At 28.0% G+C, this 57,412-nt stretch carries 69 protein-coding genes, 11 tRNA genes and 1 pseudogene (1 of these 81 cut by a window edge); 69 read left to right on the top strand and 12 right to left on the bottom strand.

Going from position 1 to position 57,412, the window contains the following annotated elements; genetic code table 11:
* Both H8S10_RS07095 and H8S10_RS07090 read left to right on the top strand, forming a co-directional pair.
* Positions 1-353: the 3' end of a ParB/RepB/Spo0J family partition protein gene (locus tag H8S10_RS07095; protein ID WP_055266794.1), read on the top strand. The gene continues 529 nt to the left of window position 1, outside the view; 353 of the gene's 882 nt are visible here — the last part of the coding sequence; its start codon lies beyond the left edge, outside the window; the stop codon is at positions 351-353.
* Positions 354-386: 33 nt separating this feature from the next.
* Complete coding sequence (locus tag H8S10_RS07090; protein WP_148315769.1) at positions 387-884, top strand: DUF4446 family protein; 498 nt, start codon at positions 387-389, stop codon at positions 882-884.
* 27 nt (positions 885-911) lie between these two features.
* Here H8S10_RS07090 and yyaC read toward each other — a convergent pair whose 3' ends face one another.
* Both yyaC and H8S10_RS07080 read right to left on the bottom strand, forming a co-directional pair.
* A complete protein-coding gene (gene yyaC, locus H8S10_RS07085; protein WP_055266790.1) occupies positions 912-1,511 on the bottom strand; it encodes a spore protease YyaC in 600 nt (199 codons plus the stop codon).
* Between the two features lie 263 nt (positions 1,512-1,774).
* On the bottom strand, positions 1,775-2,932 hold the full coding sequence (locus H8S10_RS07080) for an aminotransferase class V-fold PLP-dependent enzyme (RefSeq protein ID WP_186838403.1): 1,158 nt from the start codon (positions 2,930-2,932) through the stop codon (positions 1,775-1,777).
* A 168-nt stretch (positions 2,933-3,100) separates the two neighbouring features.
* Here H8S10_RS07080 and H8S10_RS07075 point away from each other — a divergent pair, with 168 nt between their 5' ends.
* The 13 genes from H8S10_RS07075 (at position 3,101) to H8S10_RS07015 (ending at position 13,119) form a co-directional block, all read left to right on the top strand.
* Complete coding sequence (locus H8S10_RS07075; RefSeq protein ID WP_186838402.1) at positions 3,101-3,340, top strand: DUF3343 domain-containing protein; 240 nt, start codon at positions 3,101-3,103, stop codon at positions 3,338-3,340.
* A 17-nt stretch (positions 3,341-3,357) separates the two neighbouring features.
* Complete coding sequence (locus tag H8S10_RS07070) at positions 3,358-4,260, top strand: mechanosensitive ion channel family protein (protein ID WP_084759025.1); 903 nt, start codon at positions 3,358-3,360, stop codon at positions 4,258-4,260.
* 25 nt (positions 4,261-4,285) lie between these two features.
* On the top strand, positions 4,286-4,477 hold the full coding sequence (locus tag H8S10_RS07065) for a DUF951 domain-containing protein (protein WP_055266784.1): 192 nt from the start codon (positions 4,286-4,288) through the stop codon (positions 4,475-4,477).
* Positions 4,478-4,577: 100 nt separating this feature from the next.
* Positions 4,578-4,865 (top strand): 30S ribosomal protein S6, encoded by a 288-nt coding sequence (gene rpsF, locus H8S10_RS07060; RefSeq protein WP_055266782.1) that lies wholly within the window; start codon positions 4,578-4,580, stop codon positions 4,863-4,865.
* A 16-nt stretch (positions 4,866-4,881) separates the two neighbouring features.
* Entirely contained in the window at positions 4,882-5,340 is a 459-nt protein-coding gene (locus tag H8S10_RS07055) for a single-stranded DNA-binding protein (RefSeq protein WP_055266780.1), read from the top strand.
* 34 nt (positions 5,341-5,374) lie between these two features.
* Positions 5,375-5,617 carry a 30S ribosomal protein S18 gene (gene rpsR, locus H8S10_RS07050; RefSeq protein WP_055266778.1) on the top strand — a complete coding sequence of 81 codons (243 nt, stop codon included), beginning with the start codon at positions 5,375-5,377 and terminating at the stop codon, positions 5,615-5,617.
* A 156-nt stretch (positions 5,618-5,773) separates the two neighbouring features.
* Positions 5,774-6,088, top strand: a complete 315-nt coding sequence (locus tag H8S10_RS07045) for a MazG-like family protein (protein ID WP_055266776.1) — start codon at positions 5,774-5,776, stop codon at positions 6,086-6,088.
* A 25-nt stretch (positions 6,089-6,113) separates the two neighbouring features.
* The gene (locus H8S10_RS07040) at positions 6,114-8,054 is read left to right on the top strand and encodes a DHH family phosphoesterase (RefSeq protein WP_186838401.1); all 1,941 of its coding nucleotides are present in this window, start codon (positions 6,114-6,116) and stop codon (positions 8,052-8,054) included.
* A gap of 43 nt (positions 8,055-8,097) precedes the next feature.
* On the top strand, positions 8,098-8,544 hold the full coding sequence (gene rplI / locus H8S10_RS07035) for a 50S ribosomal protein L9 (RefSeq protein WP_055266771.1): 447 nt from the start codon (positions 8,098-8,100) through the stop codon (positions 8,542-8,544).
* A gap of 12 nt (positions 8,545-8,556) precedes the next feature.
* Complete coding sequence (gene lonC, locus H8S10_RS07030) at positions 8,557-10,434, top strand: Lon family ATP-dependent protease (protein WP_186838400.1); 1,878 nt, start codon at positions 8,557-8,559, stop codon at positions 10,432-10,434.
* A gap of 131 nt (positions 10,435-10,565) precedes the next feature.
* Positions 10,566-11,903 carry a replicative DNA helicase gene (locus H8S10_RS07025; protein WP_055266767.1) on the top strand — a complete coding sequence of 446 codons (1,338 nt, stop codon included), beginning with the start codon at positions 10,566-10,568 and terminating at the stop codon, positions 11,901-11,903.
* A gap of 139 nt (positions 11,904-12,042) precedes the next feature.
* The gene (locus H8S10_RS07020; protein WP_055266765.1) at positions 12,043-12,225 is read left to right on the top strand and encodes a DUF1858 domain-containing protein; all 183 of its coding nucleotides are present in this window, start codon (positions 12,043-12,045) and stop codon (positions 12,223-12,225) included.
* Between the two features lie 150 nt (positions 12,226-12,375).
* On the top strand, positions 12,376-13,119 hold the full coding sequence (locus H8S10_RS07015; protein WP_186838399.1) for an acyl-ACP thioesterase domain-containing protein: 744 nt from the start codon (positions 12,376-12,378) through the stop codon (positions 13,117-13,119).
* Positions 13,120-13,252: 133 nt separating this feature from the next.
* Here the strand turns inward: H8S10_RS07015 and H8S10_RS07010 are convergent, their stop codons facing one another.
* Entirely contained in the window at positions 13,253-14,497 is a 1,245-nt protein-coding gene (locus H8S10_RS07010) for an NAD(P)/FAD-dependent oxidoreductase (protein WP_055266761.1), read from the bottom strand.
* A gap of 501 nt (positions 14,498-14,998) precedes the next feature.
* Here H8S10_RS07010 and H8S10_RS07005 point away from each other — a divergent pair.
* The 12 genes from H8S10_RS07005 to H8S10_RS06950 all read left to right on the top strand — a co-directional run bounded on the left by H8S10_RS07005 (position 14,999) and on the right by H8S10_RS06950 (position 16,702).
* The gene (locus H8S10_RS07005) at positions 14,999-15,598 is read left to right on the top strand and encodes a hypothetical protein (RefSeq protein ID WP_186838398.1); all 600 of its coding nucleotides are present in this window, start codon (positions 14,999-15,001) and stop codon (positions 15,596-15,598) included.
* A 120-nt stretch (positions 15,599-15,718) separates the two neighbouring features.
* Positions 15,719-15,793, top strand: a tRNA-Glu gene (locus H8S10_RS07000).
* Positions 15,794-15,801: 8 nt separating this feature from the next.
* Positions 15,802-15,877, top strand: a tRNA-Val gene (locus H8S10_RS06995).
* 5 nt (positions 15,878-15,882) lie between these two features.
* A tRNA-Asp gene (locus H8S10_RS06990) sits at positions 15,883-15,959 on the top strand.
* A 49-nt stretch (positions 15,960-16,008) separates the two neighbouring features.
* Positions 16,009-16,083, top strand: a tRNA-Glu gene (locus H8S10_RS06985).
* An 8-nt stretch (positions 16,084-16,091) separates the two neighbouring features.
* Positions 16,092-16,167: transfer RNA gene (locus H8S10_RS06980), tRNA-Val, on the top strand.
* A 4-nt stretch (positions 16,168-16,171) separates the two neighbouring features.
* Positions 16,172-16,248: transfer RNA gene (locus tag H8S10_RS06975), tRNA-Asp, on the top strand.
* A gap of 25 nt (positions 16,249-16,273) precedes the next feature.
* Positions 16,274-16,348: transfer RNA gene (locus H8S10_RS06970), tRNA-Thr, on the top strand.
* 6 nt (positions 16,349-16,354) lie between these two features.
* A tRNA-Glu gene (locus H8S10_RS06965) sits at positions 16,355-16,429 on the top strand.
* A 9-nt stretch (positions 16,430-16,438) separates the two neighbouring features.
* Positions 16,439-16,514, top strand: a tRNA-Val gene (locus tag H8S10_RS06960).
* Positions 16,515-16,518: 4 nt separating this feature from the next.
* A tRNA-Asp gene (locus tag H8S10_RS06955) sits at positions 16,519-16,595 on the top strand.
* Between the two features lie 32 nt (positions 16,596-16,627).
* Positions 16,628-16,702, top strand: a tRNA-Thr gene (locus H8S10_RS06950).
* 144 nt (positions 16,703-16,846) lie between these two features.
* On the opposite strand, the gene H8S10_RS06945 is transcribed toward H8S10_RS06950, so the two are convergent.
* Together H8S10_RS06945 and H8S10_RS06940 are read right to left on the bottom strand one after the other, a co-directional pair.
* Complete coding sequence (locus tag H8S10_RS06945) at positions 16,847-17,836, bottom strand: ATP-binding protein (protein WP_186838397.1); 990 nt, start codon at positions 17,834-17,836, stop codon at positions 16,847-16,849.
* Positions 17,829-18,824 carry a DnaD domain protein gene (locus H8S10_RS06940; RefSeq protein ID WP_055266754.1) on the bottom strand — a complete coding sequence of 332 codons (996 nt, stop codon included), beginning with the start codon at positions 18,822-18,824 and terminating at the stop codon, positions 17,829-17,831. Before H8S10_RS06940 ends, H8S10_RS06945 begins: the two co-directional genes overlap by 8 nt.
* 162 nt (positions 18,825-18,986) lie before the next feature.
* Here H8S10_RS06940 and H8S10_RS06935 point away from each other — a divergent pair, with 162 nt between their 5' ends.
* Entirely contained in the window at positions 18,987-20,162 is a 1,176-nt protein-coding gene (locus tag H8S10_RS06935; protein WP_186838396.1) for a peptidoglycan DD-metalloendopeptidase family protein, read from the top strand.
* An 18-nt stretch (positions 20,163-20,180) separates the two neighbouring features.
* On the opposite strand, the gene H8S10_RS06930 is transcribed toward H8S10_RS06935, so the two are convergent.
* The 4 genes from H8S10_RS06930 to H8S10_RS06915 all read right to left on the bottom strand — a co-directional run bounded on the left by H8S10_RS06930 (position 20,181) and on the right by H8S10_RS06915 (position 23,127).
* Entirely contained in the window at positions 20,181-21,374 is a 1,194-nt protein-coding gene (locus H8S10_RS06930) for a S8 family serine peptidase (protein WP_055266751.1), read from the bottom strand.
* 101 nt (positions 21,375-21,475) lie between these two features.
* Positions 21,476-21,907 carry a DMT family transporter gene (locus H8S10_RS06925; protein ID WP_055266749.1) on the bottom strand — a complete coding sequence of 144 codons (432 nt, stop codon included), beginning with the start codon at positions 21,905-21,907 and terminating at the stop codon, positions 21,476-21,478.
* 80 nt (positions 21,908-21,987) lie between these two features.
* Entirely contained in the window at positions 21,988-22,446 is a 459-nt protein-coding gene (locus H8S10_RS06920) for a dUTP diphosphatase (protein WP_055266747.1), read from the bottom strand.
* A gap of 147 nt (positions 22,447-22,593) precedes the next feature.
* Positions 22,594-23,127 carry a hypothetical protein gene (locus H8S10_RS06915; protein WP_186838395.1) on the bottom strand — a complete coding sequence of 178 codons (534 nt, stop codon included), beginning with the start codon at positions 23,125-23,127 and terminating at the stop codon, positions 22,594-22,596.
* A gap of 282 nt (positions 23,128-23,409) precedes the next feature.
* On the opposite strand from H8S10_RS06915, the gene H8S10_RS06910 reads away from it, so the two are divergent.
* From H8S10_RS06910 to dcm, 8 genes are all read left to right on the top strand, one after another.
* Positions 23,410-24,669, top strand: coding sequence for a UDP-N-acetylglucosamine 1-carboxyvinyltransferase (locus tag H8S10_RS06910; RefSeq protein ID WP_055266743.1), 1,260 nt, complete (start codon positions 23,410-23,412; stop codon positions 24,667-24,669).
* A 14-nt stretch (positions 24,670-24,683) separates the two neighbouring features.
* Entirely contained in the window at positions 24,684-25,475 is a 792-nt protein-coding gene (locus H8S10_RS06905) for an MBL fold metallo-hydrolase (protein ID WP_186838394.1), read from the top strand.
* A 9-nt stretch (positions 25,476-25,484) separates the two neighbouring features.
* Positions 25,485-25,640, top strand: a complete 156-nt coding sequence (locus H8S10_RS06900) for a CxxH/CxxC protein (protein WP_070205693.1) — start codon at positions 25,485-25,487, stop codon at positions 25,638-25,640.
* Positions 25,641-25,725: 85 nt separating this feature from the next.
* The gene (locus H8S10_RS06895) at positions 25,726-26,223 is read left to right on the top strand and encodes an SEC-C metal-binding domain-containing protein (protein ID WP_186838393.1); all 498 of its coding nucleotides are present in this window, start codon (positions 25,726-25,728) and stop codon (positions 26,221-26,223) included.
* Between the two features lie 73 nt (positions 26,224-26,296).
* Positions 26,297-26,938 carry a lactate utilization protein gene (locus H8S10_RS06890; protein WP_186838392.1) on the top strand — a complete coding sequence of 214 codons (642 nt, stop codon included), beginning with the start codon at positions 26,297-26,299 and terminating at the stop codon, positions 26,936-26,938.
* Between the two features lie 94 nt (positions 26,939-27,032).
* Complete coding sequence (locus H8S10_RS06885; protein WP_055266735.1) at positions 27,033-27,509, top strand: Hsp20 family protein; 477 nt, start codon at positions 27,033-27,035, stop codon at positions 27,507-27,509.
* 31 nt (positions 27,510-27,540) lie between these two features.
* Positions 27,541-28,020, top strand: coding sequence for a 23S rRNA (pseudouridine(1915)-N(3))-methyltransferase RlmH (gene rlmH, locus H8S10_RS06880; protein WP_055266733.1), 480 nt, complete (start codon positions 27,541-27,543; stop codon positions 28,018-28,020).
* 226 nt (positions 28,021-28,246) lie between these two features.
* Entirely contained in the window at positions 28,247-29,956 is a 1,710-nt protein-coding gene (gene dcm, locus H8S10_RS06875) for a DNA (cytosine-5-)-methyltransferase (protein ID WP_186838391.1), read from the top strand.
* Positions 29,957-29,986: 30 nt separating this feature from the next.
* Here the strand turns inward: dcm and H8S10_RS06870 are convergent, their stop codons facing one another.
* Positions 29,987-31,009 (bottom strand): HNH endonuclease signature motif containing protein, encoded by a 1,023-nt coding sequence (locus H8S10_RS06870; RefSeq protein ID WP_186838390.1) that lies wholly within the window; start codon positions 31,007-31,009, stop codon positions 29,987-29,989.
* A 247-nt stretch (positions 31,010-31,256) separates the two neighbouring features.
* Between H8S10_RS06870 and H8S10_RS06865 the strand changes: the two genes are divergently transcribed.
* Together H8S10_RS06865 and H8S10_RS06860 are read left to right on the top strand one after the other, a co-directional pair.
* Complete coding sequence (locus H8S10_RS06865; protein WP_186838389.1) at positions 31,257-31,571, top strand: hypothetical protein; 315 nt, start codon at positions 31,257-31,259, stop codon at positions 31,569-31,571.
* Positions 31,572-31,639: 68 nt separating this feature from the next.
* On the top strand, positions 31,640-31,978 hold the full coding sequence (locus H8S10_RS06860; RefSeq protein WP_186838388.1) for a hypothetical protein: 339 nt from the start codon (positions 31,640-31,642) through the stop codon (positions 31,976-31,978).
* Positions 31,979-32,007: 29 nt separating this feature from the next.
* Here the strand turns inward: H8S10_RS06860 and H8S10_RS06855 are convergent, their stop codons facing one another.
* On the bottom strand, positions 32,008-32,169 hold the full coding sequence (locus H8S10_RS06855) for a hypothetical protein (protein ID WP_186838387.1): 162 nt from the start codon (positions 32,167-32,169) through the stop codon (positions 32,008-32,010).
* Between the two features lie 74 nt (positions 32,170-32,243).
* Between H8S10_RS06855 and H8S10_RS06850 the strand changes: the two genes are divergently transcribed.
* The 30 genes and pseudogenes from H8S10_RS06850 (at position 32,244) to H8S10_RS06705 (ending at position 54,765) form a co-directional block, all read left to right on the top strand.
* Entirely contained in the window at positions 32,244-32,537 is a 294-nt protein-coding gene (locus H8S10_RS06850) for a hypothetical protein (protein ID WP_186838386.1), read from the top strand.
* Between the two features lie 74 nt (positions 32,538-32,611).
* Complete coding sequence (locus tag H8S10_RS06845) at positions 32,612-33,238, top strand: hypothetical protein (RefSeq protein WP_186838385.1); 627 nt, start codon at positions 32,612-32,614, stop codon at positions 33,236-33,238.
* An 84-nt stretch (positions 33,239-33,322) separates the two neighbouring features.
* Positions 33,323-33,631 carry a DUF960 family protein gene (locus H8S10_RS06840; RefSeq protein ID WP_186838384.1) on the top strand — a complete coding sequence of 103 codons (309 nt, stop codon included), beginning with the start codon at positions 33,323-33,325 and terminating at the stop codon, positions 33,629-33,631.
* Between the two features lie 19 nt (positions 33,632-33,650).
* On the top strand, positions 33,651-34,001 hold the full coding sequence (locus H8S10_RS06835) for a hypothetical protein (protein WP_055277850.1): 351 nt from the start codon (positions 33,651-33,653) through the stop codon (positions 33,999-34,001).
* Between the two features lie 1,279 nt (positions 34,002-35,280).
* Entirely contained in the window at positions 35,281-35,535 is a 255-nt protein-coding gene (locus tag H8S10_RS06830; RefSeq protein ID WP_186838383.1) for a Mor transcription activator family protein, read from the top strand.
* Positions 35,536-35,649: 114 nt separating this feature from the next.
* Positions 35,650-35,940 (top strand): hypothetical protein, encoded by a 291-nt coding sequence (locus tag H8S10_RS06825; protein ID WP_186838382.1) that lies wholly within the window; start codon positions 35,650-35,652, stop codon positions 35,938-35,940.
* A complete protein-coding gene (locus tag H8S10_RS06820) occupies positions 35,937-36,104 on the top strand; it encodes a hypothetical protein (protein ID WP_186838381.1) in 168 nt (55 codons plus the stop codon). The genes H8S10_RS06825 and H8S10_RS06820 overlap by 4 nt, the downstream gene beginning before the upstream one ends.
* 179 nt (positions 36,105-36,283) lie before the next feature.
* Entirely contained in the window at positions 36,284-37,180 is an 897-nt protein-coding gene (locus H8S10_RS06815; protein ID WP_186838380.1) for a hypothetical protein, read from the top strand.
* Positions 37,181-37,302: 122 nt separating this feature from the next.
* The gene (locus H8S10_RS06810) at positions 37,303-38,067 is read left to right on the top strand and encodes a hypothetical protein (protein ID WP_186838379.1); all 765 of its coding nucleotides are present in this window, start codon (positions 37,303-37,305) and stop codon (positions 38,065-38,067) included.
* A gap of 149 nt (positions 38,068-38,216) precedes the next feature.
* Positions 38,217-39,608, top strand: coding sequence for a DNA primase family protein (locus H8S10_RS06805; protein WP_186838378.1), 1,392 nt, complete (start codon positions 38,217-38,219; stop codon positions 39,606-39,608).
* 275 nt (positions 39,609-39,883) lie between these two features.
* Positions 39,884-40,429: a hypothetical protein gene (locus tag H8S10_RS06800; RefSeq protein WP_186838377.1), complete on the top strand. Its 546-nt coding sequence runs from the start codon at positions 39,884-39,886 to the stop codon at positions 40,427-40,429.
* A 187-nt stretch (positions 40,430-40,616) separates the two neighbouring features.
* Entirely contained in the window at positions 40,617-40,757 is a 141-nt protein-coding gene (locus H8S10_RS06795) for a hypothetical protein (RefSeq protein ID WP_186838376.1), read from the top strand.
* A 40-nt stretch (positions 40,758-40,797) separates the two neighbouring features.
* Entirely contained in the window at positions 40,798-41,325 is a 528-nt protein-coding gene (locus H8S10_RS06790; protein WP_186838375.1) for a hypothetical protein, read from the top strand.
* A 73-nt stretch (positions 41,326-41,398) separates the two neighbouring features.
* The gene (locus H8S10_RS06785; protein WP_099328556.1) at positions 41,399-41,782 is read left to right on the top strand and encodes a hypothetical protein; all 384 of its coding nucleotides are present in this window, start codon (positions 41,399-41,401) and stop codon (positions 41,780-41,782) included.
* A 175-nt stretch (positions 41,783-41,957) separates the two neighbouring features.
* Complete coding sequence (locus H8S10_RS06780; protein WP_186838374.1) at positions 41,958-43,673, top strand: recombinase family protein; 1,716 nt, start codon at positions 41,958-41,960, stop codon at positions 43,671-43,673.
* A 92-nt stretch (positions 43,674-43,765) separates the two neighbouring features.
* Complete coding sequence (locus H8S10_RS06775; protein ID WP_242858788.1) at positions 43,766-45,550, top strand: AAA family ATPase; 1,785 nt, start codon at positions 43,766-43,768, stop codon at positions 45,548-45,550.
* Positions 45,551-45,679: 129 nt separating this feature from the next.
* Positions 45,680-46,267 (top strand): DUF6037 family protein, encoded by a 588-nt coding sequence (locus tag H8S10_RS06770; RefSeq protein ID WP_186838373.1) that lies wholly within the window; start codon positions 45,680-45,682, stop codon positions 46,265-46,267.
* Between the two features lie 12 nt (positions 46,268-46,279).
* On the top strand, positions 46,280-46,822 hold the full coding sequence (locus tag H8S10_RS06765; RefSeq protein WP_055291513.1) for a hypothetical protein: 543 nt from the start codon (positions 46,280-46,282) through the stop codon (positions 46,820-46,822).
* Positions 46,823-46,851: 29 nt separating this feature from the next.
* Complete coding sequence (locus H8S10_RS06760) at positions 46,852-47,103, top strand: hypothetical protein (RefSeq protein WP_055291514.1); 252 nt, start codon at positions 46,852-46,854, stop codon at positions 47,101-47,103.
* A gap of 329 nt (positions 47,104-47,432) precedes the next feature.
* Positions 47,433-48,098, top strand: a complete 666-nt coding sequence (locus H8S10_RS06755; RefSeq protein ID WP_005211993.1) for a response regulator transcription factor — start codon at positions 47,433-47,435, stop codon at positions 48,096-48,098.
* Positions 48,098-49,540: a HAMP domain-containing sensor histidine kinase gene (locus H8S10_RS06750; RefSeq protein ID WP_186838372.1), complete on the top strand. Its 1,443-nt coding sequence runs from the start codon at positions 48,098-48,100 to the stop codon at positions 49,538-49,540. Before H8S10_RS06755 ends, H8S10_RS06750 begins: the two co-directional genes overlap by 1 nt.
* A gap of 208 nt (positions 49,541-49,748) precedes the next feature.
* Positions 49,749-51,107 (top strand): FtsX-like permease family protein, encoded by a 1,359-nt coding sequence (locus H8S10_RS06745; protein ID WP_005211998.1) that lies wholly within the window; start codon positions 49,749-49,751, stop codon positions 51,105-51,107.
* A gap of 11 nt (positions 51,108-51,118) precedes the next feature.
* Positions 51,119-51,751: an ABC transporter ATP-binding protein gene (locus H8S10_RS06740; protein WP_147540345.1), complete on the top strand. Its 633-nt coding sequence runs from the start codon at positions 51,119-51,121 to the stop codon at positions 51,749-51,751.
* Positions 51,752-51,787: 36 nt separating this feature from the next.
* Positions 51,788-52,150: a hypothetical protein gene (locus tag H8S10_RS06735; protein WP_186838371.1), complete on the top strand. Its 363-nt coding sequence runs from the start codon at positions 51,788-51,790 to the stop codon at positions 52,148-52,150.
* 333 nt (positions 52,151-52,483) lie between these two features.
* Positions 52,484-52,696: a hypothetical protein gene (locus tag H8S10_RS06730; protein ID WP_042397347.1), complete on the top strand. Its 213-nt coding sequence runs from the start codon at positions 52,484-52,486 to the stop codon at positions 52,694-52,696.
* A gap of 41 nt (positions 52,697-52,737) precedes the next feature.
* Positions 52,738-53,052: pseudogene (locus H8S10_RS06725) on the top strand (hypothetical protein).
* A 66-nt stretch (positions 53,053-53,118) separates the two neighbouring features.
* Complete coding sequence (locus H8S10_RS06720; protein WP_186838370.1) at positions 53,119-53,457, top strand: hypothetical protein; 339 nt, start codon at positions 53,119-53,121, stop codon at positions 53,455-53,457.
* Positions 53,458-53,477: 20 nt separating this feature from the next.
* Positions 53,478-53,783, top strand: coding sequence for a hypothetical protein (locus tag H8S10_RS06715; protein WP_186838369.1), 306 nt, complete (start codon positions 53,478-53,480; stop codon positions 53,781-53,783).
* 75 nt (positions 53,784-53,858) lie between these two features.
* On the top strand, positions 53,859-54,191 hold the full coding sequence (locus H8S10_RS06710; RefSeq protein WP_186838409.1) for a hypothetical protein: 333 nt from the start codon (positions 53,859-53,861) through the stop codon (positions 54,189-54,191).
* A gap of 145 nt (positions 54,192-54,336) precedes the next feature.
* Complete coding sequence (locus tag H8S10_RS06705) at positions 54,337-54,765, top strand: regulatory YrvL family protein (protein ID WP_049178069.1); 429 nt, start codon at positions 54,337-54,339, stop codon at positions 54,763-54,765.
* Between the two features lie 271 nt (positions 54,766-55,036).
* Here the strand turns inward: H8S10_RS06705 and H8S10_RS06700 are convergent, their stop codons facing one another.
* The gene (locus H8S10_RS06700; RefSeq protein ID WP_186838368.1) at positions 55,037-56,359 is read right to left on the bottom strand and encodes an FAD-dependent oxidoreductase; all 1,323 of its coding nucleotides are present in this window, start codon (positions 56,357-56,359) and stop codon (positions 55,037-55,039) included.
* 247 nt (positions 56,360-56,606) lie between these two features.
* Here H8S10_RS06700 and H8S10_RS06695 point away from each other — a divergent pair, with 247 nt between their 5' ends.
* Positions 56,607-56,948 (top strand): zinc ribbon domain-containing protein YjdM, encoded by a 342-nt coding sequence (locus H8S10_RS06695; RefSeq protein ID WP_055266729.1) that lies wholly within the window; start codon positions 56,607-56,609, stop codon positions 56,946-56,948.
* Positions 56,949-57,412: the final 464 nt, after the last annotated feature.

Here is a 57,412-nt window from a genome sequence, read left to right as displayed (position 1 = left end):
TTCAACAATATTTAATAGAAGGTGTAATATCAGAAGGACATGGTAGAACCTTACTAGGCATTTCAGATAAAAAATTACAGTATGAGTTAGCTCAAAAGGTTATAGATGATAAATTATCTGTAAGAGAATTAGAAAATATTATTAAACGAATAAAAAAAGATGTAGATAATTCTTCAAAAAAGAAGTCAGAGACTGAATTAACGAATCCATACTATAAGGATATAGTGGAAAGATTACAAAATTACTTCGGTACAAAAGTAAATTTAAGTAATAAAAATAATAAAGGTAAAATAGAAATCGAATATTATTCCGAAGAGGATTTACAAAGAATTTTAGAAATAATTAAATTATAATGTTTCATGTGAAACATGGAGGGACGGATAAAGGTGAGTAATATACTAAATATAATTAATGAGTACTCAGGACTTATAGTGATTGGATTAGCTATTATAACATTATTATTGTTAATAACTACAATAGTTTTATTACTTTCAGTTAATAAAGTAGAGAAAAAATATAGAAAAATGATGAGAGGAACAAATAGTAGAAATTTAGAAGAAGTTATAAATTCTAATTTAGATAATATTGATGTTGCTCTTAATAATTCTAAGGAATCTCTAGAAAGATGTGAAAAAATAGCTGAAGATTTAAAATCATGTGTAAACAAGGTTGCTATAATGAGATATAAGGCTTTTGAAGATGTAGGAAGCGATTTAAGTTTTTCTATAGCTATATTAGATTCTTATAATGATGGAGTAATTATAACTGGTATTTATTCTAGACATGATAGTACTACATATGCAAAACCTATAGATAAAGGAATATCAAGATATGATTTATCAGAAGAAGAATTACATGTATTAAATGAGGCTATAAATAAGTAGATAGCAAAAGGATAGTAAGTAAAATTACTATCCTTTTTTATTTAATTTGCTAATTGAAAATTTATTAGGTGAAGAAAAATCTATTGAAATTTTATTCAAACATTTTTGTATTCCGTTAGTAATACAATCAGCTAATGACATAACAGTAAATAATCTAGTATTTTGAAGAACAATAAATTCTAAGCTACCAGATATATTGACAACTCCTGTAATACTAAGATCTCCAACTGAGGGTAAATCTTTATTAAGTGCTAAACCTGGGTTAAGAGGTTTTTCCTCTATAAATATTTTACCAACATTTTGAACATTTCCTAAAGAAGAATCAATAGCTATTATATAAGGATTAATAAAATACTTTTCTATTTTTTCTAATATAGTAGTTATATTTTTTGAGTGAACTGGGGTTTCCAAACAACCATATATGTATATATTATTTTTATGCTCAGATTTCAGTTTATAACCAACTAAAGGACCAAGAGAATCACCAGTACATCTATCAGTTCCTATACATAAAAAAATAATAGGTCTATTATCTAGAATAGGTTCTTTTAGTTTTGAGTATAAATAATCTCTAATTTTATTAACTGTAGTTGGTGACATAGAATCTTCACAAAAATATTTATCCATAAAACACTCTCCTTATATAGAAATTATTGACAGTTTTTATGGAAAATATTCAAAATATAATAAAAAAAGTGCGAGCTAACGCTCGCAAGTGAAAGAGTGGTTTTGTCGAAGTAAAAATACTACTATTATAGCAGAGAAAAGTTAACTTAAGTTAAAGTAAAAAGTATATACTTCCTAATATTTACATATACGATATTTTTTTGTGATGCTGTGATATTTTCTCTTTTGATTAAGTCAAACTTTTCCTAAAAGTGCTTCGCACTTTATACATATAATTTGTTTATTTTATTGAGTGAGTCCACTGTATATTTTATTTCATCTAAAGTATTAAAGTATCCTAAACTTAGTCTAACGGTTCCGTTAGGATATGTTCCAATTGTTTGGTGAGCTAACGGAGCACAATGAAGACCACTTCTATTACTGATTCCGAAATCAGAATCTAATATATATGAAAGTTCACTAACATCTAGGTTATTATGTGTAATAGATACACATGATGTTCCATTGGCTGGATCTAAATCACCATAGATATTAAAGTTATTAATATTAGAAATCTCGTTAATTAAATAAGATCTTAAATAAGAGTTATGTTCATAAATAGTATTAAGGCCTTCTTTTTCAATAAATTTTATACCTTCATATAATCCGATTATACCAGGAATATTTAATGTACCAGATTCAAATTTATCAGGTAAAAAGTCTGGCTGAGTTAATGAATGAGAAAGACTTCCTGTACCACCAAGAATATATGGATTACAAATTTTATTTAACTCATCATCTATGATAAATCCACCTATACCTTGAGGACCAAGTAAACTTTTATGTCCAGTAAATGCTAAAGCATTAAGATTAAATTTTTTAAAATCAACTTCTAATACCCCTGCACTTTGAGCAGAATCTAGAATGAAAAATATATTATTCTTTTTGCATAATTCTCCGATTCTTTGTATAGGTTGAATAGAACCAGTAATATTAGAGGCATGAGTAATTACTATTAGTTTAGTATTAGGTTTTATTGCTTTAGAAATTGAATTTACATCGAGTATTCCGTTTGATTTTGCAGAAACTATTTCTAGATCAATACCTATATTTTCTTTTAAATTATATAAAGGTCTTATAACGGAATTATGTTCCATAGAAGAAGTTATGATATGATCTCCAGGCTTTAATATTCCATTAATCAATATATTAAGCGATGAAGTTATATTATTAGTAAAAATTACATTTTCAATCTTATGAAAATTAAAAAAGTTAGCTATTGTTTCTCTAGCTAAAAATAAATATCTATTTGATTCTAATGCGTTAGAGTGATTAGCACGTCCAGGATTTCCACCAATGTTAGTTAAATAATTATAAATTGAATCTGAAACTGATTTTGGCTTTGGAAATGATGTACTTGCATTATCTAAATATACATTCATAGTGCTTACTCCTTGTAAAATTAGTCTTATAAATATGATAAAATAAATAGAGAAAAAAGCAAGAGTGTATTACAAAATTTTGAAATAGATGAGATATTAAAGTAATATATTTATTATAAGAACAAAGTAGGTATAATATAATTAAGAAGAAGATTTTAGGAGGACAAGATGAAGTATTACATAATAGTTTTTAAGAATACTCATACAGCTATGAGTGGAGAAAAAAAATTAAAGGAAATAGGGATGAATTTTAGAATTATGCCAACACCAACTACAATAACTCAAAGTTGTGGAATTTGTATAAGATTAGAAGATGAAGAAAGCGTTAATAGAGTAATTAATGAAGAAGTCATAGAATTTAAGGCAATATATAAAAGAGATAACGGATGTTATGAATTAATAAAATAATAGGGAGGCGTTAGTAGGTGAATAACATTTTAGCTCTTGCTAAGATAGTTTCAACAGATGAGGGTAAGTATGCGTGGAGCTGGGAAGGTTTAAAAGTAAATCCAGATACTTTAAATTCATGGATAGAAACAGGTCTTTCTGTGATTTTGAGAATCGTTATCGTATTTATAGCTATAAATTTAGTTATAAAAATAGGTAATAAAATAATTAATAAATTTGTAGATAAGCAAGTAAAAAGTAAAATGAGTTTTTCGTTAGATCCTCAAAAGGCGATAACTATAGGTGAAGTCTTAAAGAGTGTACTGAAATATACTGTTTATTTAGTTGGGGTTGCACTTATGTTTTATGATGTTTTTGCAAAGATACCGGTTGCTTTAGCAAGTGCTGGGGGATTTGCAATAGGTCTTGGGGCTCAAAGTTTAGTTAAGGATTTAATTAATGGATTTTTTCTTTTATTTGAAGATCAATATGGGGTAGGGGATCACGTTACTATTTCTAACTTTACTGGTATAGTTGAAAGTATGGGAATCAGGACAACTGTTTTAAGGGATTTTACAGGTGATTTACACCTTATTCCAAATGGTTCTATATTAGAGGTTACTAACCATTCGAGAGGTGATATAAGATTCATAGTTGATGTGGATATAGCTTATGAAGAGAATATAGACCAAGCTACAAATGTAATTAAAGCTGTTAATGAAGCTTTTGAAGAAAAGCATAAAGATAAGCTAAGAGGGCATATTGAAGTGCTAGGAGTTACTTCATTAAATCCATCGGGAATAACTATTAGGGTTATTGGAAGAGCAAAACCATTAAGCCAATGGGAAATGGAAAGAGAATTAAGAAAAGAAATTAAAGAAGCATTAAATAAATCAGGAATAGAAATTCCTTATCCAAAGACTTATATTGTAAATAAATAATTTTATTTTTAGGAGGCTATTATAAATGATAGAAACTTTTGAACTAGGTGATATAGTAGAAATGAAAAAAGAGCATCCTTGTGGAAATAAAAACTTTGAAATCATAAGAGTTGGTGCTGATGTAAAAATTAAATGTACTGAATGTGGTAGAATAATAATGCTTCCACGTCGTAAATTCCAAAAAGATGCAAAAAAGGTAGTAAAAACAAAAGAATAAAATAAAAAAAGCTTGAAATAGTCAACATAAAGTGATAAACTTTTAAATTGTAATCCTGCTGCATATGTAGCAGCCGTTAAGTCCAAAGGAGGTGAAAATGATGAGAAAGTACGAAACTATATTTATACTACACCCATCATTTGATGAAGAAGCTGTAAAAGCTAACATCGAAAAGTTTAAAGGTGTTATAGAAAATGGTGGAGGAACTATCGAAAACGTAGATTTCTGGGGTAAGAGAAAACTTGCTTACGAAATAAAGAAAGTTAACGAAGGTTTCTACACATTAATCAATTTCGAAGCTAACCCAGAATTACCAAGTGAGTTAGACAGAATATTCAGAATCACTGATGGTGTTATAAGACATATCATTGTTAAACAAGAAAACTAGTAGGTGGTGTTAAAGAATGAATAAAGTAATTCTAATAGGTAGATTAACTAAAGATCCTGAGTTAAAGTATACTCCAGGAACAGGGACTGCCGTAACAACACTAACTTTAGCAGTTGATAATTATAACAGCAAATCTGGCGAAAGAACTGCCGATTTTATTCCTGTAGTAATATGGGGAAAGCAAGCTGAAAACACTGCTCAATATATGAGTAAGGGTAGTCAAATTGCAATAAGCGGTAGAATCTCAGTTAGAACATATGATGCAAAAGACGGCACAAAGAGATATGTAACAGAAGTTGTTGCTGATACATTTAACGGTGTAAGCTTCTTATCAAAAGGTAATGGAGCAGGCAATAATGGAGGTTCATTCGGTGGCGGAAATGGATATTCTACTCCAGCAAGCAATGATGTGTTTGGTGGAATGAGTTTCGAAGAAGACATGACTCCAGTAGATGATGGAGATATGCCATTCTAGAAAGTCTAATTAATTTTATAAGGAGGGAACTAGCATGAGAGATATGAAAAGATCTGGAAAAATGAGAAGATCTAAGAGAAAAGTATGTGCTTTCTGTGTTGATAAAGCTGAATCAATAGATTACAAAGATGTAGCTAAGTTAAGAAAGTTTGTTACAGAAAGAGGTAAGATATTACCAAGAAGAATTTCTGGAACTTGCGCTAAGCACCAAAGACAATTAACAGATGCTATAAAGAGATCAAGAAACATAGCTTTATTACCATTTACAACAGAATAGTAATAAGATTATTAGCCCCTGAGAATCAGGGGCTTTTGTGTTATATAAAAATAAAAATAATTTACATAATTTGTAATACAATCCCTTATATAGTTGCATTAATATAAAAATAACTTTAAAATATAAGTTACAGGGTATTGGAATAGAGGTGAAATAATGAGAAAAGAAGAATTTAATATAATGGCCAATATTAAGATGATAGAAGAATTAAAAGCGAACTTATTGTGTCTTATAGGAGATCTTTATACTCTTTTAACTAGAGGTACTAATATAGCTAGAGACTCTATATTAAATTGTATATCTGGTGCTATTTTAATTCTTTATGTTTTAGCACAAAAGTTAGGATATAGTTGCGATGAAGTTGATGATGATATGAGTAAAAAGCTAAAGATTGGTATTACAGAAGAGCATGAATATGAGAGAGAAGGTAAAAATTTAAGTAAGCTTCAAAATCATATAAAGCAGCGTTAATAATATAAGGCTTAGGAGGCTTTCAATGAAGGAAAAACTTAAGGATTATCAACAAGTGATAGTACCAGCTATTTTTATATTTATAAGTATGATATTTTTCTATAATGATAAGTTTATAGTAGGAAGTATTATATTATTGGCGTTTATTATATACAGTTATTACTTAAATTTGAATGAGCGTTATAAAGATGAAAAGGATAAAAGAGTAGTATCTAAGCTTAAATTAAATATTAATGATAATATTTCAAATATGATAGCTCCAATTGCTCTTATTAATGAAAATGGAGATATTATATGGGCAAATAAAAAATTAGCTAATGAATTAGATTTGAAAGATAATGAAGTACAAAATATTGTTAGTATTACAAGAAGCATAGATTTACAAAAGCTTTTGAAATGTGATAAAGATTTAAGTCAGCGTATAAAGGTAAAAAACTATGTTTATAGTATATATGCTAGCAAAATAATTGGAGAAGATGAACTTATTAATGATGTATATGCAGTGTATTTTATAGAAGTTAGCAATTTGAGTGATTTAAATACAACTAAAGAAAGTGTAATGTTAATTGAAGTAGATAATTTATCTGAGGTTCTTGAAAGTACAGAAGAAAGTGAAAGACCTTTACTCGTAGCAGAAGTAGAAAGAACTATTAATTTATATGCTCAAAAGTTGAAGGCACTTATTGTTAAATATGGTTCTAATAGATATGCATTATCGATCATAGATAAGTATATTACTGAAGAAATAAATAATAAATTTGATATATTAGAAAAAATATCTGAAATTGAACGTGGTAATAAGTTTGAACTTACTTTAAGCATTGGAATAGGAAGAGGAGGATCTACCCCTCAAGAAAATTATAATAATGCAGTTACTGCTAAGGAGCTTGCTTTAGGTAGAGGCGGTGACCAAGTTGCCATAAAAAATAATGAAAAGATAATTTTCTTTGGTGGAAATACTAGAGAGTTTGAAAAGAGAACAAGAGTAAGAGCAAGAGTTATTGCTCATGCATTAAAGGATCTTATCTATGAGAGTAGTAATGTATTAATTATGGGACACAAGAATCCAGATATGGATTGCTTAGGTGCTGCGGTTGGTTTATGGTCTACAATAAAGCAAATGGGCAAGAATTGTAATATTATTTTAGATAATGATAGAAATGCTATTGAATATTACATGAGTAGGTTAAAAAGTGATAGCAAGTATGATAAAACATTTATTTCTAGAGATGAGGCAGAAAAAAATATCAATGATAAATCTTTATTAATAGTAGTAGATGTTCATAATAAAGGGTATGTAAGTAATATTGACTTAGTTGAAAAAGTGTCTAGAAAGATAATTATAGATCATCATAGAAGAAGCCCTGATATAGTTGAAGGCACGTTATTAAATTATATTGAGGTATATGCATCATCTACCTCAGAAATGGTAACAGAACTAATTCAGTATATGGTACAAAAGCCTAGAATATCAAAGGTTGAAGCTGAAGGGCTTTTAGCTGGTATTGTTATGGACACTAAAGAATTCCAATTTAAGGCTGGAGTTAGAACATTTGATGCAGCGTCATTTTTAAGATCTATAGGTGCTGATACATTGGAAGTTAAAAAAATGTTTAATGATAGTTTAGAAGATTATTTAGTTATAGCCGATACTATTAAGAATGCAGATGTAAAAAATAAGGTGGCGATAGCTGTTTGTCCAAGTAATGTTGATAATACAGTTATAGTAGCTAGAGCAGCTGATGAATTATTAACTATCTCAGGAATAGAGGTATGCTTTGTTTTAGCTGAAATAAATAATAATGTAATAATAAGTGGACGTTCTCTTGGGGATGTTAATGTTCAAGTTATATTAGAAGAACTTGGTGGCGGTGGTCATATGAATATGGCTGGAGCTAAATTAAAACTTTCTATAGAAGAATCTATAGAAGCTTTAAAAAATTCTATAGAAAAGCATTTAAAGTAGAACAAATGTGACAAGAATAAAAGATAAAGGATAGGTGTATAGGATGAAAGTTATTTTATTACAAGACGTAAAGAAAATGGGGAAAAAAGGTGATGTTATAGAAGCATCAGATGGATATGCTAGAAACTATTTATTTCCTAGGAAATTAGCAGAAGAAGCAACAGCAAATGCTTTACACGTTGTTAATGCTAAAAAGGAAAATGAAAGAAGAAAGAAGCTTGCTGAACTAGAAGCAGCTCAAAAGTTAGCAGCTGAATTAAAAGGTAAAGAAGTTACAGTAAAAGCTAAAGCAGGAGAAAGTGGAAGATTATTTGGAGCTATAACAAATAAAGATATAGCTGAAGTTATTAACACAACATTTAAATTATCAGTAGATAAGAAAAAAGTAGTAATGGAAACAATAAAAATTGCGGGAACATATGATGTAGAAATTAAATTATATCCAGAAGTATCAACAAAGATAAAGGTTATAATTGTCCCTCAACAATAAGGAGGATTTAATTTGGAATTACAAAATATATTAGATAGTGATTTACCGTTAGAGTCAAAGGTGAATGTATTATTTGAGATACTTAATAATGTGCTTGATGAAGGTGCTGTAAGAGCTAGAACTGTTAGATTTAAGTTAAATAAGTATGTTAATTCACCAAAAATAAACGAGAGAATATATGCACTTAATGTTATTGCATCAGATGGAAAAGGAGCGAAGGTAGTTCCAAATGATGATACAGCACGAGATATATTAGAGGATGTAGTTTATTGGATATCTGAAAATATAGCTAAAAAATATGTGCAAAGACAAATAGAAACTGAAGTTGAAAAGAGTCTTGTTGAGAGACAAGAGAAGTTTATGGATGAACTTAGACTTTCTATAATAAGAAAGCAAAAAGGTTCTGAAAATAGCAAAACAGCACTTAAGCTTGAGAAGCTTGAGAAGCTTGATGCTAAAAAGATAAATAAAAATGTAATGAATCTTTTAAGACCAGAAACTTTTGAAGAGATTGTTGGGCAAGAGAGAGCTGTTAAGTCATTAATATCAAAGATGGCATCTCCATACCCACAGCATATAATCCTTTATGGGCCTCCAGGAGTAGGTAAGACATCAGCAGCAAGACTTGCTTTAGAAGAAGCTAAAAAACTTAAATTTACGCCTTTTGATGAGGAATCAAAGTTTGTTGAAGTTGATGGAACAACATTAAGATGGGATCCAAGAGAAATAACAAATCCTCTATTAGGCTCAGTACATGATCCTATATATCAAGGTAGTAAGAAAGACTTAGCTGAGATAGGTGTACCTGAACCAAAACCAGGTTTAGTTACAGATGCACATGGTGGAGTTTTATTCATTGATGAAATCGGTGAATTAGATGAAATACTTCAAAATAAACTTTTAAAAGTTTTAGAAGATAAAAGAGTAGAGTTTTCATCATCTTACTATGATCCAGATGATGAAAACATACCAAAATATATAAAATATTTATTTGATAATGGAGCACCGGCTGATTTTGTTTTAATAGGGGCTACGACTAAAGATCCAAGTGAAATTAATCCAGCTTTAAGATCAAGATGTACAGAGGTTTATTTTGAGCCATTATCTGCTACAGATATAGAAGGAATAATTGAAAATGCAGCTAAAAAGTTAGAAGTAACTTTAGAAGATGGTGTTGCAAAGCTTATTAGTCAATATACTATTGAAGGTAGAAGAGCTGTAAATATATTATCAGATGCTTATGGATATTCTTTATATAACTCTCAAGGGGAAGATACAAAAGGAATAATAAAGATAAGCGATGTAGAAGAGGTATTATCTATAGGTAGATATTTACCTTATGAAAGAATAGATAATTTAGACAGTTCTGAAGTAGGGCATGTATATGGATTAGGAGTAAGTGGATTTGTAGGATCTACTATAGAGATTGAAGCAGCTGTATTCCCTGCAAGAAAAAAAGGTGCAGGAACTATTAAGTTTAATGATACAGCAGGTTCAATGGCAAAGGATTCTGTATTTAATGCAGCTTCTGTTATAAGAAAGATTACTGAAAAAGATATAAGAGATTATGATATACACGTTAATGTAATTGGTGGAGGAAAGATAGATGGGCCTTCAGCAGGAGCAGCTATAACTGTTTGTATAATTAGTGCTCTTACTAATAGACCAATACGTCAAGACATTGCTATTACAGGTGAGATTTCATTAAGAGGTACTGTGAAGCCAGTTGGTGGTATATTTGAAAAAATATATGGTGCTAGAAGAAAAGGAATTAAACTTGTTGCTGTCCCTAAAGATAATGAAAAAGAAGTCCCTCTAGGGCTTAGTGATATAGAAGTTAAATTTATAACTAATATAGAGGAACTTATGGAGATAGTATTTGAGAAGTAATGTGGATTAAGCTTCCTTAGTAGGAAGCTTAATTTTATTGTGTGAAAAAAAGAATTTTAATATACATAATATAAATTTCTTTAGATTTTGTTATAATAAATTTAGGATACTTAGGAGGGAGGGTTACTTATATGGAAACACCAATGATGAGAAGTTTACCACAGAGTATTGAAGCTGAACAGTCTGTTATAGGTGCTATGATAATAGATAAGAGCGCTATAGCAAAAGTTCTTGAAAAGCTTAAAGAAGATGACTTTTATAGAGATGGTCATAAAATAATATATAAGGCTATACAGCATATGTTTTCGCAAGATATGGCTGTAGACTTAGTAACATTATTAGAATATTTAAAGACTACTGATAACTTAGATAAAGCTGGTGGAGTTACTTATATATCAGAGTTAAGTGCTTCTGTACCAACAACGGCCAACTTAAGTTCATATATAAAAATAGTTGAAGAAAAATCTACTTTGAGAAAGCTAATTAAGGCATCTACAGCAATCATAGAGGAAAGTTATAATAGCGGTGATGATGTAGGAAAGGTTATTGATATAGCTCAAAAGAAGATGTTTGATATAGCTGAAAAGAAAGACTCTAAAGAGTATGAACCATTATCAAACGTTCTTGAAAGAGGATTTTTAGAAATAGAAAGATTATTTAATAACAGAGGAGCAATAACAGGGGTTGGATCTGGGATAAAAGACCTAGACGCAAAAACATCTGGATTCCAAAAAGGTGATATGGTGCTTATAGCAGCCAGACCTTCAATGGGAAAAACAACTTTCTCACTTAATATAGCTGAGAATGCAGCATTAAAAGAGGGGAAGAGTGTAGTTATATTTTCTCTGGAAATGTCTAAGGAGCAATTAGCTTATAAGTTATTATGCTCTCAAGCAAATGTTGATATGTTAAAACTTAGAACTGGTAATTTAGATGATGATGACTGGGAAAGAATTGCGAGAGCTACAGGACCATTATCTAAGGCAAAAGTGTATATAGATGATACAGCAGGTCTTAGCGTTATGGAAATGAGATCTAAGTGTAGAAAGATAAAAATGGAACATGGTATTGATATGATACTTATAGACTACTTACAACTTATGTCTGGTAGCTCAGGTAGTGATAATAGACAACAAGAAGTATCGGAAATATCAAGATCTATTAAGGCATTAGCTAAGGAGATGGAGTGCCCAGTTATAGCTTTATCACAGTTATCTCGTGCGCCAGAGCAAAGAGCTGATCACAGACCAATGCTATCTGACTTAAGAGAATCAGGATCAATTGAGCAGGATGCTGACGTAGTTATGTTCTTATATAGAGATGAATACTATAATAAGGAAAGTGAAGACAAAGGAATTGGTGAATGTATTATAGCTAAGCAAAGAAACGGCCCGGTTGGAACTGTTAAAATGGCTTGGATTGGAGCACACTCTAAATTTGCAGATTTAGATTTAGTTCATAAAGAATAAATAATATTAAAATATTAAAAAGATGCTTATATTAAGAAAGCATCTTTTTAATTTAGAAATCACCTTGAAATATTATGAGAACTTGTATAGAATATATTTAATTATTAATAAAAACACTATTAAAGGATAGGTGAATGTATTGATTACTAAGGAAATGACTATTGGTGAAGTTATAAAGGCTAATGTTAATAAAGCTGATGTACTTATGCAATTCGGAATGGGATGCGTAGGGTGTCCATCTGCTCAAGCAGAGACGGTGGAAGAGGCTGCAAGAGTTCATGGTATAGATTTAAATGAGTTATTAGATGCTCTAAATAGATAATAGTATATATGGTATTTTAAAGTCAGCATTGCTGGCTTTTTTATTATTTTATAAAAATTAAATTATAAACTTAATTTAGAATTTTAATATTATAAAATTTATGTGGTAAAATATGTTTAGCAATAAATTAATGGAAAGTGGGCGTATTAAGTGGGAAAAAGATTTGAAAGAGAATATGAGATTCATTATTATGATGTTGATGTAAAATTACAATGCAAAATTGAATCTATAGTTAATTACTTTACAGACATAGGAACGAAGCAATCAGAGAAGCTTGGTGTAGGAATTGAATATATGACAGAAAGAAATTTGGCATGGGTATTCTGTAAGTATGATGTAAAGATAAATAGATATCCTAAATATGGAGAAAAGATTAGAGTAGCTACAAATGCTTTGGGATTTAAGAAATTTTATGCATCAAGATTATATGAAATATTTGATGAAGAAGGTAATAAAATTGTTGAAGCAGTTGGAATATTTTTATTGATAGATATTAATAAGAGAAGAGCGGTAAGAATACCTGTAGAGCAATATGAGTTTTATGGTGTTAGTGAAGAAGAAGAGTGCAATATAAATGTTTCAAAATTAGAAAAATTGAAAGAGGAAATGTACTCAAAAGAATTTAAAGTAAGATATACTGATATAGATTCTAATACACACGTTAATAATGTTAAATATATAGAATGGGCATTAGAATCAATACCGGTAGAGATATTATATAAAAATAACTTAGTTGAATTAAGCGTAGTCTTCGAGAAGGAATGTTCCTATGGAGATGAAATAAAATCAATATGTGAAATTAAAGAAAATGATGATCAATATATTATTTTACATAAGATAGAAAATGCAGAGGGAAAAGAATTAACAACATTAATATCAAAATGGGATAAATAGAATGGTAAATGACAAATGGAGAATGGCAAATTAATAAATAAAGCCAGTTATTATGACTTTTAAAAAATATATTTTAAGAGACTGCAAAGCAGTTTCACTACTTAATTTGCCACTTGCCATTGTTAATTTGCCATTATTTATTTGCGATTGATTTTGCAGCTACATATCCAGAACTCCAAGCCCATTGTAGATTAAATCCACCACAATCTCCGTGAACATCTATAAGCTCACCAGCAAAATATAGATTAGGAACTATCTTAGATTCTAATGTATCTGGATTAATTTCAGAAGCATCAACTCCTCCAATAGTTACTTGAGCTTGATTGAAATCATTTGTACCGATACAAGTAAATTTCCAACCTTTTAGCGTTTGAATTAATTTGTTTTTTTCTTTCCAAGAAAGTTCATAACATGGCATATGTAAATCAGTAATACCGCATTCTTTTAAAAGAACAGGTATTATTTTTTTGTTTATTACGCCTATGAAAGCATTTATTATAGGTCTATGAGAAAGAAGAGCAAAATGACATTCTAAGAAATCTATTAACTCATCTTTTGTATAGTTTGGCATAAGGTCAACAATAACTTCTGTTTTTTTGCTATTGCTAGTAGCTTGAGACGCTAAAGCTGATATTTGAAGTATCGGAGGACCAGAAATACCGTAATCAGTGAATAATATTTCACCAAAATCTTCTTTGACTTCTTTATCATCTACAAATAATTTTGCATAGCCATCAAATTTAACGCCTGAAAGTGCTTTAAGATGTTCATATTTTAATTTTAATTGAACTATTCCAGGTAAAAGCTTTGTTATTGAATGTCCTAAATTTTTTGCTAAATAATATGCAGAACCATCTGATCCTGTTTTTGGAGCAGATTTTCCTCCACAGGCTAATATTAAGTTTTCACATGTGAATAATTTATATTCTTCATTACTTGTGGATAATTTAAAAACTTTTCCCTTGTGGATATCTTTTATTTTGCAGCTTGTGTATAAAGGTATGTTTCTATCTTCTAGTGACATTTTTAAAATATCCACAACTGAAGAGGCTTGAAGGGACTGTGGATATAATTTTCCTCCTTTTAGAGGAACTATTGGAAGACCTAAAGATAAAAAATAATTTAATGTATCATCTACACCAAATTGACTTAAAACAGACGAAAAGAAATTATCACAATTACTATGATAATTAATAAAAGGTTCAGCAACACATCTATTAGATATATTACATCTACCATTTCCTGTAGTTAATATTTTTTTTCCAACTCTATCAGTACCTTCAACAATGGCTACATCTATCCCAAAATCTTTAGCAGTTATAGCAGCTATCATTCCAGAAGCTCCACCACCGACGATTATTAAATCATGATATATCAAAATAAGAACACTCCTTTAATATTAGTTTTATATAAAAAGTTTGAAATACTTTTTTAGTTAAGAGTTAATGATCAAAAGTTAATAGTTGAGATAAAACTATTATTTAGTTTATTGAAAATATATATTTTAAGAAAATTAATTTTAATCTAAATATATAACTCGTAACTTTTATCTTTTAACTATATATTGTGTAATTTTCATAAAGCAAATTAAAATTTAACAATACTAAATGAAATACACTACTGGCATATGTTTGTAGGTTTAAGTTAGCCTACCAAAATTAAAATTTGGAGAATTAAAGAAAACTCATACTCATATACGATTGAATGAGTAAGTTTCACCAACTAAATTTAAAATTAAATAGTTTAAGGAAACACACTACTCGCATACGCTCGTAGGTGTAAGTTCGCTTAACCAAATTGAAATTTGGAAGCTCACTTAATTCTATCACAGTAATATTAGTAAAAAAACTATGGAATACTATATTGAGAGGTGAGAGTATTGTTAGTTAAAATTATTGACCAAACTTTAGAGGATTATGAAAAAGAGTTTAAGGTTAGAAGGATGAATTATGATCAAGTAGTAGTAAATTATCCTAATAGTAAAGGTATTAAGGTATTTGATAATAATGAGATAGAATTTATCACAGAAAGTGAAGTAGATGAATTTTTAATAAAATATAATGATTTTTTAAAAATAAAATTAAATAGAGGAATATCAGTAACACTATATAAGGCTCTTTTAGAAATTATAGAATCACAATTAAATATTGAATTTAACAATTTAAACTTATTAAGAGATAAACATAATGTGAATAAAAGAGGTGTTTGGGAAAAAGAAATAATAGCTGTTATAAATAATAGTATTCCAGTTAAAATTTTAGCTGTAGGACAAAACTTTAAAAAAATAGGATTTAATATAACTTTAGATGAAATTAATAAAGATGAATTTTTTGAAATGTGTCTTTTTGAAATTGAAAAAATACAAAATGAAATAAAATTAAAAGAAGATTCATTAAGTAGATATGGTATGGCAATAGAAAATTTAAAAAAAGTAGAAAAAAATAAAAGTGCTGAAAAGCCAGTAAAAATGCTGACTTAAGGGTGGATAGTGATAAGCTAAAAATAAAAAATAAAAAAAAGTTTTTAAAAAGTGTTGACACCATATTTAATTTTATGTATTATAGTTAATGTGCTCGGCAGAGAACGAGCAAGAAACCTAGGCCCCTTGGTCAAGCGGTCAAGACACCACCCTTTCACGGTGGTAACAGGGGTTCGATTCCCCTAGGGGTCACCATTTAATACGGAAGCATAGCTCAGCTGGGAGAGCATCTGCCTTACAAGCAGAGGGTCACAGGTTCGATCCCTGTTGTTTCCACCATAAATGGCTCAGTAGCTCAGTTGGTTAGAGTGCCGGCCTGTCACGCCGGAGGTCGAGGGTTCGAGCCCCTTCTGAGTCGCCAATTTTTTAAAAAGTGGTACACAAGATAATAAGTGATAAACAAAAGCCTAGGCCCCTTGGTCAAGCGGTCAAGACACCACCCTTTCACGGTGGTAACAGGGGTTCGATTCCCCTAGGGGTCACCATTTAATACGGAAGCATAGCTCAGCTGGGAGAGCATCTGCCTTACAAGCAGAGGGTCACAGGTTCGATCCCTGTTGTTTCCACCATAATGGCTCAGTAGCTCAGTTGGTTAGAGTGCCGGCCTGTCACGCCGGAGGTCGAGGGTTCGAGCCCCTTCTGAGTCGCCACTTTTTTAAAAAAACTATATAATATGCTGGTGTGGCTCAATGGCAGAGCAGCTGACTTGTAATCAGCAGGTTGTTGGTTCGACTCCGATCACCAGCTCCATTATATGGCCCCTTGGTCAAGCGGTCAAGACACCACCCTTTCACGGTGGTAACAGGGGTTCGATTCCCCTAGGGGTCACCATTTTAATACGGAAGCATAGCTCAGCTGGGAGAGCATCTGCCTTACAAGCAGAGGGTCACAGGTTCGATCCCTGTTGTTTCCACCATAATGGCTCAGTAGCTCAGTTGGTTAGAGTGCCGGCCTGTCACGCCGGAGGTCGAGGGTTCGAGCCCCTTCTGAGTCGCCAATTTTATTTTGGTGATAAAATATAATATTTATGCTGGTGTGGCTCAATGGCAGAGCAGCTGACTTGTAATCAGCAGGTTGTTGGTTCGACTCCGATCACCAGCTCCATGAAACTCTAGATAATTCTAGAGTTTTTTTGTTTTTATATTATAATACAAAAATTAAATTTATTTATAAAAAAGACACTTTACTTTGTAAAATTAATAGTTTAAAGATTTATTATTAATTTAAGTAAAGCGTCTTTCTTATTATTTATTGTTGTTGAGATCTCATTCTTGCAAGATTAAGCTTTATTCTAACATCATTACCGTAAAACTTAAAGAAAGTGAAATTACCAACTAAACGAGAATAAACTCTAGTAGTATAACTTTTTTCTATATCTGGAAGATTTAAATTTGTTGATATAATCATCTTTTTATTATTTAATAACTTTTTATTTATTAAGTTAAATAATTCATTAGTAGAAAAGTCTGTTACTTGTTCAGCTCCTAAGTCGTCTATTATTAGTAAATCACAATTTATTAATAAATCTTCAAGTACATAGTTATTATTGAAAGTTATTTCTCTTAAGTCTCTTATCAAATCGTTAGATGTCTTATATATAACTAGATATCCTTTATCTAATAACTCTTTAGCGATACACCAAGATAAAAATGTTTTACCATTCCCTGATTCGCCATAAAATAAAAGATTAGTATTATCAGTATCGAAATTAGCTAAATAATTACCTCTTACAAACTCATAAATTTTCTCCATGTTTTTACGCTGAGAATTTTTATAATTACCGCTATTTTCAGAAGAAAATAACCTTATATCAAAGTTATTAAAATTACAAGTAGCTAAGTTATTTGATAATTTAGAAGTTTCATAATATAAATTTACAAGTTTAGTTTTAAAGCAACTACATCTCTTAGTTCCTATATAACCAGTATCTTGGCATTTTGGGCATTGATAATGAAGTGTCAGATAATCTGTAGGATACCCATAAGCCGTTAGTAACTCGTATTTTTGCTTTCTAAGCTCTTGTATATCAGCTTTAATATTATTTAAATCAGATTCAGATGCACCTTTTAATATAGCCATAGGTAAAGCTAAGGAAAGTTTTTGAATCGTGTTATCTAATTCAATTATTTCAGGAGCTTTTTGAAGAATTTCATTTTTTCTATTTTTTAAATTATGATTTTCATCTTCACGTATTTTTTCGTAAATATTCATTAATTTTTCTTGATATCCCTTAATCATTGTTATACCATCCTAAAAGTTCTTTTTCCAAATCATCATAGTCTTTTGATGATTTATTATTAATATTTTGACCAATAAATCTTTTGCTATTATTGCTAGTATAGTTCCCCTTAGATGGAGTAATGCCAGAAGGTTTTGAATCTTTTTCTTCAATAGCAGCAATTGTTTTTAGGTTATTCTTATTCCAGTTAGATAAGATTCCGTCAATGTATTTAAAATCTGCTCTATTTAAACGTTGGAAACATATATTGCAAGCTTTTTCTATAACATCTAGAGGAAAATTAAAATCATTTATCCATTTATCTAACATTTCTTCTTGTGGTTTCATTAATTCAGGATTTTTAATACCTAAATAATTTAGAATATGTCTAATTTTTATCCATTTATCTTCATTTTTCTTGATATAGTTTTGAGCTTCTTCGACTGTGGTTATATTCATATCTTTCCAAGCCATTGCTACCTTTTCTATATATCTATAATCACTTTTTCCACGAGATACACAATATTCAAAAAGAATCAGTATTAATTCTGATGAGAAATTGAAATCATCTTGCCAACTCAAGTAAGTAGTCATTTCTTTAGGAGATAGAGGTCTTCCTAAAAGTCTTTCAATATCATTTAGCATATCCTTAGTTGAATTTTTATTTAATGCTTGAAGTAAGTTTATTTCTTTACTTTGAGATTTAGATTCTTTAACTAAATCAACAAATTCAATATTAAAATTACCCATTTTATCAATTGGAATAAGCTTTATTAGTCCTTCATCATTCCAATAATTTAAGGCATTTAGTACATCAGATTCAAGCAAATTTAATGAAGTAGCTAATATTGATGATGTTACACCCATTTCACCACAAGTATTATATTTAAGCATTAATAGATATACCTTTATAAATTCTCCACGGGCTTTAGGCATATATTTCTCTATAAATATATTACTAACGGGAGTAAAGTCTAGTTGTTTATTTTTTAGCATAAATGTGCTCATAAATATTCTCTACCTTTCTTGAACTATTACGTTTAAGCTAATTATAACAAAGGTGATATTAACCCTCAACATAACAATTAAAGAAATGATATGTATATTATTTTACTTCTTGGGAAAATTAAAAAATGTTGTAAATAAAACTAAAAAAGAGGAGTGATAAAAATGTACTCGCAGAAGAAGGATGAAAAGTGTGTCATACGAAAAACCACTTTATCCTTAATAGTATTAACAATATTGTTATTTCTTATATCAGAAATAACTAATGGCTATAGTATACATGGAAATAGGAAAACAGTTCAGTGTATTAATGTTATTAATGATTCAAATGAAATACCACAAGGAGTTTATTTGGCAAATTCAAGTGATATTTCTAATAACTATAATGATATTGTTAATTTGGAGAGTAAGAATCTAAATGCAAATATAGATAATATAAATAGAAATGTTAATGGCTTTGCTATAACTGTAGATAATAATATTTTTGGATATGTACTAAGTGCTCAAGAAAAAGATGAAATAATTGAGAGTGTATGCGAAAGTTATATTAGAGAATTAGGAGTTAATGTTGAAGATATATCTTATATGAAGATAAATGGAAATATAAAAGTGACGCCTACTGAATTAAAGTTGTGTCAATTGAGTAATAGTAGTGAAATATCAAAAGATATTTATGAGGCATCTATAATAAATAAAAGTTTGTTGGATTTAGAGTTAAGCTTAAGAACCTTTCAAGAAGAAAATATAGAATCACCAGTTATAGTTGAAGAAGATAATAGTATATATATGGGTGAAGAAGTTATTGTACAAGGATCTGATGGAACAAAAGAAGTTTATAAGGAAGTCGTATATGATGGACTTACGAAAGTAGAAGAAAATATATTAAATGAGAACGTATTAGTAGAGCCTATAGCTACTGTAGTACATAGAGGAAGTAAAAATCCATACTATGATGGAGTAAGTTTTTTAGAGAGACCAGTAGATGGGGGATATATATCATCATATTATGGAGAAGATAGAGTTAATTCGTATCATAAAGGACTTGATATAGCTGAAAATCTTGGAGAAGATATAATAGCTTCTTTCGAAGGTAAAGTAATATATGCTGGATATAATGATGGAGGGTATGGAAATTTAGTTATAGTTCAGCATAGTGACGATATGAAAACATATTATGCTCATTTAAGTGAGATATACGTGTCTCTAAATCAAGAAGTGAAAAAAGGAGAAATAATAGGTGCTGTAGGAAGTACTGGATATAGTACTGGACCTCATTTACATTTTGAATTAAGGATAAATGAAACACCTGTAAATCCTCTTAATTATATAGTCAAAAAGTAAAAGTGCTTTATGGCACTTTTACTTTTTAAATAATTTATTTAAATTTATACATCCTTCTCCCTGAGTATTTAGTGGTAGATCTAAGTTAGTAGATGAAGCTGTTAACATAGATACTATATCATCAAAGGAGAGTGTAGGTGTAAGTTCATATAATAAAGCACATATACCAGATATATATGCAGCTGATATAGATGTGCCGCTAAAGCTTTTGTATGAAGATGAAAGTTTAGGTGCATATATTTTAGTATTATTTTTTTCAGATATATAAGATGTATTACAGTTAAGAGATACAATATCTACACAAGCAGCACAAAAATTAGGTTTAAAATCTTTTTTTGGAGCACCTGTAGATGAGTATTCATAAGGAGTTGTTTTTGAAGTGGTATCTAGACCACTTACTGTAATAGCATTTTTACTTAGAGCTATTCCCATAATAGAGCCTTCAATACTATTACTTCCACTAGGAAGTATAGGTGTAATACCTAAATCAACAGCTTTTTTTAGTATTTTATCAAAAAGTGAGAATATAAATTTATCATGATTTAAGCTTTCAAATGGTAAACATAAAATTTTTATATTATACTTAGGACTTATAGATATTAACTCATTTATAGCATATAGTACATCTGAGACATATCCTTTTCCTAATCTATCAAAAGCTTTTATCACATGAAGCTCTGAGTTAGGAGCAATTCCTTTATATATTCCATTAGAGGATTCACCATTACCAGCAATGACTCCACAAGTGCATGTACCATGTCCGTTATCATCATATGGGAATGAGAGACCATTAATTAAGTCTGTGAAGGTAGCAATTCGATTAAAAGGTGTTGTTAAATCACGGTGAGGATATACACCAGAATCAATTACTCCAATACCTACCCCCCGACCAGAAGCATTTATACTATTAGATAATCTAACTCTATTAGCAGTTTGTACGCTTATACCACAAAGATTAAAAAATTGATCTAAGCATATATATTCAACTTCAGGATATTCTAATAATCTATTTATAGATTGAGAGTTTAAAATAGCACATATAATATTATCAATATTAATATTTCTTAATATAGTTCCTTTATATGATAAGATTCTTTTTTCAATAGAATCCTGAAAGTTTCTACATTTAATTAAAACCCTATAACTCCTAGATGTATTAAATTCCATATAATTTTTAAGATTAGAGTCTAGTTTTTTATTTAAAGAGAACATAAAAAACTCCTTAAAATTAATCCACATTATATAGTATAAAACTAAGGCTATTTTTGTTAATTAAGAAAAGAAAAAAAGTGCGAAGCACACTTCGCACTTTTTTAATGCTTCCATTTAAAGATTACAATACCTGCAATCATAACGATTACTCCTATTATTTGGCTTATTCCAAAACTACTTCTTTCTGAGCCAAATAAACCAAAGTAATCTATAAGTCCAGCTGAAGCTAATTGAGCAACTAAAATAGTTCCAATTCCAAGGGTAGTTCCTAATGAACCAATACTAACCATAACAGTATAAGTAATTACTACGCCTATAAATCCCCCTAATAGATAGAGTTTATTGACTTCTTTTATAGCACCAAAATCACCTTTTCTGAAAAAGCATAAAATTATTAATGCTAATGCTAAGCCTGTTGCTTGAACTATTGTAGTAGTTTCCCATGAACCTATTTTTTCATTTAGCCTAGTATTAAATACGCCTTGAATAGTCATTGATATGCCTGAAATAATAGCACATATAAATCCAATCATTAATAATCACCTCAAGTATATTATGTGAAATTAATGGATTAATTATATAAAAAAAAGAAACTCTTTTGAGTTTCTTAATATTAATCTCCATAAATAAAAGAATTTATTATATCTTTTTCAGAATATCCAAGAGTTACTCCAAGACTTAAAGTATCTTCCAATAAAGTTAAAAAGTGATCAGAAGATGTTGATACTATTAAATCATTTATATCTATATATAAATTTAAGAATTGGTCACTTAAACAATAATCATTTGGTTTAAGTTGTACCTCATAATCTGATATATATTCTCTATATAATCCTAAGCTAATTATATGAGCAAGAAAATCAACATATTTTTTAAATATAATGTCTTTATTTAAGCTTGAAGAAACATTTTCTAAGTAAGTATAGCATTTAGTTTCTTCAGCAATTGAGCCTAATTTAACATGAAGCTCAAGATGCTTTCTAACCCACAGCTTATATTCAGGAAGCTCATGGTTTATTAAAAGTTGCTTATTTTTTTCAAGTTGTGATTCAACTATAGATGAAATATTCATAAATAACCTCCTAATTAGGATTAATATAATATATTTTACAGAAATAATTTACTCTTGAAAAGGTTGGTAAACGAATACAAAAAATAAATTTTTATAAAAAAAGCACTGACTATAAAAAATAGTCAATGCTAAAAATCTAATAGAAAATTAAAAATCTTTTAAAGGATATGTTTGAATTAAAGTTTCTCTCCTAGTATTAGATATTTTCCATAATTCTAGTCTATTTACTTTTAAAGTTGAAAGGTTAAATCTTGAATCTAATGGAGCGATAACTCTTTTATTGTCTTTGTTATTATAACTTATATTAGCTAAAGTAAGCTGTAAATTTTTATCAGATTCAATTCCTTTAACATTAAATCCATGTAATTGAAGGTTATCAGATAATAATCTATTTAATCTTTTAATATATCCAACATCTTCGATTTCTAAATTTAATGTTTTACTAGAATCACAAATGCTAACTTTTGAAGAAACCTCTACTTTAAAATTTTTATAAGGCTTAACTATTTTATCAACAACTGTATTAATCTTATCTATATTTGGATTTTCTAAAATTTCTAATGGAATATATGGAATTGGAGAGTTTCTGTTAGCTCTATATTTTTTTGATAAATTTCTTTGTATAGGGCTTAAGTTTTTGTATGATTCATCATCGAATAATGCAACTAGATAATATTTCATATTATAACCTCACAAGTAAATTTTTGTATATACTTTCTAAAAATTATATCATATTAGTATATAGGTTTTCAAACAATATATTCACTAATATAATATATACGGTGAAAATAAAGGATTTTTGGCAGAAAAAAACCTATTAACTACTTATTAGTTTATGATATAATAAATGAGGTTAACTTAAAAGAGGAATAGTTAAAAAATTACCTCTTGAGATATATTTTGGATAATTTTATGAAAAATAGGATAGATTAATGTATATAAAAATAGATAAGGGTGAATAGGATGGAAACTTTAATTATAAATGGAGGCAATGCCTTAAGAGGGTCTGTTGAAATTAATGGTGCTAAAAATGCAGCAGTTGCCATTTTACCAGCGGCAGTTTTAGCAAGTAATCAAAAGTGTATTATTGATAATATACCGGACATAGAAGATGTTCATTGTTTAGAAAGAATATTACAAAGTCTTGGATGTGTTGTAAACAAAATTAATAATAATACTTTAGAAATAGATGCTACTGATATAACAACTGTAAATGCATGTACAGAAGATGTAAGAAGAATGAGAGCATCTTATTATTTTATAGGCTCTTTATTAGCTAGATTTAAAAAAGCTAGGGTTGAACTTCCAGGTGGATGTCCTATAGGGGTTAGACCAATAGATCAACATATAAAAGGATTTGAGGCATTAGGAGCTAAAGTAACTATAGAACATGGGGCAGTTTCAGTAGAAGCTGATGAATTACATGGTGCAAATATTTTCTTTGATGTTGTTTCAGTAGGAGCTACTATAAATGTAATGATAGCAGCTACTATGGCAGAAGGAACAACTATATTAGAAAATGTAGCAAAAGAACCTCATGTAGTAGATGTAGCTAATTTCTTAAATAAAATGGGTGCTGATATAAAAGGTGCTGGAACAGATGTTATAAGAATTAAGGGTGTTAAATCTATAAATGGATGTAATTATAGTGTAATTCCAGACCAAATAGAAGCAGGAACATTTATGATAGCTGCAGCAGCAACAAAAGGTGATGTAACTATAACTAATGTTATTCCAAAGCACTTAGAATCAATTTCTGCAAAGCTTATGGAAGTTGGAGCTATAGTTGAAGAGGGTGATGACAGTATTAGAGTTACTGTTGATAAACCTTTAAAGGGAGTAAATGTAAAGACAGCTCCATATCCAGGGTTCCCAACAGATGTACAACAGCCAATGGCAGCTCTATTAAGCATAACTGAAGGAAGAAGCTTAGTAGTAGAAAGTATATGGGAAAATAGACATAAGCATACTGATGAATTAAAGAAGATGGGTGCTGTAATCAAGGTTGAAGGAAGAACAGCTATAATAGATGGTGTTGAATCTTTAGCAGGAAGCAGAGTTAGAGCTACAGATTTAAGAGCTGGAGCTGCAATGGTAATAGCAGGATTAATAGCTAATGGAGAAACTGAAATAATAGATATAGAACACATAGATAGAGGATATCCTCATATTGAAAATAAATTTAGAGCTTTAGGAGCTGACATAAGAAGAGAAGATAGATAATTGGGGGAAAACAAATGATATTTTGCTCATTATATAGTGGAAGTAGTGGAAACAGTATTTTTGTAGGATCTGAAAAAGCTAAAATATTAATAGATGCTGGGTTACCAGGGAAAAAGATAGATGAAGCTTTAAAGAGTATTGGGCAAAAGGCGGAAGAACTTGATGGAATATTCATAACACATGAGCATAGCGATCATATTAAAGGTGTAGGTATTTTATCAAGAAAATATGATATACCTATATATGCCCCGGGAAATACATGGCAGGCTATGGAAAAAAGCATTGGAAAGATAAAAGAGCATAATATAAAGGTTATGGATAAAAGATCCGTAGTATCAATAAATGATTTAGATATTAAATCATTTAATATACCTCATGATGCAGCAGCTCCAGTTGGATATACAGTGAACCTAGGTAATAAACAAGCTAGTGTTGCAACTGATTTTGGAATATTTACTAAAGAAATTTGGGATAATATTAAGGATTCAGAAGTTATGCTTTTAGAAAGTAATCATGATGTAAGTATGGTTGAGTATGGTCCATATCCATATAACTTAAAAAGAAGAATTTTAAGTGAGATAGGCCATTTATCCAATGAAGATTGTGGAAAAGCAATAGTTAATATATTAAAAGCTGGATTAGGAAAGAAAATAATATTAGGACATTTAAGTAATACTAATAATCATCCAGATTTAGCATACCAAACTGTTGTTGATGTATTGACGAATAGTGGAGTTAATATCGGATCAGATGTTATTCTAAGCATGGCTAATAGAAATAATCCAAGTGAAATAGTAAAGCTGTAGGTGAAAATTATGATAAAGTATGTATGTGAAGAACATATAGATGATATTATGGATGACTTAATTAACGAATATGAAACATTCCCTATTATGGAAGAATGTGAAGACAAGCAATGTGAGTATTGTAAGAATAGAAGTAAGTATTTAGTTAAAATAACAGATGCTTAAGTATTGAAAAAGATAGTAAATATTTAGTATAATTATGTAATAAGATAACATGTAATATAACATCGTAAGAAGAGGAGAAATTACAATGAGTTTATATAAGCAATGGACAGATATGGTTGTAGAGTACGTTAAGACAAAAGGTGAAAATGCTTTCTGGGCAGAGTACACTAAGATTGAAAGCAGAATCTATAAGGATTTATTAGCAAAACATACTGAAGTTCAAACAATAACAATTGCTGAGTTTGCTAAGAAATATGATACAACAGAAGAGTTTATCATGGGATTTGTTGACGGAATAAACGAAAGCTTAAAGAATGTATATGACTTAGAAAACTTAACTGCTAATGATGAAATAGCTTTAGATATCGATTTAGAAAAGTTATACTTCAATATGTTAGAAGCTAAGGCTGAATACTTATATAACTTACCACAATGGGATGCTATATTCTCAGAAGAAAAGAGAAAAGAAATTCAAAAAGCATACAGAGAATCAACTATGGTTAGAAACGAAAACAAAGTTGGTAGAAATGATGCATGTCCATGTGGAAGCGGAAAGAAATATAAGAAATGTTGTGGAAAATAATATAGTTTACAAAAGAGCTTTGAATATCAAGGCTCTTTTTTTATAAGTTGTATTAAATAAAAGGAGAGAGTTTATGGATAGTAATGTTAAATGGGTAAATGAAGAGAAAATATTAAGAACTATTAATTCATTAGAAAAGAATAATATGAATGGGTATATTGTAAACAGCAAAGAAGAGTTGATAGATATGATAATAAGCCTAACTAATGAAGGGGATAAGGTGAGTTGTGGAGGATCTATGTCGTTAGTTGAGACAGGCGTTATGGATCATTTAAGAAGTGGAAGATATGACTTTTTAGATAGAGCAAAAGAAGGCTTATCAGCAATGGATATAGATAGAATATATAGAGAAAGCTTTTTTGCAGATGCTTATTTTTCAAGTACGAATGCAATTACTGAAGGTGGAGAGTTGTATAATGTAGATGGAAATGGTAATAGAGTTGCAGCTCTTTTATTTGGGCCAAAGAAGGTTATAATAGTTGCAGGGGTAAATAAGATAGTTAAGAACTTAGATGAGGCTATAAAAAGGAATAGAGAAATCGCAGCACCAGCAAATGCAAAGAGATTAAATAAAAGCACTCCATGTACTAAGGTTGGATACTGTATGGATTGTAAGAGTGCAGAAAAAATATGCAGAGAATATACTCTTATAAAAAGTCAAAAAGATAAAAATAGAATACACGTAATCTTTTTAAATGATAGTATAGGATATTAATATTTAAAGTTAATTAATACGTATGTTTTTGTATCAATATATGGTCAAATTAAATAAAGTATATTAAGTTATAATTATTATGATGGAGGATACTATGTTTGATGTATTTTCATACGTATTTTCTAATGTATTTGACTCTGTAATAAACAATAGTCAATTAATAGATAATATAGTAGATAGTGTGCTAAATAGTGATATTGTAAATGATATGGTTAATACTCTAGAGAATATGGTAAACTTAAATATAGATTGTAAAGAGTATAAAAGAAAATATTTGATAGAAGCAGATTTACCAGGGGTTTCAAAAAAGGATATAGATATAGATTATACCAATAATTATATATCTATAAATATAAAGAGAAATCAAGTATTCTCTAATGGTAAAAATGTTGCTATAGCTGTAATACAAGGTGGAAATGATATATCAAAAGATTTTTATGTGGAAAATATAGACCCATATAATATTAAGGCCGTTTTTAAAGATGGAAAGTTAAAAGTATATATACCAAAGAAGGATAGGTTAAAAGAAATAAGTCCTATAGTAGAAGTTAGTGATTATACTTGTGAATGATATTTAGTATTTAACATAGGAGGAAAGATAGATGAACATAACTGTAATTTCAGTAGGAAAGTTAAAAGAAAAATATTTAAAGTTAGCAATAGACGAATATGCAAAAAGGCTAGGGAGATATTGTAAACTGGATATAATAGAGTTACCAGATGAAAAAACTCCAGATAATGCATCGGAAAAAGAGGAGTTAATTATTAAAGATAAAGAAGGACAACTAATATTATCTAAGATTAAAGATAATATGTTTGTTATAGCTATGGACTTAAATGCTAAACAGATGACCTCAGAAGAGTTCTCAAAGTTTATTGAGACTCAAGGGGTTATGGGTAACTCTAACATAACTTTTGTTATAGGAGGCAGTCTAGGGTTATCACAAGATGTTATTAAGAGAGCAAATTATAAAATATGTTTTTCTAAGATGACATTCCCACATCAATTATTTAGAGTAATGTTATTAGAGCAAATATATAGAGCTTTTAGAATAATGAAGAATGAACCGTACCACAAGTAAATGCGGTTTTTACAAAATTTTGAATGTTTATTTAGCCATATCATAAAAGATATGGCTTTTTATGATATGATTTTTTATTTATATTATTATAAAAAAATATGAACAAGCAGATACTTTACATTAGAACATAAGTTCTATATAATTGGATATAAATAAGTACTTACTACATAAATCATAATTATGATATAATAAATAAGTTGTACAAAAAAGATAAGGCGGTGTAGTTATGTTAAGACTTGCAACTGTTTTTAGTGGGATAGGTGCTATAGAGCATGCACTTAAGAGAATGGGAATAGAGCATGAAATAGTTTTTGCATCAGATAATGGTGATGTTGATATATTTAAAAAGAAAATTGATATTAATTTTATAGATATAAAAAATGAACTAGAGAGATTAGAAAGAATAATAGATAATATAGATATAAAAGTAGATAGTGATTATGAATACTTAACTGATTTAGAAAGTCATTTAAATAGAATTAGTGAAAGAATTATTTTTCTTCAAGAACAAAATAGGAATTATGATTTTGATGTTTTAGCTATTATTGATAAGGTAGATAATGAAAAGGTTAAAAAGGATTTACAGACAATAGTTAATAAATATACTGATATAAATGATATTAACAATATTGATAAAGTATTAATAATAAGTAAAATAGAAAAAGAAAATAAAGAGTTAGTAAATGAAATAATATCTAAAAATGATATTAATACTAAAGGTATTATAAAGGAATTAAAAGAGATTGTAGCGCAATTAGGAATGCTAGATGAGAAAATAGAGACACTTCATATACATAGTGAGCTTAGAAAGATTGAGGATTATTCAGATAAGAAAAGATATGTAGATGATTTATATAAGGGAAAAGAAAAATCAAATTTTGTTAAGCAAAGTTATTTTGCAAATTATGATATAGATGATGCTCATTTTCATTGGAATGTTTCATTTATTGATGGATACCAATATAGAGATAGAGTGGATTTATTTGTTGGTGGAAGCCCTTGTCAGTCATTTTCTATGGTAGGAAAGCAAAGAGGTTTAGGAGATACTAGGGGAACTTTGTTTTATGAATATGCAAGGTTAGTAAAAGAAATTAAACCGAAGGTATTTATATATGAAAATGTAAAGGCTGTATTGAATAATGATGGTGGTAAAACATGGGAAACTATGAGTCGAGTATTCGATGATTTAGGATATAAATGGGAATTGATGGTTCTTAATAGTAGAGATTTTGGTGTAGCTCAAAATAGAGAGAGAATATTTGTTGTTGGGTTTAGAGATGATATAGTATTAAAAAAAGAATTCGAGGAGCCTAAAAAACAAGTTCTTGAAAAAACTATGAAAGATTATCTTTTAGATAATGTATCTGGTAAATATTACTTAAATAAAAAAGGTGTAGCTTTTGTAACTGATAGTAAAAATCTTCAAAAGAAGTGGACTCAAATAGATGGTGAAGTGCAATTGTGCCAAAAGAAAAATCAACAATTTAATTGGCATGGAGATTTTGTATTTGAAGAGGAAAATAAAGATAAAGAAAAAACTATACAAGATTTAGAAAAATATTTCTTATCAGAAAAAGTAAAAAAATATGTTTTAGCTAGTGGAACTAAGAATTTTTATTCAAAGCCAGAAATAGATTTAGATATTGCAAGACCGTTATTAACTACAATGCATAAAATGCATAGAGCTGGAGTTGATAATTATGTTACTACAGAGGGAAGGATAAGAAAATTAACTCCTAGAGAGTGTCTTAGACTTATGGGATTTTGTGATAGTTTTAAAATAGTTGTTTCGGATACTCAAGCGTATCAACAAGCAGGAAACTCTATAGTGGTAGATGTTCTTATTGGAATAATGAGGGAGATAATAAAAGCATATCCTGAAATAATACAAGAAGGTAAAAGTAAACATTTGAGGGAAATTGCAATTACAGAATAAGAAATGGAGGGTAATCTAACCCTCCATTTTTTAGCGTTTAAATATATTATTTCTATGGAATTCAAGATATAGATTTCTATTTCCAGTTGAATTTTCAATATTATATATTTGACCACTAATTAAGTTTAATGACATAATTATTTGTAAGTTTAATTTTGATGAAATAAGTAAAGAACCATCATTATTAAAACTAATTAAACCTCTATCAAATAGAACATCATATGAAGGAGTTAGAGTTAATCCATTATAACCATCTAATCTTTCGTGATTATTTCTACATTGACTCCATGGAATTATATGACTAGCTCTTAACAAGAAAGAGTCTGATATACCAGTAAATGGACAACGTGGCATAATATTAATAACATTACTTCTAAATTTCCCTTGCCCATTTCTTGCCTTTATTAGAGAGGTTCTTTCAGTGGAATCGATAGTAGTATCATTAGTTATAGTATTTATTACAGTTTCTTCTAATTTAACTCCATTGGATGGTGCGTTTGGTGCTGTAAATGTAAGAGTGAAAATGTAAATTATATCATCAGAAGATGAATTGTTTATAAGTTTATATATAGTTAGTTGAGAATATAGAGGGATAGAAAGTTCTCTTATTATATCCCAAGCATAATCAGCACATCCTATATAAAATCTATCAGAATCAAGTTCTCCGTTTTGCATATAAATATTAAATGGTAATAAATCAGGTAAAGAGTTTATTGCTTTTTCACGTTCACTATAGAAACTTAGAATATTTCTATTATGATTTTCTATGGGATTTAGATAATAGTTATAAGTAGAATATAAGTAATCAATTAAATTTTCTTTTAATAGATAGCAGGTTGAAGTACAAGCAGGATAAACTTTTCCTTTTTTTGATATTGTATCTGTAGAAGAAAATGTAAAAAGTGGAACTGAATTTTGAGATGATACATATAATCTAGCTTCACCGCTACCACTACCAATTTTATTGTTTGGAGAAACAAATGAATCGGATAAGTTTACAGTTAGGCTGTCAATTGTAAGATAAATATTGTTATTAATTTGAATATTTTGCATAAAGCACCTCCGAAATGTATTATGGTATAATTTTAATATCTTCGGGGTATAGAAGTCAATTAAAAAATAAAAATATAAAACAATAAAAATAAAACAGGTAATAAAATGTTAAATTGATAAAATTATTGCTAAAATAATGATAAAAAAATAATATTCTTCTTAAACTAAGCTGTAAAAATAACCCGAAGAGATGTGTAGAATTTTTAAATATATATTATATAATTAGATTAAGGAGGCGATTTGGATAATGAATAAAGAGATTAAAAAAATTAAAATAACAGAATTTCTTCAATGGAATGATAGAAATGGTTGTTATACGGATGAGAATTGTGATTTAGAAGATATACCAAGAATGACTTATGAAGATGCAGTTAAGTATTTCTTTGGTGTAATGAATGATGATTTCTACTATAGTATAACAGATAATATTTTTAAGTTATCTTATGAGGAAGTAATTAAATATGCTAAAGATAATAACTTCTATGATTCAACATATGAAAAGTTAAATCTATTAATAAATAATGATAAGCCAACAATAGAATTTTATAAAAGTTTGATTTAGTAAAAGCTCTTACTTGTATTTTAGATATGCAGGTAAGAGTTTTTATGTTTATAAGGAGGAAAAATATAATGAAAAAAATTTATAAAGAAAATCAATTACTGGAAGTGAATAATATGCCCATAGAAGTAATTGAAAGCATAAAAGTAACAATAGATATACTGAATGAAAACTATGGATTTAATAGAGCTATAGAATCTGACTTAGGTGGATATGTAGTTATAGCAGAAAATATAGTAGATATCGAAGTGTTGAAACAAGATAAGTTACAAGGTTTAGTGCCAGAATATACTGATGTAATTGAGGTTGTTAATGGAGTTAATTGGACTTCTTCACTATTTTTGCTTTCAAGCGATTATGCAATTACAGTAGTAACTACAGAAGAACTTTCTAAGTTCCTACTAGAATAACGAAGAATAAAGAGGCTAGTTAAAACCTCTTATTCTTCTGTATATGTAACTAAACCTTTAGATTCTAAAAATTGCATTTCTAAGTCTAAAACAAGGTCTATAATTTCTTTTGAGACTTCATATCCAGAAGCAGTACATTTTTCGAAAATAAAGTCTGTCATTTCAGTAGCATCTATAAAAGTTTTCTCCATTAAAAGCCCTCCATTAATTGAAATATTAGTATAAATATTATAGTAAATTATATATAAAAAGGGAAGTGATTAATATGAAAAAGAAGGTAATTAAATCAACTAAATACTGCGATTTATTGTTACAAGCTAGGTTGAATGATAGTGAATATACATATTGTATTGAGAGAATATATGTAAAAGCTAAGAAAACTGAAGAGATACGTTTTAGTTTATATAAAGATACAGTAAAATCAGATAATAGGTATATTCCAAGAAGTCTTGATGTAACAGAACTAGAACTAATAGAGTTAATAAAAGAGTCAATAAGAGAGAAAGTATTTTCAGAAGGATTCATTGAAATGTTAAAACAAGAAATAAGTAAAATATAAAAGTCTTAATTGCTATAAGAATAGTGATTAAGACTTTTTGCATTTAAATAAAAGTATAGAAAGCGGGAGTATAAATGTTTAATAAAGATAATGTATTCATCACAGTTAATGAAGAAGTTTCTTCAGTAATTCAGCAGTATATAATAAGAGAAATTAAGAAAGTATTAGATAAATACAAGAGTATAACAACAGAAGAAATAACAAGTATAGAAAATTTAATAAACAGCATAAGAAATGAAGAACTAAAGGAGGAATTCCTAAATGATTGGAGTATGTCAGTAAAGATAGCAAAAGAAATTGGAGAAAATGAAGTTAATGACAGGATAATTTCTATGTACCGAAATCTAAAAAGTAATGGATTAGAAGAATTATCAATAGGTCATGTTATTAATTGGTGTAATGAGTTAGATGAACAAGGTTATGTAATGATTGATGATTATAGCATAATTTATAAAAGTTCAGCTAATCTAAAAGATGTTGCAAGAGAGCTATTAGATGATATGCTTGATGATGCAATTTATGTTAATTCATTAATAGATAAAGATTCATTAGTTGAATATTGGATAGAGCAAACAAGTAAAGAAGATGTGATAGATGACTTAATTAGAGGAAGTAATATTGAAGAATTATTAGGACTTGTTCCAGAAACCATATATGAAGATGAATATAATAAATATTTATATTCTGAAATAGATTGTTAAGAGGTTATATCTTAGTTAATAAGGTATAGCCTTTTTACTTTTTCAGATAAAGATGAAAAACTAATAATAAGGAGATAAAGAAATATGTTCAATAAAGACAATAGATATGTAACTAGAGGTGTAAATGAGGAAGTAGATATAAGATTACAACTTATAATGTGGAGCATGATTGATAAGCTAAAAGATGAAGAAAGTGTTGAACTAGATTACTTACAAGTGTTCAAGCTAAGAAAACAAGGTAATAAGATTATAATAAACCAAAGTCAAGAAGTTCCTGAATACTCATGCACATATGAAATAGAGATAGAAGATATTCAGATAGAAGATGAGATTAAAGTTTATGTAATAGATAGTGGAGAATATTCTACAATGCTTTTTCCATCAGAATACTAATTGAAGGAGATTCAAGTAAATGATAAATAAGCTAAGTAAAGAGAAATATTTTAAATATGATAGCAAAGAACTTCTTGGAGTAATGAGGTTCGACTTCTATGATGGAAGATTATCTAACCAATGGAATCCTAGAGAGTTAATAATTGAAATGAATGATAGGAAATTAATAGATCTAAAGAAGTTACAACAAGAACTTAATTATATTCAATTCACAGTGGTAGAAGATTTCAATAAAGTTGTAGAGCTATGTAATGGTACAGGTTATGATAAAGAAACTCTAGTATACATAGAACTTGAAGAAGGTAAGTATGTAATAAAGTTAATACCTGTAAAAGATAGTTACTCATACATATACACGTATAAGAGATAGGAGGAGAAAGTTATGGATATTATAACAGTAATAAAAGTAGTTGGAACAATACTAACAGTTGTAGCTACTTCAATAGAAGCAACAACTAAGAAGTAGTATGAAATATAATATCATCACGATAAATAAAATAATAAATTAATTGTGATGATATTATAAGAATAAGCTAATTTTTTTATAACAATAATAAACTACTGGAAAATATCGTTGTAATAGGAGTGTTGATGTAACGATAGTGACGATATTTTCTGTAAGAAAAAGATTGAAAGTATAATGTAGAAGATGTAACTTAACTACAAAGAAAGATGAAGTAGAAAAAATTGAGTAGATAATTTAGATAAATATGTCCTAAAAGCAACGATAATACATCAGAAAACAGAGATTTTAGAAAAGGTGAAGAAATGTAGCAATAGGAATGAAAAAACGCAAAGAGAGGATAAATCTAATGTTTTAATAATAATCTAGTAATGAATAAATAAAAAGCAGTAAATAATAGATTCATAACTATGTAAACTAGTAGATCAAGGCATGAAATACTATGAGATGTTGAAGTTGGAAGAAAGGCTAATTTCACTAAAAAATAAAAAGAATCCAAAAGATAAAACATATAAATAATGGAACTTGGAAATAGGGAATTCGGTACCAGGAAAGGGCAACGGGGGGATAGGGGGGCTAAGGTCTTAATAGAAAATAAGGATTGAAATAGATTAATAAAAATATATTTCAATTAAAAACAAATAAAAAAGAATAAAAAGAAATTAATAAATAGAAAGATAACAATAAAGAATAGAAGAAAGAAGTAAATAAATATTCAGTATAATATAAGAATTATAATAATAGATAATTAATCAGATATAATGATAAAAAGAATTGATAATTAATGAATATAATATCCAGTAATTAAAGATTAATAAATCAAAATGTAATACAAACTTTAAGTGGAGTAAATAGATAAAAAATCTATATACCAATAAAGAGTAATAGATCAAAAAACAACAATAACATATCAGAAAACAGAGATTTCATAAAATGTGAATAAGAGTAGCATTCAAAAAGAAAAACATAAATAAAAAAACAAATTAACTGTTTTAACTGATATGTTCAGATATATATTATAAATTTGATAAAGAGTTAATGTTTCTAATGAAAGAAGCATTAACTCTTTTTATATTAAATTTTAACTTAATTATTAGTAAGTTTTTAATGAATTTTTCAATGATTTATTCGCATGAATAATCATTTTAAAGTAGTTATTATTTTTTATAGGAGGTGAAGTTAATATATGGATATAAGAAAGGAGCATTTTAATGGAGTATATTCGACCATCTTTGAGCATATGGGAGAAAGGGTTACAAGAGAAATACATAGTGTATTTAGGGGTCAGCAATTTAATTTTCCTAAAAAGCTATATTCAATGGAATATGTAATTAGATATTTAAAAGAAAATTATAATGGAAAGAATGTAAGGCAATTAGCTAAAGAACTTGACTATTCTGAGAGGTGGGTTCAAGCAATAATACATAGAAATAATATTTAGTTTTTGTTAAATATTATTTCTAGAGTTCCAAATTTCGACAAAAAATAAAGTAGAATATAGTAATATATAGTAGAAAATTAAATTATTAGAAAAGGGGGTACTGAGAGAAAGAATATGGGAATTTTACTTTGGGATAATATTGGAGCAAAAGTTAGAATGATAAAATCTGATATAAAAACTAAATTAGAGGAAATAGATATTGCTACAATAACAGATAAGCTATCAGATACTCTAGAAAAGGCTTCAGACTTTTCAAATAAACAAAAAGAGATTAATATTAGAAATTTTAAGGAACAATTAAAAAATCAACCGGATAAAGTAATATTACATAATATGAATAATGCAGGGACAGAGGAAGGAAGAAGAATTTGTAGAGATGAAGCTAGAAGGAGAGGTATATTATGAAGAAAACATGTAATGTATGTAGAGGCAATGGACAAATAACATGTCCTAAATGTGGAGGAAATGGATGGAGAGACTTTGAGTTTACGAAACCATGTAATTGTGATTGTGGATATGTAGTATGTAAAAATTGTGGTGGAAAAGGTTCATACGAAGTTTCAAAATAAATTAATATATTAAAGTAGAAAATATGGTGGTACATCAATTTGAGTTATTGATATATCACCATGTTTTAATAAAAAATAATTAAAGATGCAACTATATAGTTGCAATTACTGTAGGTATATAAGTAGATATATAATGATAATTAGTTACAAGGGAAAAGTAAAATAGGAGAGAGGATATTATGAAAAAGTTATTATTAACAGGAATTGTTTTAGGGATGACAACATTATTTGTAGGATGTGGAAACAGTAATAAAGAACCAGAAGTATCACAAGCTTATTTAGACTATATTAGTCAAGCAAAAGTAGAGATTGTAAATGAGGATTATGCGAAAGCTGAAAAATTTTTAACACTAGCCTATGATGAAAACCAAGAAGATAAGGTTGTTCTAGAATTAAGAGAGCAACTAGATATGTTTAATAGATTAAGAAGAAGTTTAAATGACCCAACAGCTTTAACACCAGAAGAATTAACTTCTCTAGTTGAAGAAGCAAGAGATTATGCAAATAAAGAATATACTACTAACTTACTAGTATCAGAGATATTAGAAATGGCAGAGAATCTTGATACAACTGTGGCTGTATCTAATGAAACTGAATCAGTATTATCAGATTTAGAATTTGAGTTCTATAATAAAGTTAATGAAGAAAAATATGATGAAGCTTTAGAAATAGCCGACAGATTAATGACTGAACTTGATAACTATGAAAATATTAATGGTGTAGAATATGTAGGTGGTACATTAGAGACAGTTGTTAATAATGAAGTTGAAAATATTAAATTGAAGAAGAATTTAGAACAACGTAGAGAACAATATCCAGGACACTTTGAAAATTTAATGTCATTAATGCAAAGTGAAATAGATAAGATAGATAATATTGTTAAAATTGAAGAATCATTAGATTATGGTGATAGCAATGATTGGACTTATATAGTAGAAGTATTTTTCCCAGAACCACTTAGTAGTGCTGGTGCAACTAATAAGATTACTTTTAAGATACTCGGCAATCCTAACAGAACACCTAGTTATTTCAATATAATAGATATGGCAGGTGAGGAAACTAGAATAGAGTTATAAATTGAGAGTTAGTGATTAATATTTAAATTTAAAAAGAGGGAAACCTCTTTTTTTTGATAGAATTTAATTAAAATATTTAGTAATATATAGAATAAATATTTTAATTAAAGGAGAGATTACAAATGGTAAAGAAAAGAGAAGGAAAGGTATCAATAAAGAAAGCTCCTAAGTCCAGAGGTGATGGACAGGTCTATGATTTAACAAGGAAAATATTTGGAATAGATAGTGAACATTTGAGTTTTCAGGCTAACAGAAGAAAAGTAGGACGATTAATAGATAGTATAAAAAAAGTATCGGATATACCTGAAAATTTAGAGTTAAATAGCAACAACTTTAATGAGTTTGCAGAATTGCTTGGAAATTTGATTAATGATGATACACTTAATGATATAAATAAAAGAATATGTAATGGTAAGAAAGTAGAAATAGAAGAATATGATTTAATAATTAACAAGTTAAAGGATATAATTGACAAAAGAGATGACGATGATATAGAGAAAAAGATGTTATCAGATATGGTAGATAATATAATTCCTAACAAGGAAGAAGAGGAGTTAATAAACACTATAAGTGATAATATACATAATATAATTTCGGGAATAATGGAGTTTGATAACAGGAAAGAGAGATTTAATTATTATAGAAAAGTAATTAACATATTAGATGATATTGATATGAGTATTAATAGAGATTTAGAAAATTATAATTTCTTAAAAGAGAGAATTAAGATGAAAATTGATAAATACCCTCAATTAATAGATAAGGAAATTGATATTACTGATATTGATAAATTAGGGATTGATTGTGTTGCAGAGGTTATAGGATTGCCAACTGTAGATGATATGATAAAGATAATACAAGAAAAAATAGATAAGGGATTGATTTAGAATGAAGTTTTTACTTCATTCTTTTTTTACGGACAAATTTTAAAAATTTTTTGTCCGTTTAAGTAAAAGGAAAATGTAATAATATTAAACATGTAAACAAAATAAGAAGTTCATTACCTTACTTTGATTAACAAGTAAGGAGGGAAGAAATGTTTTCAGAAGAACAATTAAAAGAAATTGAAAACATGGGGATAGAGATATCTCCTAAATCAGAAAAAGTAAAAGGCTTTAGTCCAAATAAGTTTGCTTCATACATAGCAGATAACTTAAAGATAATCAACAATAAAGATTATTTTTATGTATATAAAGATGGAGTGTGGAAGAAGCTGGATGATATGTACTTATTCCAAAAGTTAAGGAATAAGTTACATACATACTTTGATGATATCTGGTCTTTGAAAATTGAAAATGAATATATACAAGCTCTTAAGAGAATAGTTTATTACGGTGGAGACTTAAATGCTAATAAGAGATATATAAATCTTTTAAATGGAATGTTTGATTTAGAGACATTCACATTAGTTGAACATAGTCCTGAATTCTATAGTAGTATTCAATTACCGATAACTCTAAAAAGAGATGTAGATTGTCCTAATTTCAAGAAGTTTTTAGGTCAATGCTTTTCAGCTGATGAGGAAGCAATAAATCTAGCACAGGAATGGGCTGGATATTTACTTACAGCAGAAACAAGAGCACAAAAAGCACTAATACTATATGGATTGGGAAAAAATGGGAAAGGGGTCTTCATTGACATCATTAGCGAGTTAATAGGTGAAGATAATATATCTAGTATAGCAATGAATGAGTTGCATAGACCATTTTCAAGAGTATGTATATATGGGAAGCTAGCTAATATCAGCAATGAAAACGAATTCAATGGTAGGAGTTTTAATACCCAATATTTAAAGGCTATCGTAGGTGAAGATAATATAAATGCTGAACAAAAGCATCAACCTGTATTTAACTTTAAACCTACAGTTAAATTAGTGTTTACAACTAATAATCTACCTCACACAAATGATGGGGGATATGCACTTATGAGAAGGTTATGTATGCTTCATTTTACTAATACAGTAAAGGAAGAAGATAGAGATATGCATTTAAAGGACAAGCTTAGAAGTGAATTAGATGCTATATTCCTATGGGCATTAGAAGGACTGAAAAGACTTAAAGAAAATAACTATAAATTCTCAGAGTGTAAAAGTTCTAATGATTTACTTAAACAGTATGAGAAGGAATTAAATCCAATGATATTATTCTTTGAGCAATGTGTTATTAAATGTGAAAGTACTCATAAGGAGAATAATAAAATTATTTATAACACCTACAGGGAATGGGCTAGAGCAAATGGAATGGAAGGACAAGCTAAAATAAGTGTCCAAAAGTTCTGGAAGAAGTTTGAGGAGTACGCTAAATCATTAGGCTATGACTGTAGAAGTGGAAAGTCAAATGCTTTTAGATACCATACAGGCGTAAGAATAATTGGAGAGTTTAGAATTTCTTTAGCTGACTCTAGGATAGCAGGACAGTTAGGTGGCTAAGTTAGGATTAAGTTGGAATGGATTTAAGTAAGATAAATCAATAAATAGGGTGTAAGGGCTAAGTAAATTTAGAAAATCTCAAAAAAAGAGATTTTCTAAATAAAAGAAATTAGATAGAGAAAGGAGGTGATAAATATGCGTCCATACGTCCAACTAAGATAAATCAATGGAAAAGAGACATAAAATGAATCCTAGAAAGATACATAATAAAGTCCAATAAGACAGGTAAGGTAATGAAGAAGAAAAGATAATGTAAAGAAAAGGAGATAAAAACAATGGCAGTAGTAAAAAGAAGACAAGCACCATCAGTAATGGGAAAAGCAATGACAAGAGAAAATCAGGAGAATGATGTGGATGGGAAAGAGAGAACAGAAAAGGCGGTAAAAAAGGAAGAGATATGGAAGCCAAGAGAACCGAAAGTAGAATTAGAATACAATGGATTAGAGGAATTCCAAGCATCAGAAGCAAAGCAAAGTTCTTGGAGAACAACTGATTCTGGAATACTATCAATAGTAAAATCTGAAACAGTAAATAGGCTAATGTTTGCAAAGGAGATGATGGATAAGCTAAGTAATCCTAAAAGAGTAGTAATTTCATTCGCAGATGAAAAAATTGCTATAGGAGAACAATTACCTAACAATGAAAATTATTTAAAAGTTAATTACTCAAAAACAAAAGGAGTTATCTATTCAGCAGGAGTAGTTAAAGAGATAGTAGATAAATATGACTTAGATTTTAGTACGAGAACTTCAATTACATTTTCAGAAGTTAAGTACGTTAGATATGAAAATCATGTAGTAGCAATAGTAACTATAGTTTAAATGAGAGGTATAAGTATGAATGAATTAACAACAGAAGACATAATTGATGCAATAACAGAAACGATAAGATTGTACATACTAGCTTCAAAGCTAGAGGAGTTAGAAGAAGACTAAATAATCTACTAAGCATTGATCCGAATAAGTTCAATGCTTAGTGAAACTAAAATAATTTTAGGGGGAATACATAGTGAGCATTAATAGTCAGTTAGAGAGATTAGCATTAGAATATTCAGCAAGTATAAGAGAAAAAGATGTAACACTAAAAGAGCAAGAAGAGATAATGAACAGTGAATGGTTTATAAGTTGGATGAAAGAATATCATCAATAAATAAAGTTGAAAATCAATAAGATTAGAGGGAGAGATAAACATGGCAACTATAAAGAGAGATGGAAGAATTACAGAAATAGAAGTAGGATGTAAGAAATGCAGAATAGTAGGCTATCAATCAAATGGTAGAAAGGCTATAAAAAGAAATGTATTTAAACAAGGATACATAACATTTGAGCTTGAGGATGGAACAGAAGTAAAACAATATATGCTTATAGCACCATGGAATACATATTTATTTTATAAATTAATTAAGGCTATTAAAGCAGAAGGCTTTAATATATTCAATGAATGTGATGCATTTGATGAAAATGAAATAATAGGTAAGGAAGTAGTAATAGAATTAGAAAATGAAGTTAAGGATTCTGGTGAATACATAAACGTTACTAATATCTATAATGTTGAGGAAGGAGAGATTATCATAGCTTATGATAATAAGTTAAAGGAAAAGAAGTATTCAGAAATGGAGAAAAATAAAGAAATGAGCATGGAGTATATAAGAAGTAAAGCAAATGAAGTTATTCCACAGCATGAAATTACAAGTGAAGAGGACTTAATGAACTTTTAGAGGTTATATAGGTACTTTAGTTAACATCTAGAGTACCTATATTTAGAGAGTTATAACTGGAGGAGAGATAAAAATGATAAATATAAATAAAATAATGAAAGAAAATGTATCAATTAATATGAATTTAGATGTAGAAAATAGAGGATTGTGGGAAAAGGGAAATCAATTGGGATGTGATACTATAACTTTAACTATTCCAGTTAATGAGATATCTAATGATATAGATATTGATAAGCTAGAAAATGACTTACATTTTGGAGTAAGTAATTTTACTATAAATAGCAACGAAGTAAAATTTAATATATTTACTGGAGAAACAATATTCTTTAGTTCTTTAGTATCTATATATGAATATATAGAACACTATGTAAGTTTCTTATGTGAAAAGCTAGATAGATTTATTAGTGAAAGTTTTAAGATAGAGTTTGATTTCTATATGTCTTTTATGGAAGATTAAAATAAAAGTAATACATTCAATTAATATTAAGAGACTAACTTTAAAGTTTACTCTTAATATTAATTGGAGAAATACATAATAATAGATAGTAATATTTAGTTCTAGAAAATATCTAAATTAATAGATAGATATATATTATAAATTTGATAATTTAATAGTGAGGGAGAGCTGTAAGATGATTAATAATTATGTATCAATTGATATCTCAATACAAGAATTAATAAAGAGAATTAATAGAGTCCCTAGAATAGCAATATATTGTCGTGTAAGTACGACAGAACAGGCAGAAACTGGTTACAGCATAGATGAGCAAGAAAGATTGCTCATTGATTGGTGTAACAAGAATGGATTAGAAGTCTTTAATTGTTACTCTGACAGAGGTATAAGTGGAAAAAATATTAAGAACAGACCAGCATTAAAAGCATTATTGAAAGATGTGGAAGATAAAAAAGTAGATATGGTAATTTCTTGGAAATTAAACCGTATCAGTCGTAAGCTTGCAGATGTTCTTAAAATAATGGATTTACTAGAGAAAAATAATGTTACATTTAAGTCCTATTCAGAGCCATTTGAAACTACTACACATGTAGGAAGAATGCAAATGCAGATGATGGCAATGATTGGGGAGTTTGAGCGTGGGACAATCTCTCAAAACGTAAAGGTTTCCATGTGTGCTAAGGCTAGAGCAGGCGAATGGTGTGGTAACCGTGTGCTAGGCTATGATTTAGTACCAATGGAAGGTACAGAAAACAATAAAAGGAGAAAATCAAGACTAGAAATAAATAAGGAAGAAGCAGAAATAGTAAGTATAATATTTAATGAGTATGCTAGTGGTAAAGGGTATAAGGCAATTACTAATAAATTAAATAAACTAGGATGTAAGACTAAGAAAGGTAACAATTTTTCACAAGGTTCAATTAGAGATATCTTAATGAATCCAGTATACATAGGAAAGGTTAGGTACAATGTTAGACAGAATTGGAGTGAAAAACGTAGAAGAAACATCAATCCAGAGCCAATAGTGGCAGATGGAATTCATAAAGCTATAATTGATAATGATACATGGGATAAAGTTCAAGTGATGTTACAATCTAAATCTGGTAAACCTTCAAGAGTCTATGATGGATTTTACCCATTAACGGGAATATTAAAATGTCCTAAGTGTGGATCTGGTATGGTTATTTCAAGAACTACTAATGTACTAGCTGATGGAACTAAGAAAAGAATAGCTTATTATTGTTGTGGAGCATGGAAAAATCAAGGTACAAGTATATGCAATTCAAATACCATAAGAGTAGAGAAAGCTAATGAGTATGTGTTTAATAAACTTTCAAGTGTTTTATCTAATGATGAAATGATTAAATCAATAGTAAGAAACATAAATAAGGAAAGAATAAAGAGAGTAGATCCAAGTAAGAGTGAGTTAGAAAGAATAGATAAGGAACTAGAAAACATAGATAAGAAAAAGAGAAAGATTTTTGAAGCATACGAAGATGACATAATAACAAGAGAAGAATTTCTAACTAGAAAAGATGAGCTAAATCAAAGAGCTAAAATATTACAAGAGTCAAAAGAACCTCTATTAGTTACATTAGCTGATGATGTAAGTGAAGAAATATCTTATGAGTTTATTAAAAGTATACTAGACAATTTCAGTAAGTTGTTAAATAATAAAGAGTCAAGAGAGCAGAAGAAGAAGTTATTACATATGATAATTTCTAAGATAACAATAAATGAATTAAGAGAGGTTGATTCAATAAACTTAACTATAAATGATAAGTTAGTAGATTATATAAGTAAAGAAGAAGGAGTATCTATAAAGGATGCTCCTTCTTCTTTTATGTTAAGAAATGTTGGGATGAGTGTATTGAATTTAGATATTATAGTATAGATTTAAAAAAATGTAAGTTAATGTGTAAATATAGATAATATATAAAAATATGGTATAATTTTGATGTTAAATATTAAAGGGGAGAGATTCAATTGAAGTTAAGAGAATTAATAATTAAAAATTATGGTTGTATTGGAGAAAATGAATTAAGAGTGGTAATAGATGATATAATTGTACTAATTGGACCTAATAATGTTGGAAAGACCACAGTATTAAATGCTTATGAATCTTTTGCTGGATCAGGAGTAGCTTTAGATAAAAATAAATTCCATAAAAATAGCACGGATTCTCCAATAGAGATATCAGGAATTTTTTCAGATATAACAGATGAGGATAAAATACAAATAGGAGAAAAATGGATATTTAATCATCCTGATTATAATGAATGTATAAAATATAAATATGTATGGGAAAAAGAGAATACTAAGGGCGTTAAGTATTCTTGGAATAATGAAGAGGAACAATGGAAAAAAGGAGGTATGGGAGGATGGGATACGAAGATAGCTAGTTGTATACCTGTACCGATAAAGATAAATCCATTAGATAGTCCAGAAGAGCTACAAAAACAAATAATAGAAATATTATCCGAAGCAATAAAAGAGAAATCAAGATGTGATGATGGAAGAATTAAAGATTTGATAGATAATCTTAATAAAATTGCTGAAGAAGTAAAAAAAGAAATTGAAGATACATTAGATATAACAACAGATAAACTTGAAGAAAATATGAAAAATATATTTCCAGATTGTAAAATATTAATAAAGCCTCAAGCAGGTAAGTTTGAGCCTGAAAAAATAATTGCATCAGGAAGCCATATAAGGATAAAGGATTTAGAGGGAAATGACTATCCACTATCTAGTCAAGGTGCTGGATTACAAAGGACATTTTTATGGTCTGCAATAGAGGCTTTATCAGAGGCGGGAAATTATAAAAAAGGTAAAACTAAAATAAATAATGATAAACCTAGGATGTTGTTAATTGAGGAACCAGAATCATTTTTACATCCACCAGCAATTAGAGCAGCTAGAGAGGCTCTATATAAAATAGCAGAAATGCAAAATTGGCAAGTGATGATTACAACACATTCACCAATATTTATAGATGTTTCAAAACCACATACTACAATTATAAGAGTAGACAAGGATATTGATTCTAAAACAAGAATTTTTTCTACTGAAAAAGCAAATTTTGATGAAGATGAAAGACAAAGGTTGCAAATGATTAGAATGTGTAATCCTAGTATTAATGAATTTTTCTTCGCAAATAATATTATATTAGTTGAAGGTGACACAGAGCAGACAGTATTAAATTATATAAAGAGTATAAACTCTAAGTATACAGGAATACAAATAGTAAATTGTCGTGGTAAGGCTAATATTCCAATGTTCATGAAGATATTAAATCACTTTGGCTTAAGTTACACTGCAATTCATGATATTGATGCTCCATATTCTATGAGAAAAGAGAAAAAAGTGAAAAATGCTATGTGGACAATAAATGAAAAGATTTTTAATGAATCGAGAATTAAAAATGGAATGGATAATATGATAATTGCTAATATGCCTGATTTTGAATTTCAATATTTTAAATATCTTCAAAGAGGTGATAAACCATATAATGCTATATGTGAATTAAGAAAAGTTGAGTTTATTAATTCAGATAGGTATGAGGAGTTAGTAAATATACTTGAAAGTATTATTTCTAGAAAGCATAGTAGAAGCATTAAGAGTATTGATGATTATTATAGATTACTATCTAAATATGTTAAAGAAGAGATACCAGAACCAAAGGAAATTTGGCAATTAGACGAATATAAACAAGCATTTAAAGAAGTTAGTGTAACAGAGGAAATTACTGTAGATAATATAAAGAAATAAGTATTAGTAGAAGTTCGCTTTATCATTTTATACTAAGAGATATTATACTGGGAATATTTAACTTAGAATATATGTTAGATTTATAGTGTTATAAGAAAATTAAAAAGTTATATTAAGGGGAGAATTTTAATGAAATTAAATGGGATTAAGGAGTTTCATAACTCTATGAAAATTAATGGAGTTAAAAAAAGTAAATTTATATTTACTTATAATAATGTAGTTTTTGATATATTTTTCTTTACTGATGAAGTTCCATATAAATTATGTATAGGGGGTAGAGCTAATAATTTTTATTTTGAACTAAATGTAAAGAAAGGCTATATAATTGATATAAATATTGGAGATAAATATTTAAGATTATTAGAAATATTAGGATTAAAATATAATCCAGATAGTCCATTTAAGACAATATATTTCTTCAATGAATTAAATAAGAATATACCCAAGAAGATAGATACTAATAACAAATGGAAACCTAGCGATTATGCAATATATAAAAGAAATGTGGAAGATGCAGAAAAAATATATTTTTGTGGTTGGTTTGATAATGATAAGGTTGGGAAAAAAGTAAGAGAGAAAAACTTAGAAAAGACTAAGGAGATACTGGGAACAGATGCGTATTTAATGTGTAAGAAAAATAATATTAGTAGTAAATGGACAGAGGATGAAGAGGGAGCTACTGAATATTTTTTGCCAGATAAGATAGTCAGGGACTAGAAGGGAGATATTATGAATAATAGAGAAAATTTAAAAAAAGAGATTATAGAATTTATACAATCAGATGATGAAAAAATAATGCTTATAACTGGAACACATCAATTTGAAAAGCATATGGAAGTGTTGAGAACATTAAATCAAAATGTACAAGATGGTGTTAAAGTTTTATTTAGGATTAATGGAAAAGATAATATTGATAGTATTTTTCAACATAGTCTTAAATCAGCAAAATTGAACACAAGAATTAAAGTAGGAAACTTGAGAATGTATATAGACACAATAAATAAAAAGTCATGGAGAAATGAAAGATATAATGTATCTATATTGTATCCAGTAGATTCAATATGTAGAAAGAAAGATGAACAACGTAAAGAAATATTGGATGACCTAATAAGAAATACAGTTCATAAAGTATTTATAGTTTCGTGGACTGATTCGTATGATTATAGCTGGTTAGATGAATTTGGAATAGATAGAACAGTTGTATTTGATGCAGAGGAAGAAGACTCAGCTTATCATGGTAGAGTAATAGAGAATATAAATAGATTTAAATAAAATATGTACAGTTAAGGAGTGTGAATAAAATGGTAGTTACAAATATTATGCCATGTATAAAGGTTACAAAAGAGAATAATATGAGTGGTATGGATATGTACATTGATTTAGGTTCTAAGATAAGAGTTACAGATGATGAGGGTAATATAGTAGAAGGTAGAGTATTGTTTTTAGAGTTAGCTAAGTACGAGGAAGAGGATGATATGCTATATCTATCATTAGATAATGAAAAGCAAGTTAGTATAGGTATAAGTTATATAGTAGATATAGAAGAGATGTAATTATAAGTAAAAACCTCACTTAATACTGATACGGAGAACCGTACCATAAGTAAGTGAGGTTTTTACTGAAATTAGGTTAATAAATAAGGGAATTTGAGAAGGAGAGGGTTGAGAATATTATCATTTAAGTAAGCCTTTATATATAGAACTTTAGTGATAAATTATATGTGGAATTGGTATATAAATAATATTATTAATTTAATGTTAAGAGTGTTAATTTATGAAATTAGCACTTTTATATTTATAATATAATTGAAACTTTATGTTATTATGTATTTATAAAATAAATTCATTTTGATATATATTATATAAAATGGAGGAAAATATAAATGAAAATTAATATATTAATTGTTGAAGATGAAAAAGAAATAAGGGAAGGCGTAAGTGAATATCTAGCAGAGGTTGGATATAGCGTTATAAGTGCAGAAGATGGAATGCAAGCAATAGAATTATTTAAGAATAATAAAATTGATTTAGTAATTTTAGATATAATGCTTCCAAAGGCTAACGGATTTGTTGTTTTAAATAAAATTAGACAAGAAAGCAATGTTCCAGTAATTATGTTAACAGCAATGAGTGATGATTATACCCAAATTATGAGTTTTGATGAAGAGGCAGATGATTATATTACAAAGCCATTTTCAATAATAGTTTTACATAAAAGAATAGAAGCACTTCTTAGAAGAGGAGTAAAAGTTAGTGAAAATAAAAAGTGGTGTTATGGAGATATAGAAATTGATTTTGAAGGATATTCAGCAAGAAAGAATGGCGAAAATATTGATTTAAAACCTAAGGAAATAAAATTAATAGAGTTATTATTAAAGTATGAGGGAAAGGTTTTAACAAGAGCACAAATCTTAGATAATTTATGGAGGATTGAAGAAGCACCAAATGATAGGGTTATTGATGTATATATTAAAAATATAAGAAAAAAGTTGTTATTAGATTGTATAGTAACAGTTAAGGGAATTGGATATAAATTTGAGGAGCAATGATGAATAAGTTAAAGCTATTTTCAAAAACATATATATTTACCATGGGGATAATAAGTGTAATAATTTTAATTTCAAATGTTTTAATTTATTTAGCATTACCCAAGGTATATGTGAATAATAAACAAAAGGAAGCTGATAAAATTATTGAAGATTTAATTGAACAAGTAAATAAATCTGATAATAAGGAATCATTTAAGATAGCAAAGAATTTTGCTGAAAAATATAATATTCAAGTTTTACTTACTATAGGAGATGAAAAAAGGGTATTTCAAGGTTTGCACAAAGTAGATATATATGTTAATGAAGAGGAAGTTACAGAAAACTCTTTAATAATTCCTAATTTAAGTGGTGAAAATATTATAGAAAGTTTTGATGATGAAAATGGAGAAATATTCGGTCAATATATTAATATAAATAATTTATCAATAATAAAAAGTAGGGACTTTAAAAAAAGTAATGATGTAAATGGAAGTGCTAAAATAGTAATGGATTTAGAATCATTCACAGAAACAAGAGATATTATATTAAAAATACTTCCATATTCTATTTTTATAAGCTTGCTTATAGCACTTATTGCATCATATATATATGCAAGAAAAATTACAACTCCAATAAAAGAAATTTGTGATGTTACAAAAAAAATGGAGAATTTAAATAAAGAAGCCTTTTGTGAGGTAAAAACTGAAGATGAAATAGGAATATTAGCAGCTAATGTAAATAGTTTATATGAAAATTTATTAAATACAATTGTATCATTGGAAGAGGAAATAAAAAATGTAAGTGAATCTGAAAAAATTAAGGTGGATTTTTTAAGAAGCGCATCACATGAGCTTAAGACACCACTAATGAGTATGTATATAATGATTGAAAATATGCTATATGATATAGGAAAATATAAAAATCATTATATATATTTAGAAAAATGTAAGGATATAGTTAGTGAATTAAGTAAAATGGTTCAGGAAATTTTAGATACTTCAAAACTTAATATAATAAATAATAAAAATGAAAGTGTATTAGATTTAGGTAGTTTAGTTCAAAAGAACATAGAACCATATAAATTAATAGCTAAGTCAAAGAAAATTAATATTAAAATGAATTTAAAAGAGTCTTTTAATATTAAAGTAGATGAAAAATTATTTACTAAAGCAATTTCTAATATTATTTCTAATGCAGTAAATTATACTGATGAAGGAAAGGAAATAAGAATATATATAAAAGATAAAAAACTTATTATAGAAAATGATTGTAAGCCAATTTCAGAAGAACATTTAGCACATATTTTTGAGGCATTTTATAGAGTTGATTTTGATAGAAATAAGAGTAGTGGGGGGAATGGGTTAGGATTATACATAGTTCAACAAATTTTAAAAATGTATAATTTAGATTATTCTTTTAAATCAATATTAACTGGAATGAGTTTTGAAGTTGATTTTAATTAAATATTTGAAATTTGTTCATGTTTAATAAAAAATAAAATAGTTGAAAAATAACGGGTATTAGATTAATAATATCCTTATTTTTTTATAAAAAATAATTTAATTAATACGATTCTTAATGAATTTTATAAACTTAATTTTTAAATTTCATAAATATTTCATATTAGGTTGATAGAATGTACTCAAGTTAATAAACAAGGAGGACATAAATATGAATGTATTTAAGAGATCAATATTATATATAACAAGAAAAAAAATAAAAAGTATTATTATGTTATTTATATTATTTGGAATAGCAACGGCAGTTTTAAGTGGAATTTCAATTAAAAAGGCAGCAAATATAGCAAGACAAGATTCAAATAAGGATATGGCAAATACTTTTGAATTACAAGCTAATTTTGCGGGTAATTTTGAAGGAACAATTCCAGAAAATTTAATTGATAAGGTTTCAAAGGTAGAAGGTGTTAAGAATTATGATGCAGCAATTCAAGGAGCTGGTTTAGATTTAGAAAATGTAAATTATATAAAACCTGAAAAAAATGTAGTTCAATATAATGATGATTATAAATATGAAAAACTTTTTTCTGTAGAAGCACATAAAAGTTCAGAATATGATATTAAGTTTATAAGTAAATCATTAAAGCTGATTGATGGTAGACATATTGTTGCTACTGATAAAAACAAGGTATTAATTCATAAGGATTTAGCAGAAGCAAATAATTTAAAAGTTGGAGATACTATAAAAGCAACAAAGAGTGCTGGAGATTTTAATGCATCAACTTTATCTAAAAGTGATTATGACCTTGAAATTGTAGGTATTTTTGAAAGTGAAAATACTGAAAGAGCTGGACATAAATTAGAAATGCCAGAAAATCTTTTAATTACTGATGTAGATACTATTAAAACTTTATATGGATATTCAGATGGAAATGTAAAATATACAAATGCTACTTTCAATACAGATACTGATGTAGATAAAGTAACATCAAAATTTAAAGATATTCCTACTGATTGGAATAAGTATACAATAGTAAAAAGTGAAGATACATTTTTAGCTTTATCTAAGTCTTTTGATTCTTTAGATAAGATTATAAATATGGTTTTAATTGGAGCAATAATAGCTGGAGTAATAATACTTTCATTAGTGTTAGCATTTTGGATTCAAGGAAGAGTTCATGAAACCGGTATATTACTTTCAATAGGAGTTTCAAAGTTTAATATTATTTCTCAATATATAATTGAATTATTACTTATAAGTATATTAGCTTTTGGAGGATCATATTTCTCAAGTAAGGTAATTTCACAAAATATAGGAAATACAATAGTTGCACAAGCAGGTAAGCAAGCGGTTCAAGACGTTCAAAGTGGATTTGGAGGATTTTCATTAGGAAATGATGTTAATAGTTCTTTAGCAACTCGTACAGTAGATGAAATAGATGTAAAAGTAGAGGTTGAAGAATTAATTTATGTATATGTTATAGGAACAGTTATTATCATACTTTCAGTAATGGCATCATCAGCATCAATAATTAGATTAAAACCAAAAGAAATATTATCCAAAATGAGCTAGGAGGAAGATAAATGTCAATTTTAGCATTAAATAAAGTTAATTATTCATATAAAAATGGAAAAAGAGTTTTAAATGATATAAGCATGGAATTTGAAAAAGGAAAATTTTATGCTATTTTAGGGGTTTCTGGTTCAGGAAAAACAACATTATTATCATTACTGGCTGGATTAGATGAACCTAGAAATGGTGAAATATTATATAATAATCAAAATATAAAAGTAAAAGGGTATGAGAATCATAGAAAAAGCAATATTTCATTAATTTTTCAAAATTATAATTTAATTGATTATATGACACCCTTAGAAAATTTAAAGATAGTTAATCCTAAGGCAGATAAGAAAATTTTAAACAATTTAGGATTAACTGATGATGAAGTTAATAGAAACGTATTACAATTATCAGGGGGGCAGCAACAGCGTGTTGCCATTGCAAGAACACTTGTTACAGATTCACCAGTAATATTAGCAGATGAGCCAACAGGAAATTTAGATAGTGATACAGCTGATGAAATTATAGAAATATTAAAAGTAAGTGCACATAAACATGAAAAATGCGTAATAGTGGTTACTCATAGTAAGGAATTAGCTAAAAAAGCGGATGTTGTACTTGTGTTAAAAAATAAAAAACTAATACAGATTAATTAAAAAAATTAATAAGCTTTTATAAGAGGTGGCTTAAGTATGGAAGTAAAACATTTTAAAGATATAAATTTAATAAGTAAAGTATTATATGTTATTTCAATAATTATATTAGTATATACATTATTAACTATATATAATTCACATGTATATATATTATCACTTGTAGCATCAGGTAAGATTGTGGTAAGTAAAAGTATATTAATGGTAATAACATATTACATTAATTCATCATTACCATATGCATTTTATTCAATAGCAACATTTTCTATGGGATATATTATCAGTGGATTAAATGTTAAAAAGGAAGTAAAAAAAGATATAAAAAGTGATTTAGAAGACTTTGATAAATTAAATAAAGATGATAATGAATTAGAAGAATTAATAGAATATTTAAAAGATTAACTAGCTGTTAAGGATTAATTTAGAAAACTCTTGATATTCACTTGAGAAAGTTATTATGATGTTAGGGTAATGGGCAAGATGGTAAGGGATAACAAGCAATTGGATATAAAGTAAGTTTTGAGAAGGAGTATCATTTAAGGGTGCTCCTTCTTCTTTTAGGTTAAGAAGTTTTGGAGCAACTATGTTGAATTTGAACATTACTATATAGAATAATATGGGGATGTAGATCATAATTAAATTATAATTTTAAAAGTATATTAGAAAAGGAGAAAAGTAATGAGCAAGTTTACAACCTAACTTAACACCGATACGGAGATTCAATTACATAGTCCAATGCATACTCTTCTTGAAAATGTAGGTCATGAAGTTGAGAATATAGATTTTATATATTTTGAAAGAGCATTTTCTAATGAAGTTAGACCACAAAAGGGAGAAAGCAAAGAATTATATTGGTTTACTAAAGAAGAAATTGAAAGTAATGATACTATAAAACCTCATGTTAAAGTAATGGCATTAGATGCATTACGTATTTTAAGTAATATATAAATATATATTATGATTATGTAGTATATAAGGAGGTTGTATCTATGAATAATGAGATTATACGTAGAAAAATGACAGAGTTTCCGTAATGGAATGATAGAAATGGTTGTTATACAGATGAAAATTGTGATTTAGAAGAAGTACCAAGAATGACATATGATGATTCAGTAAAATATTTCTTTGGTGTGATGAATGATGATTTCTACTATAACATAACAGATAATATTTTTGAATTATCTTATGAGGAAGTAATTAAATATGCTAAAGATAATAACTTCTATGATTCAACATATGAAAAATTAAATCTGTTAATAAATAATGATAAGCCAACAATAGAATTTTATAAAAGTTTACTTTAGTAAAGCTCTTACTTGTATTTAGATATGCAAGTAAGAGTTTTTTATATGTAGAAGGGAGAAAGTATAATGAAAAAAGTTTATAATGAAAGTCAATTAGTTAAATTAAATAGCATACCAGTAGAGGTTATTGAATTCGTAAGAGAAATAATAGTTATATTAAATGAAGCATATGGAGAGGATAGGAATGTAGAATCTGACTTAGGTGGATATGTATTAATAGCAGAAAATATAGTAGATATCGAAATATTGAAACAAGATAAGTTACAATGTTTAATGCCAGAATATACTGATGTAATAGAAGTTATGAATGGAGAAAATTATACTTCAAGCTTATACTTACTTTCTAGCGATTTTTCAATTGTAGTAGTATGTACTGAAGAACTTTCTAAGTTCCTACTGGAATAAGATAAGGAGGTAGAATTAATGTGAGTAAGAAGAGTGAAGAAAAGATAATCAAGGAAACTAAGTACTGCAAGATAAAAAGCCAAGGAAAAGTTGGAGCAGGAGAATACACATACTCAATAGAGAAAATCTACATCAAAGAACTAAAGAGAGATGAAGTAAGATTCTGTGTCTACAAGGCAACTAGAAGAGGTGATGAAACATACATTCCAAGAAGTCTTGATGTAACAGAGCTAGAACTAATAGAGTTAATAAAAGAGTCAATAAGTAGAAAAGTATTTTCAGAAGGATTCATTGAAATGTTAAAACAAGAAATAAACCAAATCTAAAAGTCTTAATTGCTACAAGTATAGTGATTAAGACTTTTTTACATCTAAATAAAAGTATAGAAAGAGGGAGTATAAATGTTTAATAAAGATAATGTATTCATTACAGTTAATGAAGAAGTTTCTTCAATAACTCAGCAATATATAATAAGAGAAATTAAGAAGATATTAGATAAATACAAGAGTATAACAACAGAAGAAATAGGTAGTGTAGGAAAATTAATAAACAGTATAAGCTTAGAGAATTTCAGTAAAGTTCTAACAGAAAGTGCAACTAGAGAGCAACAGAAGAAATTGCTTCATATGATAATATCAGAGATAACTATAAATGAAACAAGAGAAATAGATTCAATAAAACTAAAAATAAATGATAGCTTGGTTGACTATATAAGTAAAGAAATATTGGAATGAGTGTATTGAATTTAGATATTGCTATATAGAGAATAATAGCAATGAAAATATAAAATATTGAGGTTGGTATAGATAAATAGTATAATTTTATCATGTAGAAATATTTATATTTATTAGGTAAATTAGAATTTGGGGAGTGAAATAATTGAAAGAGATTTGGAACAGACATAAAGAAAAGTTAATAACTTTTCTCTTATGTGGATTATTGTTTGTTGGCGTATTATCTATTATTGCCTTATTAGGTGGAGCGATAATGAAAATATTTGGGTTTGAATATGAGTCAATAGGGAGTATTATTCTGTTTTTTGTAATTGCAACAATTATTTCTTATCCTTTTAGTCTGATAGCTGAGGTATTGCCTAAAGTAGTTCTATCTTTTGGGAAATTGCCAAAACAAATGGCTATACTGTTTTATATTATCTTAGATACGTTTGCTACATTTTATGGTCTGCGTGTTGTCGATTATTTTATGCAGTCTGTTTCGGCAACAGATATTTCTATTATTATTGTATCTTTGATATTAGCTTTATTTGGAATAAATGATGTTGATAAAAAAACTAAAGGAACGGATTGACAAATTCCAGTTTAATTAATAGATGAATATAAAGAAACCTCACTTTATACTGATACGGAGAACCGTATCATAAGTAAAGCTACAATTCTTAGATTTGATCAGTAAATTATCTGATTCGCGTAATAATATTATCTAAAAAGATATTGAAACTGTAAGCGTATATTCTAAATGGCGGTAAGAGTAAAATTTTATATAAAGAAAATAATAAGAAATAAGCTTTAGAATGAGAGTATTCTGAAGCTTATTTCTATTATTAAAGAAGATAATTAAATTATCTTATACCTTGTTGAAAGTCAAAGGTATTAAAAGGATCATATTTTTTATTTATTCGTTGAAGATAGATAGAGTTATCTCCGTAATATTCATATAGATAATTATCAAGTGGATAATATGGAAAGTTTATATATGAGCCATCTGTTATATTATAAATAAATCTTGATTTTTCTTCTATCCACTTAGTATTTTCAGCTTTATATTCGTTATCTTCAAAGTCAGACTCGATAGCAATAATATAATTGCTATTTCTATAGTAAAAAGCTGTATCAGATTTATCTATTTTACTTACTTTACCTCCAAGGCCATATAGATTTAACAAAGTGGTTTGAGAGCCTTCAGGACGTTGTTCGTTTATTATATCAACTAATTTTGAAATCTCATCATAAGAGTATTCTCTAGATACGAATCTACTATATGAAATAAACCGTTCATATTGATTATAGAAAGATCCAATTATTTCAGTAGATTGAAGGAAAGAGACATTTTCATAAGTTAAATTGCAACTTTCTATATTCATAAAAGGTGATAAAATATCCATTAATTCATTAGGGGTTCCATAGAGTAGTCCAGTACAGTAAATATAATAACCATCGTAAGCTGAGTTTGCTATACTAGATTTTATATTTATTTTATCTGGAGCATTAGTTATCCAATGCTGCCATGTATCTAAGAATTTTATTTGATTATCTTTATTAATATTTGAGTAATAAATATTAAAAGTAGTAACTAAATCAACTTTTGGAGGTAGATTGAATGTTAATGAAACAACTATCCCAAAGTTTCCTCCACCACAACCTCTTAAGGCCCAGAATAAGTCTGAATTAGTATCTTTATTTGCAGTTATTAAAGAGCCTTCATAATTAACTAATTTAGCTTCTACTAAACTATCACAGGAAAGTCCTAAATATCTACTCGAATATCCCCAACCACCACCAAGAGTTAATGCTGCTATGCCAACTGTTGGAAAGGAGCCACCAGGGAATGGATAACCGTTTACTCCAAGAAAGTTATATAATTGGCCTAATAGAGCGCCACCTTCTGCAGTAACAGTATTATTTTCATAGTTAATATTAATTCTGTTTAAATTACTAATATCTATAATAAATAATCCATCATCAATAGAGAAACCTTCATAATTACTACCACCAGAACGAATTCTAAGTTTAAATCTATTTTTTCTTGCAAATAATACTGCTTTTTTTACATCATCAAATGTCTTACAATATGCAATTGCAGTTGGATATTTATCTATAGATTTATTCCATTCTTGTCTAGCATCATCATAATAATTACTTGAAGGAGTAATTACTTCAATCATTTTAATCACCGCCCATAAATATTAAATTAGGTTATAATCTATATTATTTATTGAGGGCGTATAAGGTTAATAAATTATTTTAAAAATGCAAAAACTAGACTAAACGTTAAGGTTTGTCATTATTAATAGACTATGATATCATAAAGACCTACAATTAGTTCCTCGTATTAATTTTATTAAATTAGTATTATTAGTTTATAAATGAGGAATAACAATAAATTTATTTACAAGTGGAGGAAAGTGAATTATGGATAATCTACCAAATTGCCCAAAATGTAATTCAGAATATACTTATGAAGACGGAAATCTATTTATTTGTCCAGAATGCGGACATGAGTGGAATACACATTCTGTAAGTGAAAATAATGAGGATGAGTTAGTTGTTAAAGATGCTAATGGAAATATCTTAAAAGATGGTGATTCTGTTACAATAATAAAAGACCTTAAAGTAAAAGGTGCCTCATCTGCTTTAAAAGCTGGTACAAAGGTTAAAAATATACGTTTAGTAGATGGAGACCACAATATAGACTGTAAAATAGATGGATTTGGAGCTATGAGCTTAAAATCTGAATTTGTTAAAAAGTTATAATTAATAAGACTAAGCTATTTGAACTATCTTGTTTATTTAAAACTAAGTAATTCAATTAACTTAGTCTTTTTTTATAGATTTTATATAATATTTTAATTAAACATGATTTTATTAAAAGAAAAATATAATCTAAACTTATTAAAAATAATCATAAACATCTATTATAATTATATGTATTAAAAATATAATCATAGTGTGTTTAAAAATTATGATTTTTTACTTTATAAAAATATCGAAATAAGAAATATTATGGATAATAATGTAATAACCATAAATTTCATGTAAAAATATAATATAATTTGCTCCATCTGTTTTTATAATATATGCAAGCAAAATATGAAAGTTATAGAATTAATTACATTAAATTACATAACATATATTTACAAAGAAATAAATATAAAAAAATACTTCAAAATTTATGTCTATTTTAGATAAATATACAAAGGATCTTCCAAATCATTTAA

This window comes from Clostridium sp. NSJ-49, assembly GCF_014287725.1.
Lineage (GTDB): Bacteria > Bacillota > Clostridia > Clostridiales > Clostridiaceae > Clostridium > Clostridium disporicum_B.
Note: the sequence above shows the minus strand (reverse complement) of the source record. Positions and strands in the feature narration are given on the sequence as shown.

Bases quoted from the DNA above. Each gene is read 5' to 3' on its own strand.
- H8S10_RS06825 (WP_186838382.1), top strand. From the start codon at position 35,650: ATGGGAATTTTACTTTGGGATAATATTGGAGCAAAAGTTAGAATGATA.
- H8S10_RS06910 (WP_055266743.1), top strand. From the start codon at position 23,410: ATGGAAACTTTAATTATAAATGGAGGCAATGCCTTAAGAGGGTCTGTT.
- H8S10_RS06900 (WP_070205693.1), top strand. From the start codon at position 25,485: ATGATAAAGTATGTATGTGAAGAACATATAGATGATATTATGGATGAC.
- H8S10_RS06855 (WP_186838387.1), bottom strand. From the start codon at position 32,169: ATGGAGAAAACTTTTATAGATGCTACTGAAATGACAGACTTTATTTTC.
- H8S10_RS07055 (WP_055266780.1), top strand. From the start codon at position 4,882: ATGAATAAAGTAATTCTAATAGGTAGATTAACTAAAGATCCTGAGTTA.
- H8S10_RS06870 (WP_186838390.1), bottom strand. From the start codon at position 31,009: ATGCAAAATATTCAAATTAATAACAATATTTATCTTACAATTGACAGC.
- H8S10_RS06890 (WP_186838392.1), top strand. From the start codon at position 26,297: ATGGATAGTAATGTTAAATGGGTAAATGAAGAGAAAATATTAAGAACT.
- H8S10_RS07040 (WP_186838401.1), top strand. From the start codon at position 6,114: ATGAAGGAAAAACTTAAGGATTATCAACAAGTGATAGTACCAGCTATT.
- rlmH (WP_055266733.1), top strand. From the start codon at position 27,541: ATGAACATAACTGTAATTTCAGTAGGAAAGTTAAAAGAAAAATATTTA.
- H8S10_RS07025 (WP_055266767.1), top strand. From the start codon at position 10,566: ATGGAAACACCAATGATGAGAAGTTTACCACAGAGTATTGAAGCTGAA.
- H8S10_RS06815 (WP_186838380.1), top strand. From the start codon at position 36,284: ATGAAAAAGTTATTATTAACAGGAATTGTTTTAGGGATGACAACATTA.
- H8S10_RS06745 (WP_005211998.1), top strand. From the start codon at position 49,749: ATGAATGTATTTAAGAGATCAATATTATATATAACAAGAAAAAAAATA.
- H8S10_RS06905 (WP_186838394.1), top strand. From the start codon at position 24,684: ATGATATTTTGCTCATTATATAGTGGAAGTAGTGGAAACAGTATTTTT.
- H8S10_RS06845 (WP_186838385.1), top strand. From the start codon at position 32,612: ATGTTTAATAAAGATAATGTATTCATCACAGTTAATGAAGAAGTTTCT.
- H8S10_RS07045 (WP_055266776.1), top strand. From the start codon at position 5,774: ATGAGAAAAGAAGAATTTAATATAATGGCCAATATTAAGATGATAGAA.
- H8S10_RS06780 (WP_186838374.1), top strand. From the start codon at position 41,958: ATGATTAATAATTATGTATCAATTGATATCTCAATACAAGAATTAATA.
- H8S10_RS06720 (WP_186838370.1), top strand. From the start codon at position 53,119: ATGAAAAAAGTTTATAATGAAAGTCAATTAGTTAAATTAAATAGCATA.
- rpsF (WP_055266782.1), top strand. From the start codon at position 4,578: ATGAGAAAGTACGAAACTATATTTATACTACACCCATCATTTGATGAA.
- H8S10_RS06820 (WP_186838381.1), top strand. From the start codon at position 35,937: ATGAAGAAAACATGTAATGTATGTAGAGGCAATGGACAAATAACATGT.
- H8S10_RS06730 (WP_042397347.1), top strand. From the start codon at position 52,484: ATGCATACTCTTCTTGAAAATGTAGGTCATGAAGTTGAGAATATAGAT.
- dcm (WP_186838391.1), top strand. From the start codon at position 28,247: ATGTTAAGACTTGCAACTGTTTTTAGTGGGATAGGTGCTATAGAGCAT.
- H8S10_RS06750 (WP_186838372.1), top strand. From the start codon at position 48,098: ATGAATAAGTTAAAGCTATTTTCAAAAACATATATATTTACCATGGGG.
- H8S10_RS07075 (WP_186838402.1), top strand. From the start codon at position 3,101: ATGAAGTATTACATAATAGTTTTTAAGAATACTCATACAGCTATGAGT.
- H8S10_RS06915 (WP_186838395.1), bottom strand. From the start codon at position 23,127: ATGAAATATTATCTAGTTGCATTATTCGATGATGAATCATACAAAAAC.
- H8S10_RS06770 (WP_186838373.1), top strand. From the start codon at position 45,680: ATGAAATTAAATGGGATTAAGGAGTTTCATAACTCTATGAAAATTAAT.
- yyaC (WP_055266790.1), bottom strand. From the start codon at position 1,511: ATGGATAAATATTTTTGTGAAGATTCTATGTCACCAACTACAGTTAAT.
- rpsR (WP_055266778.1), top strand. From the start codon at position 5,375: ATGAGAGATATGAAAAGATCTGGAAAAATGAGAAGATCTAAGAGAAAA.
- rplI (WP_055266771.1), top strand. From the start codon at position 8,098: ATGAAAGTTATTTTATTACAAGACGTAAAGAAAATGGGGAAAAAAGGT.
- H8S10_RS06930 (WP_055266751.1), bottom strand. From the start codon at position 21,374: ATGTTCTCTTTAAATAAAAAACTAGACTCTAATCTTAAAAATTATATG.
- H8S10_RS06945 (WP_186838397.1), bottom strand. From the start codon at position 17,836: ATGATTAAGGGATATCAAGAAAAATTAATGAATATTTACGAAAAAATA.
- H8S10_RS06835 (WP_055277850.1), top strand. From the start codon at position 33,651: ATGATAAATAAGCTAAGTAAAGAGAAATATTTTAAATATGATAGCAAA.
- H8S10_RS06940 (WP_055266754.1), bottom strand. From the start codon at position 18,824: ATGAGCACATTTATGCTAAAAAATAAACAACTAGACTTTACTCCCGTT.
- H8S10_RS06805 (WP_186838378.1), top strand. From the start codon at position 38,217: ATGTTTTCAGAAGAACAATTAAAAGAAATTGAAAACATGGGGATAGAG.
- H8S10_RS06735 (WP_186838371.1), top strand. From the start codon at position 51,788: ATGGAAGTAAAACATTTTAAAGATATAAATTTAATAAGTAAAGTATTA.
- H8S10_RS06790 (WP_186838375.1), top strand. From the start codon at position 40,798: ATGGCAACTATAAAGAGAGATGGAAGAATTACAGAAATAGAAGTAGGA.
- H8S10_RS06765 (WP_055291513.1), top strand. From the start codon at position 46,280: ATGAATAATAGAGAAAATTTAAAAAAAGAGATTATAGAATTTATACAA.
- H8S10_RS06740 (WP_147540345.1), top strand. From the start codon at position 51,119: ATGTCAATTTTAGCATTAAATAAAGTTAATTATTCATATAAAAATGGA.
- H8S10_RS06935 (WP_186838396.1), top strand. From the start codon at position 18,987: ATGTACTCGCAGAAGAAGGATGAAAAGTGTGTCATACGAAAAACCACT.
- H8S10_RS06840 (WP_186838384.1), top strand. From the start codon at position 33,323: ATGTTCAATAAAGACAATAGATATGTAACTAGAGGTGTAAATGAGGAA.
- H8S10_RS06885 (WP_055266735.1), top strand. From the start codon at position 27,033: ATGTTTGATGTATTTTCATACGTATTTTCTAATGTATTTGACTCTGTA.
- H8S10_RS06810 (WP_186838379.1), top strand. From the start codon at position 37,303: ATGGTAAAGAAAAGAGAAGGAAAGGTATCAATAAAGAAAGCTCCTAAG.
- H8S10_RS07080 (WP_186838403.1), bottom strand. From the start codon at position 2,932: ATGAATGTATATTTAGATAATGCAAGTACATCATTTCCAAAGCCAAAA.
- H8S10_RS06860 (WP_186838388.1), top strand. From the start codon at position 31,640: ATGAAAAAAATTTATAAAGAAAATCAATTACTGGAAGTGAATAATATG.
- H8S10_RS07065 (WP_055266784.1), top strand. From the start codon at position 4,286: ATGATAGAAACTTTTGAACTAGGTGATATAGTAGAAATGAAAAAAGAG.
- H8S10_RS06695 (WP_055266729.1), top strand. From the start codon at position 56,607: ATGGATAATCTACCAAATTGCCCAAAATGTAATTCAGAATATACTTAT.
- H8S10_RS06865 (WP_186838389.1), top strand. From the start codon at position 31,257: ATGAATAAAGAGATTAAAAAAATTAAAATAACAGAATTTCTTCAATGG.
- H8S10_RS06710 (WP_186838409.1), top strand. From the start codon at position 53,859: ATGTTTAATAAAGATAATGTATTCATTACAGTTAATGAAGAAGTTTCT.
- H8S10_RS06760 (WP_055291514.1), top strand. From the start codon at position 46,852: ATGGTAGTTACAAATATTATGCCATGTATAAAGGTTACAAAAGAGAAT.
- H8S10_RS06800 (WP_186838377.1), top strand. From the start codon at position 39,884: ATGGCAGTAGTAAAAAGAAGACAAGCACCATCAGTAATGGGAAAAGCA.
- H8S10_RS06700 (WP_186838368.1), bottom strand. From the start codon at position 56,359: ATGATTGAAGTAATTACTCCTTCAAGTAATTATTATGATGATGCTAGA.
- H8S10_RS06895 (WP_186838393.1), top strand. From the start codon at position 25,726: ATGAGTTTATATAAGCAATGGACAGATATGGTTGTAGAGTACGTTAAG.
- H8S10_RS06925 (WP_055266749.1), bottom strand. From the start codon at position 21,907: ATGATTGGATTTATATGTGCTATTATTTCAGGCATATCAATGACTATT.
- H8S10_RS06920 (WP_055266747.1), bottom strand. From the start codon at position 22,446: ATGAATATTTCATCTATAGTTGAATCACAACTTGAAAAAAATAAGCAA.
- H8S10_RS06830 (WP_186838383.1), top strand. From the start codon at position 35,281: ATGGATATAAGAAAGGAGCATTTTAATGGAGTATATTCGACCATCTTT.
- H8S10_RS06785 (WP_099328556.1), top strand. From the start codon at position 41,399: ATGATAAATATAAATAAAATAATGAAAGAAAATGTATCAATTAATATG.
- H8S10_RS06850 (WP_186838386.1), top strand. From the start codon at position 32,244: ATGAAAAAGAAGGTAATTAAATCAACTAAATACTGCGATTTATTGTTA.
- H8S10_RS06755 (WP_005211993.1), top strand. From the start codon at position 47,433: ATGAAAATTAATATATTAATTGTTGAAGATGAAAAAGAAATAAGGGAA.